Genomic DNA, 55,951 nt, shown 5'->3' with positions numbered 1-55,951 from the left:
TCGGCGGCAGGCGGGAGAACCTCCGCAACTCATAACCAACAGGCGCGAAATGCCGCGTACCGGATTGAGGCTCCGCGGCTACGCCCTGCCATGGACCGATTACAGATTGGCAAGCATTTCTCCATACCCAATGTCACCACCCGGTCGCTCAGGGGAGCATCGCAAGGCCTATGACTTGGGAAGGGGGCCGGGTGAAGCGGGTAGTTGGGGTTGTCGCCGGCATGGTGGTGCTCGTGGCCGGGGTCGCGAGCGCGGACGCGGCGGCCGTCGCGAGGAAGAGGCCGTTCCCTGTGGCGGGGACGGTGGACTGGGGGGCCTGTCCCGCGGTGGCGGGGAAGGCCGTGAACGCGAACATCGAGTGCGCCACCGTACGCGTGCCGCTCGACTACCGTCAGCCGTGGGGCCAGTCGATCAAGTTGGCGCTCAACAGGATCAAGGCCAAGGTGTCGCGTGACGGCAACCACCTGGGCACGCTCCTGCTGAACCCGGGCGGTCCCGGCGCCTCGGGCCGGGATCTGACCGAGTACGTGGCCGCGGCCATGCCCGCCAAGGTGAGCGAGCGCTACGACATCGTGGGCTTCGATCCGCGCGGCGTCGGCGCCAGCCAGCCGTCGTTGCACTGCGTGGACCCCGACGTCTACTACAAGGCCCCGAGGCCGGACGCGGTGCCGCGGACGCCGGACGACGAGCGGGCGCTGCTGGACCGGGCCGGCGAGTACGCCACCCGCTGCGGCAACTACTGGTCCTGGCTGCTGCCGCACCTCTCCACCGAGAACTCCGCCAGGGACATGGACACGATCCGGGCCGCCCTCGGCGAGGAGAAGATCAGCTACCTGGGCTATTCGTACGGCACCTACCTGGGGGCCGTCTACGCCACCCTCTTCCCGCAACGGGTCAAGCGGATGATCATGGACAGCGCGGTGGACCCGACCAGCGTCTGGTACCGGTCGAACCTGGCCCAGGACGCCTCCTTCGAGCGCCGGCACCGGCAGCTCCTCGCCTGGACGGCCAGGCACCATTCCACCTACAAGCTGGGCGCGACGACCAAGCAGACGTCGTTCGCCTACTACGCCATGCGTGAGCGGCTGCGCGAGCGCCCGGCGGGCGGCATCGTGGGGCCGAGCGAGCTCGACGACACCTTCACCATCACCGGCTACAGCAACCGGGTCTGGCCGGAGTTCGCCCAGGCGTGGTCCTCGTACGTACGGCACGGCAAGGTCGACGGGCTGCTCGCCATCTACAACAAGCACGGCAAGAACGACACCAAAGACGAGAACGGCTACGCCGTCTACCTCGGCGTCCAGTGCCGTGACGCCAAGTGGCCGCGCCAGTGGGACAAGTGGCGGGCCGACATGGCCAGCATGCACCGCAAGGCGCCGTTCCTGACCTGGCCGAACGCCTGGTACAACGCCCCGTGCGCCTTCTGGGCGGTCCCGGGCGGGAAGCCGGTCGAGGTGCACGGGTCGCCCAAGCTGCCGCCGATCCTCATCTTCCAGTCCCGCGGGGACGCCGCGACGCCGTTCCAGGGGGCGATGAGGATGCGCAGGCTCTTCCCCAGCGCCCGCATGGTGATCGACAAGGGCGGCAACCACGGCATTTCGCTGGCGGGCAACGTGTGTGTGGACCGCTATCTGGCGGCGTACCTGAGGGACGGGTCGGTGCCGTCGCGCGACGTGGAATGCGACCCGCTGCCCCCGCCCCATCCGGCCGAGCACATGACGGGCGGCGAGTCCGCGCAGCGGCGGCCCGACCTTCTGGGGATCCTCGGAGGGCTGCTCGGAACACGATGACGTCAAGAAAGGGTTACCGTGGGCATCGCCAGATGAGCTAATCGGTAACCCTTCGCGTAGTCTGACCATGTGATGCTGCGTACATCGGTGTCGCGTGTGCTTGACGACAGCGACCGGGACGAGGTCCTAGCCCTGCTGGACACCGATCCGGTCGCCAACGTCTTCGTCTCCTCCAGGGTGCGGGCCGTCGGACTCAATCCGGCGCGGCTCGGCGGGCAGATGTGGGGATTCGGGCCGCGCGGTGGCCTCGTGTCACTCTGTTACGCCGGGGCCAACATGGTGCCGGTCGGCGCCGGTCCGGAGGCGGTCCACGCGTTCGCCGACCGTGCCCGCAAACAGGGGCGGCGCTGCTCGTCCATCGTGGGTCCCGTCGACGCGGTCTCCCTGCTGTGGGAGCGACTCGAGCCGTACTGGGGCCGGGCCCGCGCGATTCGCTGGGCGCAGCCCGTCATGGCCACCTCGCGCAAGCCGCCGGTGCCGGCCGATCCCCAGGTGCGCCGGGTGCGGCCGGAGGAGTTCGAGACCCTGCTGCCGGCGTGCGTGGCCATGTTCACCGAGGAAGTCGGCGTCTCGCCGAACCTCGGGGACGGCGGCGCGCTCTACCGCACCCGGGTCGCCGAGCTGATCAGGATCGGGCGCTCCTACGCGCGCATCGACGACGGCCGGGTCGTGTTCAAGGCGGAGGTGGGGGCGGTCACGCCGCAGGCCTGCCAGATCCAGGGCGTCTGGGTGCACCCCGAGCTGCGCGGCAAGGGGCACGCGGTGGCCGGCATGGCCGCGGTCGTGGAGGCCGCGATGGAGTGCTTCGCCCCCGTGGTGACGCTGTACGTCAACGACTACAACCGCTCGGCACGTGCCGTCTACAAGAAGGTGGGCTTCATGGAGGTCGACACCTTCATGTCCGTGTTGTTCTAGCTCGGTTGGCTAGCATTCCCGGCATGATCCTTGTTACGGGTGCCACGGGGAACGCGGGCGGGGCGCTGGTGCGCACGCTCGCCGGGTCGGGGGCGGAGGTCCGCGCCCTGGTGCGGCGCGAGGTCGAGCTGCCCGCTGAGCTCGCCTTAGGTGATCTGAACGATCCCGATTCGGTGGCGGGCGCGCTGGGCGGGGTGCGCGGGGTGTTCCTGCTGAGCGGGTACGACCGGATGGCCGAGACGCTGGCCGCGATCGCGCGGGCGGGGGTCGAGCATGTGGTGCTGTTGTCGGCCAGTTCCGCGGAGGCGGCCGATCTGAGCAATCCGATCTCGAAGTACCACGTGGAGTCCGAAGCGCTGGTACGGGAGTCGGGGGTGCCGTGGACGATCCTGCGGCCGCGTACGTTCATGTCGAACACGCTGCGCTGGGCGGACCAGCTGAAATCCGGAAATGTCGTGCGGGATTCCTTCCCTGACGTGGCCGTCGCGACCGTCGATCCCCTCGACATCGCCGCCGTCGCCGCCGCGTCGTTGACCGGGAAGGGGCACGACGGCCAGGTCTACGGGCTGACGGGCCCCGAGGCGCTGCGGCCCGCCGACCGGCTACGGATCCTCGGTGCGGTGCTCGGCAGGGAGCTGCGGTTCGAGGGGTTCACCGACGAGGAGGCCAGAGCGCGGATGCTGGAGCAGATGCCCGAGGCGTACGCGGAGGCGTTCATGGGCTTCTTCAGCCGCGGCGAGCTGGACGAGTCCGCCGTGCTGCCCACCGTCGAGCAGGTCACCGGGCGGCCGCCGCGCACGTTCGAGCAGTGGGCGGCGGCCAACGCGGAGGCGTTCGCCTAAAGACGGACGAGCTTGTCGAAGAGCCTGGCCAGCTCCGTTTCCGGGTCCGCGGTGAGACCCGCGTGCACGGGGCCGGCCTGCACGATCGTGCTGCGGGGCGCCGTCAGCCAGCGGAACCTGCCGCCGAGCGACTCCGCCTCCAGCGGTCCCGGGTGCTCTCCGCAGGCCAGCTCGTACGCGCTGAGCGCCCGGCGCACCTCGTCCACGTCGGCCGCCGGATCCAGCGCCCGCAGCCGCGCCGGGTCCAGCTCCACCCGGGCGCACAGGTAGTCGCGCGGCTGGCAATAGAGCAGCACGCCCGCGTTGATCTGCTCGCCCCGCTCCACCTTCGGGATCACCCGGATGACCGCGTACTCGTAGACATCCCTGGTCATCGGCCGCCTCCCCGCCAGAACTCGCCGACCGACCCCGGCCCCGGCCGCTGGCCCCGTTGCTCGCCGCGCACCAGCCACTCGCGCGGCCCGTGCGCCCGCCGCAACAGATGATCGACGTACGCCTCCCGTACGTCCTGCGCCGAGCCGAACCCCGGCTCGCCGTCCAGCCACTCGCCGGGCACCAGCGCGGTCACCGTCTCCAGCAGCTCGCGGGTGATCTTCCCCGACAACTCGGCGCCCGCGGCCGCCACGTCGCCGGCGTACGCGGCGAGCACGTGGTCGCCCGCGTCGAACGGCCGCTGCGGATCCGCCGTGGGCCAGTTGTGGTGGAACCAGAGAGCCGCGCCGTGGTCGATCAGCCAGGTCTCGCGGTGCCAGACCAGAAGGTTGGGGTTGCGCCAGCTCCGGTCGATGTTGTGGATGAGACCGTCGAACCACACCACCTTGGCCGCGAACACCGGATCCGCCACCCAGGCCAGCGGCTCGAAGCCCAGCGCGCCCGGCAGGAAGTCCACCGCCAGATTGAGCCCGGTGCTGGCCTTGAGCAGGTCCTGCACCTCCTCGTCCGGCTCGCGGATGCCGAGCTGCGGATCCAGGTCGATGATCTTGAGCTCGGGGGTCCTGAGCCCGAGCCGGCGGCCCAGCTCACCGGCGATGATCTCGGCGACCAGCACGCGGCGGCCCTGGCCCGCCTCACGGAACTTCACCACGTAGGTGCCCAGGTCGTCGGCCTCGACGACGCCGGGCAGCGACCCGCCCTCCCGCAACGGGGTCACATAACGGGTGGCCGCGATCTTATCCAGCACGACATGAGGCTATCGCCCACCGCCCCCACCCTCCTCCCCAGGCCCTCCGGCTGCCTGGGCAGGCCCACCACCAGCGCGGCGGGACCGCGAGCCGGCCTCGGGTGAGGTGGTCCGGCCGGGCGCGGTTGCCTGGGGACTGCCCGGCCGGACCCCGTCGGTCTGACCCGGTCACGGAGGGGGTGACCGGGTCAGAGCTTGGCGATGACCTCCTCGGCGAAGCGCTCCATGGTGGCGATCTTGAGCTCCAGCGTGCCCTCGCCGTACCGGGCCTTCTCTTCAGGGGTGGCCAGCCACCACGGGGCGGCCATCGTGCCGGTCACGCCCTTGGCGGCGAAGCGGCGGTACGTGGCGGCGTCCGGCAGCACGGCCAGCGGCGCGATGATGTCGATCTCTCTGCCGTCCAGCTGCCGGTGCAGCGTGTCCAGCACGGGGTCGAGCTGCTCCTCGGTGTAGATGCGGTTGCCGATCCACCCGTCGCCCAGCCGGGCGGCCCGCCGCAGGGCGGCCTCGCTGTCGCCGCCCACGTACACCGGGATCCGTTGAGAAGGGGTCGGCGAGATCGACAGGGGCGGGAGGCCGTCCAGCGTGACCGTCTCGCCGGCCCAGAGAGAGCGCAGCGCCGGAAGCATGGCGTCCAGCCGCCGCCCGCGCGTGTGGAAGTCCTGCCCCGTGGCGACGAACTCCTCCTTGCACCACCCCACGCCCACCCCGAAGGTCACCCGGTCCCGCGACAGCACAGCCGCCGTCGACACCTGCTTGGCCACGGTGAACAGGTCACGGGCGGGTGCGATGTAGACGTTCGGCGAGAAACGCAGGGAAGTGGTGACCGCCGCCATGGCCCCGATCGTCACCCACACGTCGGGCCAGTGCGTCTTGGCGTCCCAGCGGGGCTTGCCCGACCGCGAGTACGGGTACGGCGTGGCGAAGTCGGCGTAGAACAGGTGGTCCGACAACGTCAGCGTGTCGAACCCGCACCGCTCGGCCGCCCGCGCCAGCTCCACGAACTGATCGGCGTCGACGAACGAGGCCCCCAGCCAGATCTTCATCGAAACTCCGGCGCGACCTTGGTCGCGAACAGTTCCAGGTTGCGCTTGACCGTGTCCAGCGGCAGCACGCCCTGCTGCCCCTGCATGTAGAGCCCGAACCACTCCAGGTCCGGCATCCGGTCGAGCATCCGCTGGATGCCGCGCTTGACGTCGTCGGGCGTGCCGAACAGCGCCATCTCGACGTCGTTCATGCGCTTGGCGTCGCCCTTCTCGGGGGAGATGGGCTTGTGCTTCTCGTCCTCCTTCTTCCGTAGGACCTCCAGGTATCCGAAGGGCCCGAAGAAGGCGGCGAAGTCCTTCGGAATGCTGCGGCCGAAGGTGTTGATCGCCTGCTCGGTCGTGTCCGAGATCCCGACGATCTTCAGGATGCCGGTGTGCTCGCCCAGCTTGTAGTGGCGCCCCTGCCTGGCCGACTCTTCCTGGTACAGCTTGGCCTTGGCGGCGTGGTCATCCGGATTGGGGGTGAACATCCACGGCAGGATGTCCTCCTGCGCCGCCCTGATGACCGACCGGTCGGAGATCGTGAACGGTTGCCACAACTCCGGATGCGGGTTCTGGTACGGCCGTGGGCAGACCGACACGGCCACCACCTTGCCCTCGTCGTCCAGCTCCGCGGGCGCGCCGAAGGTCCGCGTCCAGTCCTGGGCGGGCCATCCCTCGATCCCGTCGTACGGGTAGGGCACCTGGTAGTCCAGCACGTCGGACTTGTAACGCAGGGTCTCCTGGGTCCACGCCATCTTCATGATCTTCAGCACCTCGCCGAAGACGTCGAAGTTGCGTGTGTCGGACGCCGACCCGTCCGAGCGGGCGGCGGCCGCGTGCCAGCGCTGGCCGAGGACGTTCATCCAGCGGTTCTGGTAGCCCCGGGCCACGCCCAGCCGCAACCGGCCCTTGGAGAACTGGTCGAGCAGCGCCACGTCCTCGGCCGCCCTGATCGGGTCCCAAGCGGGCAGCACGAGGCCGAGCGGCGCGAGCAGGATCCGCTCGGTACGCGCGGCGAGGTCGGTGAGGAACATCAGCGGATTGACCGAGAACTCCATGCCCTCGGAGTGGAAGTGGTGCTCGGTCATCATCAGCGCGTCGAAGCCGAGCTGGTCGGCGTGGACGGCTATCTCCCGCACCTCGTGCAGCAGCTTCTGGTACGACTCCGTGTCCCGCCCGATGGGACGCTTGGCCTTGGCGTTCTCCTCTGCCGCGTATCCAGAGCCTGGAATCTGCGGATTCAGGAAGATAGAAAACTTCACCGGGGACCTCTTTCCGCGGACGGTTCCTTCGCAAGGTACTCTGGAAATCTTAGCCGAGCAATCGCTTGGTTAACTACGAGGAGGGCGCATGAGGCTCGGCGTCACGATGTTCGCCACGGATCTCGCCATGCCGATCGACGAGCTGGCCAGAGCGGCGGAGGAACGCGGCTTCGACTCGCTCTACCTGCCGGAGCACACCCACATCCCGGTTTCGCGCCGCACGCCTCCGGCCGCCGGACAGGAGGAACTGCCCGAGGAGTACAAGCGCACGCTCGACCCCCTCGTCGCCCTCTCCTTCGCCGCCGCCGCGACCCGGAGCCTGCGCCTGGGCACCGGCATCCTGCTCGCCGCCCAGCGCGACCCCATCGTCACCGCCAAGGCCATCGCCACGCTGGACCACCTGTCGGGCGGGCGCGTCGTGGTCGGCGTCGGCTTCGGCTGGAACGTCGAGGAGATCGAGAACCACGGCGTCCCGTACGGCCGCCGCCGCGAGGTCGCCCGGCGCAACGTGCTGGCCATGCAGGCGCTCTGGCGCGACGAGGTGGCCTCGTTCGACGGCTTCGAGCCGTCCTGGTCCTGGCCGAAGCCCCTGAACGGGCCACCCGTGTACGTGGGCGGCGCCGCCGGGCCCAAACTGTTCGCCCACGTCGCCGAGTACGCCGAGGGCTGGATGCCGATCGGCGGCGCCGGCATCAAAGCCGCGCTGCCCGCGCTGCGTGAGGCGTGCGAGAAGGCGGAGCGGCCGATGGCCCGCGTCATCCCGTTCGCCACGCGGCCGACCAGTGAGAAGCTCGACTACTTCGCCGGTCTCGGCATCGAGGAGGCGGTCGCCACGCTGCCCAGCGCGCCGGCGGACACGGTCCTGCCGATTCTGGATCATTACGCCGCGCTCATCTAGGGGGCGGCATAATGCGGGGATATGTCCGAGCTACGTGTCGATGACCCACGCCAGTTGGGGTCGTACCGATTGACGCGCAGGCTCGGCCAGGGCGGCCAGGGCGTCGTCTACCTCGGCCACTCGCCGCAGGGGGCGCAGGTCGCGATCAAGCTGCTGCACGCCAGCCTGTCCGGGGATCCCGTCGTCCGGCGCAGGTTCCTCGGAGAGGTCGAGGCGGTGCGCCGGGTGGCGGCGTTCTGCACGGCCCAAGTACTCGACGCCGACCTCGAAGGGGACCGTCCCTACCTGGTCAGCGAGTACGTCGAGGGACCCTCGCTCCGGGAACACGTGGTCGCCAAGGGGCCGCGCCGCGGCGGCTCCCTCGACCGCCTGGCCATCGGCACCGCCACCGCGCTGGGCGCCATCCACCGGGCCGGGGTCGTGCACCGCGACTTCAAGCCGGGGAACGTGCTGCTCGGGCTCGACGGGCCGCGGGTGATCGACTTCGGCGTGTCCCGGCTCGTGAACACCACCGCCACCACCAACCAGATTCCCATCGGGACGCCGGCGTACCTGCCGCCCGAACGCATCAAGGGCGAGCCCGCCGGGCCGGCCGCCGATCTGTGGGCGTGGGGGCTGACCGTCGCGTACACCGCGACAGGGCGGCACTCGTTCACGGCGGACACCCTGCAGGAGGTCCTGGCCAGGATCCTGTACGGGAAGCCGGAGCTGGGGCCGCTGACCGGGCGCCTGCGGGAGATCGTGGAGGCGTGCCTGGCGCCCGAGCCGGGGGATCGCCCGGACTCCGAGGAGGTGCTGCGGTGGCTGCTGGGGCAGGACGCGGCGGCGGGCGACGACGTGCTGACGTCGGGCGCGATGGCCGCCGTCGGCCGCACCGCCTGGACCGGCGCGTCCTCCCTCACCGCCTCCGGAACCGGTGAGAGCCCTGTACGGCCTGCCGTGGGCCCCGGCATGACCACCGACCCCGACCCGACCACGAGCTTTCCCGCGATCACCCGCACCGTCCCCGAGGCGAAGCCCGCCAGGCGGCGGCCACGGCTCTGGCAAGTGGTCGTCGCCCTGGCCGGGGTGGCCATGGGGGTGGCCGGGTTCGTGTACTGGATGCAGGGCGCCCAGGGGCCCGGGCTGGAGGGGACGTGGACGGGTTCGGCCGAGCACTTCGACGCCCAGCGGGTCTTCCCCGTCGAGTTACGCCTGGGCTCCGGCGGCGGGGCCATGCGATGGGGCGCCGACCTGCGCTGTTCCGGGCGGCTGGGACGTACGGGGAGCGGGATGGTGTTCGCGCTCGACCGGGTCAAGGGCGAGGAGTGCTATCCGGGGACATTGCGGATGTTCCCGACCTCGTACGCCGACCAGCTGGCCATCAAGGTGACGCGTGAAGGTAAGGACGAGGTGACGTATTCGGGCACGGTTACCCGTACCTCTTGACCGGCTGTGTCACGGTCAGGCCGCGATTGCCCTGCACACCGTTGACTGTTGGCGACCGGTTGCTTTCAGTAGAAAGCGGGAAAACGGGTGGCGGCGAGGGGAGGCAGCCCCGTGCCAACGGCACAGCCGCTCAGAACGGGGGACCCGCAGCGACTCGGAGAGTACGCACTTTCCGGGCGCCTGGGTGAGGGCGGTCAGGGCGCGGTGTTCCTCGGTTCGCGGGGCGGGGAGACATACGCGGTCAAGCTGCTGCATGGACCGGTGGGGGACGAGCAGGCGGCGTTCTTACGGGAAGTCGAGCTGGCCAAGCATGTGGCGAGGTTCTGCACGGCCCAGGTGATCGACGCCGGGTTCGACGAGGGCCGGCCGTACATCGTGAGCGAGTACGTCGACGGGCCGTCCCTGCAGCGGGAGGTCGCGCTCACCGGGCCGCGGCGCGGCGGCGCGCTGGAGCGGCTGGCGGTCAGCACCGCGACCGCGATCGTGGCGATCCACCGCGCCGGCATCGTCCACCGGGACTTCAAGCCCCAGAACGTGCTGCTCGGGTCGGACGGGCCGCGTGTGATCGACTTCGGTCTGGCCAGGGCGCTGGACGCGGCCGCCACGATGAGCGGCAGAGGCGTGGGGACGCCCGCGTACATGGCGCCCGAGCAGATCACGGCGTCGGCCGTCACGGGGAAGGCGGACGTGTTCTCGTGGGGCGCCACGATGTGCTTCGCGGCCAACGCGTCGGCGCCGTTCGGGCAGGACTCGGTGGCGCCGGTGCTGCACCGCATCCTCACCGCCCCGCCGGAGCTCGGGCGGCTGGAAGGGCGGCTGCGTACGCTGGTCGAGGCCTGCCTGGACAAGGACGCACGAAACCGGCCGAGCAGCCGGGAGCTGCTGTTCGAGCTGCTGGGGGAGTCCACCGGCGAGGTGCCGGCCGAGATCCTCAACACGCCACCGCCGCACATCCTGCGGATCGCCCCGTCCCTGATTCCCGAGCCGCGCCCGGCCGAGAGCGGGCCGAGTGCGGAGGAACCCTCTTCCGGAGCTCTGCCGGGTGCCGGCTCGCCCCTGGCGGAGCCCGAGGCCACGGGTGTGCCCGGCGGCTACCTGCTGCCGGGGCCGGCGGGCGACGCCCGGGAGTCCGGTGGGCGGGATCGCGACCAGGCGGCGGCCCATCAGGCGCCGGACCCTGCCGGCTCCTCCGGTGACGGCGGTTCGGCGTCCGGATCCGGTGGCCCGGCGGGTCATATCGGGCTCACATCCGGTCCAGGCGGCCCAAGCGGATCGGCCGATGGCGGTGGGCTCACGTCCGGGCCTGGGCCCGAGGCGGGGTTCGGGCGGCGTGGCAACGGCTGGCCGAGGGCGGCCATCGCCGTCTGCGTGGCCCTGCTGGCGACCGCCGCCGTGCTGATCGCCGTGATCGTGCCCACATTGAACGACACCCCCCAGCCGCCGCAGGCGGCCGGGCCCGCCGCACCTCCGAAGTCGGCGCCCACGGCGTCCAAGTCCTTCACCCCGAAGCCGTCCCCGACCAGGCCCAAGGAGACACAGGAAGCCCGCAAGCCGCCCGTCGACCCGCCGGTCACGCAGCCTGTGACGGTCCCGATCCCGGCGCTGAACGGACTGGACCGGGCCAAGGCGATCAAGGCCATCAAGGGAGCCGGGCTGGTGCCCGGGCCCGTCACGCAGGTCGACTCGCCGCAGAAGGTCGGGCAGGTGCTGAGCAGCAAGCCCGCCTCCGGCGCGGTCGTGGCCAAGGGCAGCACGGTCTCGCTGCAGGTGTCGGCCGGGCTGGCCGTGCCGTCCGTCGCCGGCCTCCGGCGCAAGGCCGCCGAGGCCGCCCTGACCGGCGCGGGCCTCGCCGTCGGGACCGTCACCCGTACCTGCTCGGACCAGCCGAACGGGCGGGTGCTCGGCAGCCTGCCCCAGGCGGGCAAGCGGGTGGCGGGCGGCACCCCGGTGGCGCTCACGGTGGCCCGGACGGGTGCCGACGTGCCGTCCGTGGTCGGGCAGTCCGCGGAGGACGGGCGGGCCGCGCTGGTGGCGGCGGGCTTCAGGGTTCAGTCCCAGGGGCAGGTCGTGGAGGATGAGGCACGGGTGGGGAGCGTTTTGGGGCAGAGTGTCCAGCCGGGCACGTGCGCGCAACCGGGCGCCGTCGTGGTGATCGTCGTCGGCCTGGAGAGCCAGTCGGGCCCCGACCCCACCGAACCCTCGGACACCCCGTCCGGCCCGGTCTCCGGCGAGTAGGCGCTCACCCCGCCACGCCGTGCCGGTCACCTGCGCCGTGTCAGGTGGTGAGCGTTGCGGGCGTGGTCAGGCGCATCGCCTCATCGACGCGTCCGGTCCAGGGGGATGGTCTCGCCGTGCAGGCGTGATCTCTCGGCGGCCCAGGCCACGAGGTGGCTGTGCAGGCTCTCGCCGGGCGAGGACAGGATCGGCGTGCGATCTCTCGTGGCGACCGCCGTCAGGAACGCCTCCACCAGCGCCTCGTCACCACCCCCGTGGCCGCCCCTGGCAGTCGCGTCGCCTCTCGGGTGGGTTTCGACGGTCTCCGAGCGGCCGGTGACGAAGTCGTGGACGGTCAGGCGGTCACCGTCGCCGTCGATGGAACCGTGCGTACCGAAGATCCGGGTCTGCCGGTGCAGCGCCGGGGTGAAGCCGGTCATGGTGAACGACGCGGTGACGCCGCCCTCGAGCTCCATGTTCACCACCTGGTGGTCGACCACGTCGTTGTCGCACGCGTACACGCATCTGCCGTACGGGCCGGTCCTGAGGGCCTCCAGCACGCCCTCCTCCGAGACGTCGTCGGTGAGAACCGACAGCGGCCACGCCTCGCGCCCGGCCAGCGGCAGATAGATGCGCCTGGCCGAGTACGGGCAGCCGGCCTCGACGGCGCAGTCGAGACAGCGGTCGGCCGCGCCGGCGGGCCGGTTCTCCGGGCGGAAGTGCTTGAGGCCGCCGAAGGACGACACTCGGGTGACCTGCTTGCCGGTCAGGTGCACCAGCCAGTCGAGGTCGTGGCAGGACTTGGCGAGCAGCATGAACGTGGACTCGTCCGTACGCCGCCAGTTGCCCCGCACGTACGAGTGCGCCTGGTGCCACCAGCCGACCGGCTCCAGGTGCTGGATGCTGACGATCTCCCCGATCCGGCCGCCGTCGAGCAGCGCCTTCAACGTCCGCGTGTACGGCGTGTAGCGCATCACGTGACAGACCGCGAAGATCGCGTCCGATCGTCCGGCGGCCGCGACGATCGTCCGGCAGTCGTCCTCGGAGACGGCCATCGGCTTCTCCAGCAGGATGTCGTACCCGAGCTCGGCGAAGCGCACCGCGGGCTCGACGTGGTCGCGGTCCTGGGTGGCGACGATGACCGCGTCGGCCTGGCGGGGCAGCGCGGCCAGCTCCCGCCAGTCGGCGTGGTGCTTCGCGTGGGGGAAGCGGCCACGGCGGCCGGGGAGCGGGTCGGCCACCGCGACCACACGCGCCCGTCCGGTCGCGACGGCGTGGCGGGCGTACGAGGTCCCTCGCGAACCCGCGCCGACGACGGCGAGAGTCACCATTGCGCCTCCACTTATGTAACTAGTTAACGTATGTCGGCCGATGCTAGGATCCTGGCTGATAACCGTCAATAGGGCAGTTATCGGAAAGGGTCTCATAAGTGACCGAGCTCCGGCCGGGTGACGCGTCGCTCCTGCGCAAGATGAACACCCAGGTCACGCTCAGGGCCCTGCGTCGGGAGGGCGTGGCCACGCTGACGCAGCTCGGCCGCGTCACCGGGCTGTCCAGGCAGACGGTGGAGGCGGTGCTCGACGCGCTGCGCGAGCGCGGCTACGTCAGGGAGATGCCGCCCGACGAGGGCGTGATGGGGCGGCCCGCGCGGCGGTTCGGGTTCCGCGCCGACGCCGGCTACGTGGTGGGCGTGGAGGTCGGCGGCGACGGCATCGTGGCCGCCCTGTCCGATCTCAACGGAGACGTCATCGCCTGGGAGCGGGCCGGCGTCTCCGGCGACGCGGCGGCGCACGAGCGGCTGGAGTCGGCCCGGCGTACCGTTGTGGCCTGCGTGGACGGGGCGGGCGTGGCGCGCAGGCACGTGTGGGCGGTGGCGGCGGGGACCCCGGGCATCGTGGACCGCACCGGCCGGGTGTCACTGTCGATCGCTCTGCCCGGCTGGACCGGGGTGGACCTGGCCGGGCTCGCCGGGCGCTGGTTCGGCGGGACCGCGCTGGCCGCCAACGACGCCAACCTGGCCGCGCTCGCCGAGCACTGGCGCGGCAGCGCCCAGCACGCCTCCGACGTCGTGTACATCCTGGCCGGCCACCGCGCCGGCGCCGGCGTCCTGATCGGCGGCCGGTTGCACGCCGGGCGCCACGGGGCCGCGGGCGAGATCGGCACGCTGCGCCAGGTCGGCTGGGAGGACGCCGCCCGCGAACTGGTCAAGGACGCCTCGGCGGCGGAGGTGTTGGAGGCGGCGCTCCGGGGTGATCGGGACGCCGTGCGGCGGGTCGACCGCTACGCCGAGAACCTCGCGATCGGCGCCTCGGCGCTCGTCCTGGCCGTCGACCCCGACCTGCTGGTGCTCGGCGGCGGCCACACGTGGGCCGGCGACGTGCTGCTCGACCCGCTCCGGCGGCACCTGGCCGAGATGTGTGTGAGCGTGCCGGAGGTCGCCGTGTCCACGTTCGGGGACGAGGGGGTGGCGCTGGGCGCGGTACGCCTCGCGCTCGACCACGTCGAACGGGAGGTCCTCGGCCTCTAAAGGGCCCGGCAGGCTTCCAGCAGTACGGCTCTGACCTGCTCCTCCGGCAGGTCCATCGTCTTGACCGCGCCCCACTGCAGCGCGCCGAGCAGGGCCCAGCTCTTGAGCCTGATCGCGGGATCGGGGTCGTCACCCACGAGCTTGGCGTAGATCTCGTCCCTGTACGTCCTGATCGTCGCCCGCTCGGAGCCGGGCGAGACGGACTCGTCGCCCGCCAGGTCCTCCATGAACAGCCGGATCACGGAGCGGTAGCGCACCGCGAACTCGACCAGCGCGTCCACGAACTCCTGCCGGGTCGCGTAGTCGGTGCCCAGCAGCGCCAGCATGTCGCCGGCCGACGGGGACAGCAGCTCCGAGGCCAGGCGGTCCTTCGGGTGGAAGTGGTACGCGACGGCGGTCTTGGTCAGGCCGACGGCGGCGGCGATGTCGGCCAGGGAGGTGGCCGCGTAGCCGCGCTCGGCGAACAACTCCCTGGCGGCGGCCAGGATCCGGGTGCGCGTGTCGTCGGCTGTGGTCATCGTCTCATTTTGGGGCTGGCTACAGCTTTCCGGCTATATCCCCTTTTATCGTATGTCCTGTACGACCGTACAGGACGGGCGTCGAGTTGGGGGCGGGGCGATGACGCGGTTGCTGGGACGGCTGGGCGGTTGGTGCGCGCGGCACGGGAAGATCGTACTGCTGTTATGGGTGGCCCTGGCCGCCGGGCTGATGGGGGCCAGCCTCGCGTTCAGCAGCCCCACCAGCAACGACGCGAGCATCCCCGGCACCGACGCGCAACGCGCGCACGACCTCATGAAGGAGGGCTTCGGGCCGGGCTACGGTCAGGGCGGAACGGTCCAGCTGCTGCTCTACTCCGCCGACGGGCCGCTCATCGAGGAGAAGCGCAAGCGGGCCGTCGAGGCGTCGATCGACCGGATCCGCACGATGCCGCACGTCGTCCAGGTGGACACCCCGTACCGCAAGGGCGGCATCGCCTCCAACCTGCAGATCGGGCTCATCACGATCCGCATGCAGGGCCACGACGTCGACAAGCTCGCCGAGACCACCCAGGCCCTGTCGAAGGCCGCGGACCCGGCGCGCGCCGCCGGGCTCGAGGTCGTGCCGGCCGACGGCTCCACCCCCGCCGACAAGGAGATCAAGACCGGGCCCAGCGAGATCATCGGCGTGGTGTGCGCGCTGCTGGTGCTGGTGTTCGCCTTCGGGACGCTGGTGGCCGCGATGATCCCGATCTTCGCGGCGCTGGTCAGCGTGGCGACCGGGCTCGGCGTGATCGGGTTGCTCGGCTGGGTCGTGGACATGCCCAAGCAGGCCGGGATCATGGCCACGATGATCGGGCTCGGCGTGGGCATCGACTACGCGCTGTTCCTGCTGTCCCGCCATCGCCGGTTGCTGGCCGAGGGCGTGCCGGTCGTCGAGTCCGTACGGCGGACGGTCGCGAGCTCGGGTGGTGCGGTCGTGTTCGCGGGCGGCACCGTGATCATCGCGTTGAGCGCGCTGATGCTGGCCGGATTCCCGCTGCTGGCCACGCTCGGCTGGGTCACCGGCATCTCCGTCGTCGCCGCCGTGCTGACCTCGATCACGCTCGTCCCCGCCATGCTCGGGATCCTCGGCCACCGCGTCAACGCCCTCAAGATCTTCAGGAGCTCCGGCTCGTCAGGCTCCGGCTGGGCGGGTCTCGGGTCGTGGGTGGCGCGCCGTCCGTGGCGGGTGCTGCTGGCCAGCGTGGTCGTGCTGGGCGCGCTGGCCGCCCCCGCGCTCGCGCTCAAGCTGGGACCGCTCGACGAGGGGTACGGCACCCAGGGCTCGGACTCCCGGCGCGCGTACGAGCTGATGGCCACCGGCTTCGGCCCCGGCGCCAACGGGCCGCTGGTCGTGGTCGCCGAGCTGCCCGCGAAGGCCGGCGGGGCCAAGGATCCGCTGGTGAAGCAGGTCGTGAGCGAGGTGAAGGCGATCGACGGCGTCGCCCACGTGGCCGACCCCAAGGTCAACGAATCGGGCCGCTCGGTCCTGCTGCAGACCGTCACCGAGTACGCCCCCAGCGACAGCCGGGCCGCCGGCGTCGTCAGGGACATCAGGGCCCTCTCGTTGCCCGGCGTCGACGTGCACGTCGGCGGCAAGGTCGCGGGAATGACCGACGCCGGGGACCGCATGGCCGAGCGCACCCCGCTCGTCATCGGCGTGGTGGTGCTGCTCAGCGCCCTGCTCCTGCTGCTCGCCTTCCGTGCGCCGGTCGTCGCGATCAAGGCCGCGGTGATGAACCTGGTCTCGCTCGGGGCCGCGTTCGGCGCGCTGGCGCTGGTGTTCTCGATCGGGCTGGGCAGCGGGCTGGTGGGCATGGACCCGCCGGTGAACTCCTCCTACCTGCAGACGCTCTTCTTCACGGTGCCGATCGAGAGCTACGTGCCGCTGATGTTGTTCGCGGTGCTGTTCGGGCTGTCGATGGACTACGAGGTGTTCCTGCTGACGGCGGTGCGGCAGGCGTACACGCGGCATGGGCGCAACGCGCGGTCGGTGGCGGAGGGGCTCGGCGCGACCGGCCGGGTCATCACGTCCGCCGCGCTGATCATGGTGGCCGTCTTCGTGGCGTTCATCGCGTACCCGGACCCGATGGTCAAGACGTTCGGCGTGGGGCTGGCGGTGGCGATCGCCGTGGACGCCACCATCATCCGCGGTTTCCTGGTGCCCGCCACGATGGTGCTGCTGGGGCGGGCGAACTGGTGGTGCCCGCGCTGGCTGGACCGGCTCCTGCCGAACCTGTCCGTGGAGGGGCACGAGGAGGAGAAGGACCAGCCGGCCCCGCGTCGCCGCGAGCCCGTCGAGGCGGGCGTCTAACGGGGTCGCCGAGGCCGGTGAGGGTGGAATCAGCTCTGGATCCGCGCCGGCCTCACACCATGTACTGGTCGTGGCGCAGGTACAGCTCGGCCCACTCCTCGGCGGTGAGCCGGCGGCCGGTGGTGGCGAGGTCGGCGAGCTCCTCGAAGTAGGCCTCGCGGGGCGCGCCCGGGGTGAAGAGGATCAGCATCGAGGCGGGTTCGCCGGACTCGTTGCGGAAGCCGTGGATGCCGCCCTCAGGGACGTGGAGGAAGTCGCCGGTCCGGCCGTCCACCCACTTCTCGCCGGTGTAGAGGCGCACGGTGCCGGACAGCACGTAGAAGGACTCGGTGATCGTGCGGTGGAAGTGCGCGCCCGCGCCTCCGGGCTTCGGGCCCATCTCCCATCGGTAGAGGCCGAACGCGCCGTTGGTGGAGCCGCCGGTACCGAGGTAGTGCACCTGCGTGCCGCCGGCGCCCATCGTGAGGTCGGGTTGCGCGTCGGCCGGGCGCAGCACGCTGCTGATTTCGCCGGACTTGTCGAGGTATCGGGGGTCTGGATAGGACATGTCGGCAGAATAACCTCTCAGGTCTCCGAAGCCTCGGAGAACGTGATCACTGTGCGGGCGACCGAGCCCTGGCGCACATGGGCGACGGCCTCGTTGATCTGGTCGAGTGGGAGGCGTTCCGAGATCAGGCCGTCGAGGTCGAGCCGGCCCTGGAGGTATTGCCCCGCCAGCATCGGCAGGTCGCGGTGCGGTGCGGAGTCACCGCCCTGGGTGCCCATGAGGCGGCGGGAGGCGAACAGCAGGCCGGGGTCCAGCTCCACCGGGTGGCCCGCCGGCGGGCTGCCGACCATGACCGTGGTGCCGCCGGGCTGGGTCGCGCCGAACGCCTGCGCCAGCACGCCGGGGGCGCCCGTCGCGTCGAAGGCGTAGTCGACGCCGCCCTTCACCAGCTCGCCCACCTGCCGGGGCAGATCCTCGGCCAGGAGCGTGTGGGTGGCGCCGAAGCGGACGGCCAGTTTGAGCTTCTGGTCGGCCACGTCGGCGGCGACGATCGTGGTGGCGCCCGCCAGCACCGCGCCCTGGATGACGTTGAGCCCCACCCCGCCGCAGCCCACGACGAGGACGGAGGCGCCGGGCGCGACCCCGGCGACGTTCAGGACCGCGCCGACGCCGGTGACGACGCCGCAGGCCAAGAGGCACATCGCGGCGAAGGGCGCGGTCTTCGCGATCTTCACGCACATGGTCTCGGCGACGACCGCGTACTCGGCGAACGAGCCGATGCCGATGAAGCGGCGGGTCTCCTGGCCGTCCAGGGTGATCCGGGGCAGGCCGCCCATGATGGTCGGCAGCCGGGCGGGGCCCGTGCACAGGTGGAAGCGGCCCGCGCCGCACTGGCGGCAGCGGCCGCAGGGGCCGTTCATCGCGATGATGACGTGGTCGCCGGGCTTGACGGTGGTGACACCCGCGCCGACGCTCTCCACCACGCCCGCGCTCTCGTGTCCGAGGATGAACGGCAGCCTGCTCACGACGGGGCTCTTGCCGTCGATGGCCTTGAGATCGGAGGCGCACACGCCCGACGCCTTGATCTGCACGCGGACCTCGCCGGGGCCGGGATCGGCGATCTCCACCTCGCGGATCTCCATGGGGGCGTGGAACCCGGTCAGTACGGCCGCGCGCATCAGCATGCGCCACACGGTAACCCGGTGGCCGAATTGTGAGCAAGCGGTTGCTCGGTATCCCGTTGACACCCCTTCTGGCCGAATTTACGCTCAGCGCAAAACCAAGCGAGCGCTAGGCCAAATCGCGAGGGGCTCATGATCGTACGACGGGGTGTTGCGCCGATCCGAAGCACAGCAGCGGCGCTCACGGTGGCGCTGCTCGTCACCGGGTGCGCGGCCCAGCAGAAGGGCTCGACCCAGCAGGAGGGCGCGGCGGCGCCAGGCGTGACCGGCACGACGATCAAGGTCGGCGGCGTGCTGACCAAGACCAGCGCCAGCGGGTACTCGACCAAGGATGCCGAGATCGGCGCCAAGGCCAGGTTCGAGCGGGCCAACGCCGAGGGCGGCGTGCACGGACGCAAGATCGAGTTCGTCGGGGCCGAGGACGACGGGCAGGATGCGGCCAAGGGCGACGCGGCGGCCAAGAAACTCGTGCAGAAGGACCAGGTGTTCGCCCTGGTCCCGGTGCACGCGCCCAACTTCGGCGGCGCCGCCTTCCTGGAGCAGCAGGGCGTGCCGTGGTTCGGCTGGGCGACGGGGCCGCAGTGGTGCGGCACCAAGACAGGCTTCGGCTACAACGGCTGCCTGGCGCCCAAACCGGGCGCCGGGTCGCAGACGTGGTGGGGCCGCCAGATGGCCGATCTGCTCGGCGGCGCCGACGGCAAGAGCGTCTACGTGCAGACCTCCGACTCCAGCGGCAGCAAGTACGGCGGCACCACCATCTCCCAGTCGTTCACCGCGGCCGGCTTCAAGCTCGCCGGCCTGAACTCCGGCCTCCCGGCCGCCGCCCCGCCGCCCGACTGGCTCCCGTACGTCAACAAGATCATGACTTCGGACGGAGGCCAGCCACCGGACATCGTGGTCTCGGTGATCGCGGGCACCAAGTTCAACGTCGGCCTGTACTCGGCGCTCAAGCGGGCCGGCTACAAGGGCGTGCTCACGGACGCCACCAGCTACGACGCCGCCATACTCAAGGACCCGGCCAGCGCGCAGGCCCTCGATGGCGTGATCGCGGCCCCGATGTTCGAGCCCTTCGAGTCCACCGCCCCCGAGATCGCGCAGCTCAAGCAGGACGTCGAGAAGGCCGCCCCCGGCACGGTGCTCACCCAGCATCTGGCGATCGGCTACTGGGCCGCCGACATCTTCCTCGACATGCTGAACAAGACCGGCAAGGACCTGACCAGGGAGAAGTTCCTGGCCACGGGCAACGGCTCGTACACGTACGAGAACGCCGGCTTCGGCAGGATCCAGTACCCCAAGGACCACAGCGAGCCGAACGGCTGCGGCGCCCTGGTCAAGCTGGAGAACGGCGCCTTCCAGGTGGCCAAGAGCATGAAGTGCTTCGACAACGTGCCGCTCAAATGATCCTTGGCTACGTGCTCAGCGGCCTGGTCACCGGGGCGATCTTCGCGATCATGGGGTCGGGCCTGACGCTCTCGTACGCCGCGACCGGGGTGTTCAACTTCGCCCACGGCGCGCTCGGGTTCCTGTCCGCCCTGCTGTTCTACGAGCTCAACACGGCGGCCGGGCTGCCCGCGTGGCTGTCGGCGCTGGTGTCGGCCGGGCTGTTCGCGCCCGCGCTCGGCTACGTGCTGCACAAGGCCATGTTCCGGGGGCTCGCCCAGGCGGGTGAGACCGCGCAGATCGTGGCCACGATCGGGCTGACGATCGCGCTGCCGGCCCTCGGCCTGCTGGTCGTGGACCTGGCCGGGCTGCCGCCCGCGGACGCCACCTCGCTGCCGCGCGGCGTCGGACCGCACCCGGCCCAGGCGTTCGACGCGCTCGGAGTGCGCCTGGACACCGACCAGCTGATCACGTTCGCGTTCTCGGCGGTGACGGCGGCCGGGCTGTGGGCGTTCATGCGGCACACCCCGTACGGGCTGCGCATGCGTGCCTCCGTGGACCGCCGCCGCCTGGCCACGCTACGCGGCATCGACGCCGACGCCACCTCGGCGCTGGCGTGGATGCTCGGCTCGGGGCTGGCCGGGCTCGCCGGGGTGCTGGCGGTGTCGGTGCTGGGGCTGGACGCGACGGCGTACACGGTGCTGCTGTTCGCCTCGGCCACGGCCGCGGTGTTCGGGCGGTTGCGGTCGATCCCCTGGACGTTCGCCGCCGGGCTGGCGCTCGGCGTGGTCCAGAACCTCGTCGCCGGCTACACCGACTTCCTGGAGGAGGTCACCGGGCTGCGTACCGCCGTACCGGTGATCCTGCTGTTCGCCGGGCTCGTGCTGCTGAACCGGTCGCGCGAGCGGGTCGCGGGCAGCGCGGCCGAGGACGCGCCGCCGCCCGACCACCTGGCCGGGCTGCCGCCGTGGCGGCGGCGCCTGCCGTGGGCGGCCGGGATGGTCGCGCTGGTGGCCTTCACGTTCCTGGCGGCCGAGTACTACGTGGGCATCGCCGCGCAGGGGCTCGTGCTGGCGTTGATCTTCTGCTCGTTCGTGGTGGTGACCGGGATCGGCGGCATGGTCAACCTGGCGCAGGCGGCCTTCGCCTCGATGGCGGCGCTGACTTGCGGGTGGGCGTTCTCGTCGGGCCTGCCGTTCTTCGTGGCGATCCTGCTGGGCGTGCTGGCGGCCGCGGCCGTGGGCATGCTGGTGGCGCTGCCCGCGCTGCGGCTGGGCGGGCGGGTGCTGACACTGGCCACGCTGGCGATGGCGCTGCTGGCCGACCAGGTGCTGTTCCAGGTGGACGCGTTCAGCAACGGGACCATCGGGTGGCCGCTGCCCGCGCTCGGCTTCGGCTTCGCCGACACCTCCGATCCGCGGGTGCTGGTGGTGGTGCTGCTCGTGCTCATCGGGCTCGTGGCGATGCTGGTACGGAACCTGGAGCGGTCGGCGTCCGGGCGGGCCATCCTGGCCGTGCGATCCGCGCCGGCGGCGGCCACGACGTCGGGGCTGTCCGCGCCGCTTACCAAGATCACGTTGTTCGTGCTGGCGTCGGCGATCGCCGGGCTCGGCGGGGTGCTGTTCGCGGTCGCGAAGGGGTCGATCACCGCCACGGACCTGCCGGCGTTCTCCGGATTCGTGTGGCTGGCCATCGTGGTGCTGCAGGGAGTGCGCCGCGTCGGCGGGGCGGTGCTCGGCGGGCTCATCGCGGTCGTCGTACCCGAGCTGCTGTCGACCTGGGACTTGTCCGCGCACGTCGGGGCCATCCTGTTCGGGCTCGGCGGCGTGATCCTGGCCAAGCACCCGGACGGCGTCCTCACCCAGATGGCCGAGCTGCGCCACCGCCGCCGCCCGGCGGGCGGGACCGTCCACGAGGCGGAGCCCTCCACACCTGCTCAGACTTCGACGCCGGGCGGCGGGCGGCCGTTGTTCGCCCTGGACGGCGTCGTCGCAGGCTACGAGGACTGCACCGTGCTGCGCGGCGTCGACCTGGCGCTCGACGCGGGCGAGGTCGTCGCGCTCCTCGGCGCGAACGGCGCGGGCAAGTCCACCACCTGCGCCGCGGCGGCCGGGGACCTGCCGATCACCGCGGGCAGGATCCTGCTCGACGGCGAGGACATCACCGCCTGGCCCGCTCACCGGCGCGCCCGCGCGGGGATCCTGCTCGCGCCCGAGGGGCGGGGCGTGTTCCCCGGCCTCACCCTGGAGGAGAACCTGCGAACCTGGCTGCCCGACCCCGGTCCCGTCTACGAACGGCTGCCGCAGCTGGCCGAACGCCGCGGCGTGCTCGCAGGCGCGCTGTCCGGCGGCGAGCAGCAACTGCTCACCCTCGCCCCGGCGCTCGTCCGGCCGCCCCGCGTGCTGATCGCCGACGAGCCGTCGCTCGGGCTGGCGCCGCTGGTGGTGCGGCAGATCTTCGAGGTGTTCGCCGAGCTGCGCGAGCGCGGGGTGGCGCTGCTGCTGGTGGAGGAGAAGGCCACGGAGGCGCTCGCGATCGCCGACCGGGTGGCGTTCATGCAGCTCGGCCGAGTGACGTGGGTGGGACCGCGGTCCGAGGTGGACAGCGAGCGGCTGACCGCCGCCTACCTGGGGGTGAGGTGACATGCTGGCCGTCGAGGGCGTGTCGGTGGCGTTCGGCGGGGTCAGGGCGCTGGACCAGGTGTCGTTCGAGGTCGCCGGGGGCCAGGTCTGCGGCGTGATCGGGCCGAACGGGGCGGGCAAGACGACGCTGTTCGACGTGGTGTCCGGGCTGCGCAGGCCGAGCGCGGGGCGGGTCAGCGTGGCGGGCCGGGACGTCACCGGGGTGTCGCCGGTCAAGCGGGCCCGGGGCGGGCTGCGCCGTACGTTCCAGCGGACCCAGGTCTTCGGCCGGCTCACCGTCGCCGACAACGTGCTTGCCGCGCTCGACTGGCACGGCGGCGGTGGCGGGCTCGCCGCGGACCTGGTCGGCTGGCCCGGACGGCGGCGGCGCGAGCGGGAGCGGCGCGAGCGCGTGGCCGAGGTGCTGGAGCTGTGCGGGCTCACCCCGCTGCGCGACGCGTACGCCGCCGCGCTCCCCGTCGGGCAGCGCCGGCTCGTCGAACTGGCGAGGGCCCTCGCCGACCGGCCCACGCTGCTGCTGCTCGACGAGCCCACCTCCGGGCTGGACGCCGGCCAGACCGCGCGCCTGGGGGAGGTCGTGCGGGCGCTGGAAACGACCGTGCTCCTGGTCGAGCACGACATGGGGTTCGTCATGGACACCTGCGACCGCATCGTCGTGCTCGACCTCGGCCGGGTGATCGCGACCGGTCCGCCGGCGGAGATCAGGGAAGACCCGGTCGTCAGGGCCGCTTACCTGGGCTGAGCGTGGCGCTCGGTGAAGGACAGGATGCGCCGCCAGGCGTCCTGGCAGGCCTCCTCCCACTCGGCGTACGAGCGGTCGAAGAACGAGTGCGGCGCGCCCTCGTAAAGGTGGGTCTCGTGCTCGGTGCCGACCCGGTCCAGCGCGGCCGTGTACGCGTCGAACTGCTCAGGCGTCGACACCGTGTCCGCCCCGCCCCTGAGCAGCAGGACCGGTGCCCCCGGTCCGGTCGTGGGCTCGTCGATGGCCCGGAGCGCGCCGTAGAATCCGATGCCGCCGGCCAGGCCGTTGTCCCCCTCGGCGGCCTGCCGCCACGAGTGCGCGCCGCCCATGCAGAACCCGACCGTGAAGACCGGGCCGTCCAGCGCCTCGGTGGCCGCCTTGGCGTCGGCCCTGACCTGGTCGGCGGTCACTTGCTTGACGTGCGTCATGAAGTCGAAATCGTCGCCCCGGTCGCCGAGGCCTGCCGTGCGGCCGAAGTAGTCGATCGCGATCGTACGGAACCCCGCCTCGGCGAACCGCACCGCCAGGTCCCGATAGAACGGGTGCAATCCGCGCACGTCTGGAAGGATCACCACGCTGCGCCCGTTGGGCTCGGCGGGCTCGGCCCGGTAGGCCAGGAACCGGTTGCCGTCGGCGGCGGTCAGCTCTATTTGCTCGTGAGAGGCCACCTCGCCCTGGATCGGGGGTGCGGGCGGCCTGCTGTCGGTGGAGTGGCACATGGTGCTCAGCATGCCCGGTGGCGTCCGCGGATATCCAGGCATTGGGAGGGCCACGCCGATCGTCGTCCGGGACCGGCAGACTGGTGGCATGAACTGCGAGGTTTGGCGACGCGGATCAGGGCGGCGACGTTGCGCGTCAGGAGCTCTTTGTGGATGGCGCGCGGTCTGGAACCGTCAGCAACTGGCCAACCAGCTGCGCTCGCAGGTTCCACGCCCTGCTGCGCGCCTCGGGCCGGCAGCGCAACATCACCACCTGGAGCGACCGGCTGCAGGCGCTGTTCGGCGGGGAACACCTTCGCCGGCTCCCCCTGGTCGAAGAAGCGCTCGGCCGCCAGGCCCAAGCCTTGCTGTCGCAGCTGGATGCGGCATGCCGCGCCGCTGACGATCTCGCCGAAGCCACCAGCGACGCAAAAGCCTGGTCGTCCACCACCGCAAGGTGAAGAATCAGCGCCTGGCCGCCGCCGGCTACGTCTGGGCCTTCGCTTCCCTAGGCCATGGCTTGACAACTTGGGCAGATCGGATGTCTGCGGCACCCGCTTTAGTACAGCAGGTTTCCCCGAAAGGCTTCGCGCAAGTGGGCTCGCACCCCGGCCACGGCGGGTCTGGCCTGGGCGCCGGAGCGGACGGCCAGGTAGCCGGTGTTGATCGGCGGCTCCTCCGGGTCGGCCAGCGTGACCAGGGTGCCGGCGGCCAGGTCGCGACGGCACAGGTAGGCGGGCAGGACGGAGACGCCCGTGCCCGCCCGGACCGTGCTGAGGACGCCGCGCAGGTCGGGGATGACGATCTGGGCCGCCATCGCGGGCCGCCTGCCGAAGACGGTCCGCCAGTAGCGGCGCACGATGGGCAGGTCTTCCGCATAGGCCACCAACGGCACCCCTGCCAGCGCCCTCGGCCCGATCCGACCCCCTTCCCGCCCTCCGCCACCGGCGGCCGGGGACGCTTCGCCCTCCGCCGTCAGGGGTGCTACGCCCAGGGTGGCGGCCACCTGTGGGGCGGCGACCAACAGGAACTGCTCGTCGTACAGGGGGTCGGCGTGGACGCCGCGCAGACGAGGACGGATGGTGGACACCACCAGGTCCAGGCGTCCGGCGGCCAGGTCCACCAGGAGGTCGTCTGACAGGCCGAGCGTCGTGCGCAGCCGGAGCCCGTCCCGTATGAGCGGCGCGAGCATCGGCATCACCACCTCGCACAGGAACTCGGCCGGCCCGCCCAGATGGACGGCCGAGTCCCTGGGCAGCTCCGATTCCACCACCTCCTCCAGCGCGTCCAGCGAGGCCGCCACCCGGCGGGCCAGCTCGTCGGCGGCCGGCGTGGCCGCGACGCCGCGCGGCAACCGGTCGAACAGCGGCCGATCCAGCGCCGACTCCAGTGCCTTGACCTGCGCGGTCACCGCCGGCTGGGACAGGCCGAGTGTCCGCGCGGCGGCCGTGACAGAGCCGGTCCTGTGCACCGCGAGGAAGGTGCGGAGCAGGTCGAGCGACAGGGGCGACATATCACTATTCTGATGGCTCAACGCATGGTCGGTTATTTGTGGCTGATGGCGGTCGGGAGCGATGCTGTCAGGCATGAGCAAGCGCATCCTGATCGCACTGACGAGCCACGACGACCTCGGCGGCGTGGAGAAGACCGGATACTACGTGTCCGAGGCGGCCCATCCCTGGGAGATCTTCCGGAAGGCCGGACACGAGGTGGACGTCGCCAGCGTGCGCGGCGGCGAGCCGCCACAGGACGGGTTCGACCCGGACGATTCCGCCCAGGTCGCCTTCCTCGCCTCGCCGGAGGCGCGCGACACCGCCCGCCTGGCCGACGTCGACCCCTCCCGCTACGACGCCGTGCTCTACGCCGGCGGCCACGGCACCATGTGGGACTTCCCCGACGACCCGGACGTCATCCGCGTCGGCAGGGAGGTGTACGAGCGGGGCGGCGTGGTCGCGGCCGTCTGCCACGGCCCGTCCGCGCTGGTGAACCTCACGCTGTCCGACGGGTCGTACCTGGTGGCGGGCAAGCGGATGGCAGCGTTCACCAACGAGGAGGAGACGCTGCGCGGCGTGGCGCACGTGGTGCCGTTCCTGCTGGCGGACAGGCTGGTGGAGCGGGGCGCCGAGCACCAGCCGGGAGCGACCTGGCAGGCCCAGGTCGTCGTGGACGGCCGCCTCGCCACCGGCCAGAATCCGGCCAGCGCCGCGCCGCTCGCCGAGCGCGTCGTCGAGCTCCTCGCCGAACGGCGGGTGTGAGGAGGTTAAACTCCGCCGGATGGCGGTTGTGAACCACGGGCGCGGGCGCCGACCATCATGGAGAAGGCCTCGCGACCTGTGGAAAGGCGAATCGCATGGCATACCACCCCAACCTCGACCCCGAGCTCCGCATCGGGATCGAGCAGTCGCCGCTGCCGGCGTCCGATCTGTCGAACCTGACGCTCGAAGAGCTCGGCGGGTTCCGAGCACAGATCAACGCCTTCCTCGCCGCCGCGCCGCCCGCGGAGACCGACGTGGTGATCGAGGACCGGCAGGTGCCGGGGCCTGACGGCGCGCCCGACGTCCGGGTACGGATCTACAGCCCGGCGGGGGAGGTCGAGAACCGGCCCGGGCTCTACTGGATCCACGGCGGCGGGATGATCCTCGGCACGCCCGAGATCGACGAGGCGATGATGATCGGCTATGTCGAGCAGCTCGGCGTGGTGGCGGTCTCCGTCGACTACCGGCTGGCGCCGGAGAACCCGTATCCCGCGCCGGTCGAGGACTGCTACGCGGGGTTGGTGTGGACGGCCAAGGCGGCGGGCGAGCTCGGCATCGACCCGGCCAGGCTGGCCGTCGGCGGCGCCAGCGCGGGTGGCGGGCTGGCCGCAGCGACCGTGCTGCTGGCCCGCGACCGGGGTGGTCCCGACGTCGCCTTCCAGCTGCTGGTCTGCCCGATGCTCGACGACCGCAACATCACGCCGTCCAGCCACGAGTTCACCGACGCGATCGTCTGGGACCGGTCCGCGAACCTCTACGGCTGGACCGCGCTGCTCGGCGACCGCATGGGCACCGACGACGTGCCCCCGTACGCAGCCCCGGCCAGGGCCACCGACCTGTCCGGGCTGCCGCCGGCGTTCATCGACGTCGGGGAGCTGGAGGTGTTCAGGGACGAGGACCTGGATTACGCGCTGCGGCTGTCGCAGGCCGGGGTGTCCACCGAGTTCCACCTCTACCCGGGCGCCTTCCACGGGTTCGACGGCATGGTGCCGGACGCAGAGCTGAGCAAGCGGGCCAGGGCGGCCCGGGTGGCCGCGCTCAAGCGGGCCTACCGGCTCTGATCGTTCGCGCGCAGGCGGGCCTACCGGCTCTGGCCGTTCGCGCGCAGGCGCACCAGGGCGAGGGCCAGGTGGGCGCGCAGGCGGCCGGAAGGGTCGGCGAGCGAGAAGCCCAGCACGGACTCGGCGCGGGCGATGCGGGCGGCCATCGAGCTGTGGTGCAGGTGCATGGCGGCGGCCGCGCTGCGCACGGAGCCGGCCAGGCACAGCGCCCGCACCGCGGCCATGGCCTCCTCGCCGAGCCGCTCCATGGCCTGGACGTCGAGCAGGTCCGCGACGGCCGCCTCCGGAAGGTCGGCGTACAGCGCCAGCGCGCCCAGGTCGGACCAGCGCATCACCGGATCCTGCGGGCCGGTGAAGCGCAGTGCCGTGCGCGCGCCGGCCCAGGACTCTGCCGCACGCGCGCCGGGCAGTTCGGGCCCGATCCCCACGCGTGACCCGTCGGGCAGCGCGGAGTCGGGGAGGTCGGAGTCGGGGAGGTTGGTCGCCACGAGGACGGCCTCGGTGTCGCCGATCCTGGCGTCGCGCACCCGGTGGCCCATCGCGCGCAGGCCGGCCGCCAGCCCGCGGTCGGGCAGTGCGATCGCCAGGGCCTGGAGCTGGGTGGCCGGGTCGAAGCCGAGCAGGCGCAGCGCCCGGGCGCGCTCCGCCTCGCCGGTCTCGGCCGACAGCACCAGCTCCACCAGCGCCGGGTCCTGGCCCTCTCGCGCCAGGGCGGCGGCGCGCTCCAGGGTGACCTCGGCGGCGGCCGCGTACCGCTCGAGCACGATCTCGTCGAGCCCGTGCGCGGGCCCCTCCCGCTCCATCCAGACCGCCCCGAGCCCGGAGCTCAGCTCTCTGACCTGGGCGGGGGAGGCCGCGGGCGTGTCGACGGCACCGCCGGACGACGTGCGCAGGCGCCGGCCGGTGGCCGCGTCGAACAGACCGACCGGGCATTGCGCCAGCCGGGCCGTGGCGGCGAGCAGCACGGGCACGCTCACGTGGTCGCGGAGCAGCGAGTCGAAGTAGGCGATGACCCGCACCGCGCTCTCCGCGTCGGCGTCCAGCGTGGACAGCCGCAGCAGCAGTCCCTGCACAGATACCAGACTAAATGCGTGAGCGGCGCTCTGGCGAGCAAACCAAGCGTGCGCTAGGTTGGTGGCTGTGGATCTCGACTTCTCCCCGGCCGAGCGGGACTTCCGCGCCGAGGTTCGCGACTGGCTGAGCACGCACGCGCCGGGGCCGCTCCCGTCCATGGACACCCCCGAGGGCTTCGCCGCGCACCGCGCCTGGGAGGCGCGCCTCGCCGAGGCCCGGCTGTCCGTCGTCTCCTGGCCCGAGGAGTACGGCGGGCGCGGCGCCTCCCTGATCGAATGGCTGATCTTCGAGGAGGAGTACTGGGCCGCCGGCGCCCCCGCCCGCGTCACCCAGAACGGGATCTTCCTGCTGGCCCCATCGCTGATGCGCTTCGGTACGCCCGAGCAGCGCGAGCACTGGCTGCCGCGGATGGCCAGGGGCGACGACGTCTGGGCGCAGGCCTGGTCCGAGCCGGAGGCGGGCAGTGACCTGGCCGCGCTCACCTCCCGCGCCGAGCCCGTCCCCGGCGGCTGGCGGCTGTACGGGCACAAGACGTGGAGCTCGCGGGCCGCGTACGCCACCCACGGGTTCGGCCTCTTCCGCACGTCGGGGACGCGGCACAAGGGGCTGACGTACTTCATGTTCCCGCTCGACGACGTCGCCGTCCGGCCGATCGCGCAGCTCGACGGGCTGCCGGGGTTCGCCGAGCTGCACTTCGACGGGGTGCTCGCCGACGAGTCGATGGTGCTGGGCGAGGTCGGGGAGGGATGGCGGATCGCGATGGCCACCACCTCCTCCGAACGCGGCCTCACCCTGCGCAGCCCCGGGCGGTTCCTGGCCACCGCCGACCGGCTCGTCGCACTGGCCGGCCCAGCGTCTGATGGCCCCGTCGCCGACCCGGCGCTCGCCGATCGGGCCGCCCGGTGCTGGGTGGACGCGGAGGCGTACCGGCTGCACACGTTCCAGACCGCGCGCAAGATCATGGCGGGGGAGGAGATCGGGGCGGCGGCCAGCATGGGCAAGGTCTTCTGGTCCGAGCTGGACGTGCGCATGCACGCGCTGGCCATGGAGCTGCTGGGGGAGCGCGCGGGGGAGACGCCGTGGCTGGACGGGTTCCTGTTCTCGCTGGCCGGACCCATCTACGCGGGCACGAACGAGATCCAGCGCAACATCATCGCCGAGCGGGTCCTGGGGCTGCCCCGATGAACTTCGCCTTCACCGACGAACAGCTCGCCCTCGCCGCCACCGTGCGTGACGTGTTGCGGGCGCACTGCCCGCCGGCCGCGCTGCGGACCGAGCGGCGGCCGGGATGGGAGCAACTGGCCGCGCTGGGGTTCTTCGGGTTGCTGCTCCCTCCTGAGAGCGACGGGCTGGGACTCGGGCTGACCGACGTCCTGCCGGCGCTGGAGGAGACCGGGCGCGCGTGCCTGCCCGGGCCCGTCGTGGAGACGGCCGTCGCGGCGCCGTACCTGGTGGCGGGCACGCCCAAGCTGGCCTCGGGCGCGGTGTGCGTGAGCGTGCTGCTGCCCGGGCAGGCGTACGCGCCGGACGCCGATCTCGCCGACCTGATCGTCGTGGCCGGCGCCGACGGCCTGCGGCTGGTCGCCAAGGAGTCGGTACGGCTCACGCCCCGGCCCGGCATGGACCCGTTGCGGCCGATCTTCGAGGTGGCCTTCGACGAGTCGGAGCGGCTGGGCGGGGCGGCCGGGCCGGCGCTGCTGCGGGTCACGGTCGCGACCGCCGCGCAGCTCATCGGGGTCGCCAGGGAACTGCTCGCGGTGTCGGTCGCGTACGCGAGGGTCCGGACGCAGTTCGGCGCGCCGATCGGGTCCTTCCAGGCGGTCAAGCACCAGCTCGCCGACGTGGCCGTGGCCGTGGACTTCGCGGCGCCGCTGGTGTACCGGGCCGCGCTGGCGGTGGATCGGGCCGCCGCCACCGTTGAGCGGGACGTGAGCGCGGCCAAGGCCGCCGCAGGGGAGGCCGCCACGCTCGCCGCCCGGGTGGCGCTCCAGGCGCACGGGGCCATCGGCTACACCGAGGAGCTCGATCTGCGCTTCTGGCTCGCCCGGGCCTGGTCGCTGTCGGCCGCGTACGGCACCACGGCCGTCCACCGCGAACGGCTGCGCACCGCCGTGATGGGCGGCGACCTGCGGAGGTACCCGTGAAGTTCGGCGTGCCGCTCGGCCTGCTGCACCCGGCCGCGTGGAAGGACGTGGCGGTGGCCGCCGACGAGCTGGGGTTCGAGTCGGTGTGGCTGCCCGAGCACCTGGTCTTCGCCACCGACCTGTCGCTCGCCGTCTACCCCGGCACGTCCGATCCGGGGATCAAGCCCACGACGCCGCTGTTCGACGCGCCCGCGTACCTGTGCTGGCTGGCCGCCCTCACCTCCCGCGTCCGGCTCGGCACGGCGGTGCAACTGCTCGCCCTGCGTCATCCCTTCGTGTCGGCGCGCGCCTTCGCCACGCTGGACGTGCTGTCGGCCGGGAGGGCCATCTGCGGGGTCGGCGCGGGCTGGTACCGGGGGGAGTGGGAGGCGGCCGGGATCCCCTTCGAGACGCGGGGAGCGCGGCTGGACGAGGCGATCGAGGTGGTCAGGCGGCTCTGGAGCGAGCCGGTGGTCGCCCATTCCGGGACGTTCTACACCTTTCCCGAGGTCGCCTTCGAGCCCAAGCCGGTGCAGCGGCGGCTGCCGGTGCTCGCGGGCGGTGAGTCGCCGGCCGCGCTGCGCCGGGCGGCCCGGCTCTGCGACGGGTGGATCAGCATGCCGCACACGATCGAGTCGATCAAGCCGCAGCTCGACCGGCTCGGGGCGGGCGTGCCCGTGACCGCGCACGCCTACTCCCTGGCCTCGCCCGACGAGGTGCCCGCGTGGGCGGTGCTGGGCGTGGAGCGGCTGATCGTCCGGCCGTGGACGCGCAGCCGGGACGCCGTGTCCCGGCTGGCCGCGTTCGCCACCGAGTACGGCGTCAAGAGCAACGGCGGGTTGTGACCTTACCGGTCCTGGTCGTGGTGCAGTGCTTCGCCGGAGGCCGCGTGGAAGCGGTCGACGGCCGGGTGGAGGCGGGCGGCCGGGTGGAACCGGTCGTCGGCCGGGTGGATTTCGTCTTCTTGTCCTCCGGCTCTTCGGAGACCTCATCCCGGGGCTTGAACGCGACCTTCCTGCCCTTGCCGCCGCCCGGCCGTGCCCTGAACGTCGCGGAATACTCGGACGAGCGGAATGAGCCGTTGACGGCCATCAGCCCCACGGCGGGAATCCGGCGGGACAGCAGCAGGTAGTACCAGGCGTAGCCCTTCTCGTCCGCCACGCAATGGGCGTCCGGGACCCGGGTCCGCGTGCGTTTCTTCACGCAGATCTGAATGACGTCCTGGTTGAGGAAAGTCATGACCCGCCGGCCCTTGCCGCCCCTTCTGGGCGCTCGATAGTCGACGCCGGAGGGCTCGACGGACATGCCGGTGCCGGGCCGCTTCCCGACGGCGGGAACCTTCGCGGTCATGGGGACGAAATACCAGGTGTAGCCCTTCTCCTCGTCGTCGCAGGGCTGGTATTCCGCCCTGACCAGGGAGGTCTTCCGCACACATATCTCGACGTACTCCGCAGGGCCCTGTTCGTCGTCTTCCTCAGAGCCCTGTTCGTCGTCGTCCGTCGTTTCCGAGTAGTCCCCGGACGGCTGGGGCGAGGGCGGCTTCGCCTCGATGCGGTTGCCACCGCATCCCGTGGCCATCAGGAGTGCCGCCACGCTGAGGGCGGCGACGCGTAGGACGGTTGGCGACAATGGGACCTGCTTTCCACTTATGCCGGAAGATCGCTGGACGGTCCAACGACAGCTGTGGAAACGGAGTTCCCGATTCTCAGGCCCGGTGGCGGCCTCTCCCTGAGCCGGTGGTCCTCCCCGCGCCGACCAGCTCACGGTGACGGCGGCCACGCGGCGGGAGGTCGGCAGGGAAGGCGGCGAGCCGTTCCTCGGCGGGGCTTTCCCGGCGCCGGCGACGGCCCCGGTAGGCGGAGGCCGTCCCGGCGCGGGACGAGTCGAGGATGTCGCCGCCGCCGGCGGTGTGCCCCGCCCGGGAGAAGCCGGCGGTGTGGCCCGCGGGGGCGAAGGCGTCGAACGTGCTGGTCGCCCCGGGGATGACGATGCGCTGGAAGGGCCCGGTGTCGACGACGAGCGCGCCGGCGCCGGGGTCCTGGACGACCTGCGGCGGCTCGTCGTCGCGGATGCGCTGCATCGGCCCGGTGTCCCAGCAGGGCTCGAAGGGGCCGGTGTCGAGCGGCTCGTCGAAGAAGCCCGTGGGGAAGGCAGGCGTGTACGCACCCGTGTCGGCGGTGTGGCGGTCCGGCGTGCGGTCGTACCTGGCCCGGAGCGGCGCGGCGTCCTCGAACGGGTCGAAGGGCCGGGAGTCGAGCAACCGCCGCACCTGGCCGGAGCCCGAGGCGGCGACGCGCCGCCGGTCGCCGAAGCGGGCGGCGCGATCATCGGCACCGCCTGCGGCATGCGTCCCGGCGTGTGCGGTGCCGATGCGGGGCGCGTCCGAGACGGAGGCGGTGAGCTGGGCGTCCGTCGTGGTGATGAGCTCGGCGGCGGTGGTGAGTCCGGCGTCCGACGCCGCGACGGCGCCGGTGGCGGCCGTGAGGTCGGCGTTCGCGGTGGCCGGGTGCCGTTCGGGGCCTGTGGTCGGAGCGACGGTGTCCAGGAGGTGCCGGGTCCACATGGGCGTGCCGGCGGGCTCGACCGGGCCGCGGCGCCCGCGGCGGCGACGGCGATGGGCCGGACGGGCGGGGCGCGAGGCCGTGGCGGAGGCGGTGGCCGTACGGAGCCGGTTCTGGCGGGTCTTGGCGACCGCGAGCAGGGCGAGAGCGGCCACCAGGGCGGACCCGATCAGCGTCGGAGAGTCGATGGCGGGCAACGGGCCGGTGGCGGAGGCGTCGACATGGGTCGGGAGCGGCTCGGCGGTCACCGACGTCGTGTCGGCCGTCGACGGCTTGGCGTGCTTGCCCTTCTTGACGCCCTGGCCCGCGGCGGAGGCCGGGGAGCTGGAGGTCGGCGTGGGGGCGGTGGCGGTGGCGTGGTCCGTCTTCGTCGCGGTCGTCGGCCTCGGATTGGGCCGGGCGGCGAGCGGGGGCTGAGCGCCGGCCTCCTCACGCTCGCTCTGGGGGATCAGCGTGGAGAGCGATTCGTCCGGCATCTGCAGCACGCCCACGTCGGTGCCGGGCCCCGGCGGCAGGGACGCCTGTTCCTCGGCCTTCTTCTTGGCCTCCTCGGCCTGCCGGGCCGCGTCCTCGTCCAGGCGGGTCTTGATGCGCTCCGGGTAGCCGTACCCGACGACCTTGCTGGTGTCACGTTCCTTGCGCTTGGCGACGCCGCCGTCGATGTTCCCCTCGATGGTGTGGATCGTGTCGCCCTCGACCCTGGTCACGATGCCGACGTGGTCGATGCGGTCGATGCTGTTGGAACCGGTCCAGTCGTAGTAGACGAATGCGCCCGGCTTGGGAGTCTTCCCCCAGGCTCCCTGCTCCTTGAACCACTTCGCGTGCGCGACGGTCCAGGCGAACTGTCCGATCCACTCCTCGTAGCCGAGCTTGTGCGCGGCCCAGGACAGGTACATCTCACACCAGGGGGCGGCGCTGTAGTCGGCGTCGAACTCGACGTTCTTGCCGTACCACTCGCCGAACTTGGTGTACCCGCTCGCCTTCTCGGAGTAGCCGAGGTGGCTCTCGAGCAGCTCGATGAACTTCTGCATCTCTGGCGTCATGGAGGTTTTGGGAACCTTCCGGGCAAGACCGGTTTATCCACGCAGCCCTGGGTAGGGACGGTAACCCGGGACCGGTGTGACAAAACCGGAGGCTTGTCATCTTCCGTGCGCAGTGAGGCTACCGTGCCGTCTGTGCAGGTCAAGCACGCACCAAGAGAGGGTCATGCTTCGGTCGGCATCGTAAGCCCAGGTCAGGATGTTGCCAGAAATGTCCAAACGAGGGCGGTTTAATGTAAAAAGATCTACCTTGCGATCGTTTAGTACCCCGCGCCCGTCGTCAGCCCGCCGTCCACGGTGAACTCGCTCCCCGTGCAGTAACTCGCCCGGTCAGAGGCCAGGAACGCCACCACGTGCGACACCTCCACCGGCTTGGCGAAGCGCTTGATGACCATGGACTTCACGAACGCCTCCCCATCGACCTCTTTCATCATCTCCGGGTCCATGGCCATCGAGGTCTTGATCGCCCCCGGGTGCACCGAGTTGACCCGGATCTTGAACGGGGCCAGCTCGCGGGCCGCCGACTTGGTGACGCCCCGGATCCCGAACTTCGAGGCCGCGTACGCGGACAGCCCCTCGGCGCCGATGAAGCCCTCGATGGAGGAGATGTTCACGATCGAGCCCCGTCCGGCCGCCTTCATGGGCTCGATCACGGACTTGATCCCCAGCCAGGCGCCCTTGAGGTTGACGTCGATCACCCGGTCGAAGTCATCGAGCGACATATCGGCGATACGGCTAAATTTCAGGATCCCGGCGTTGTTGACCAGGACGTCTAGCTTGCCGTACACCTCCACGGCGGTCCCCACCGCCCGCTCCCACTCCGGCACGCTCCGCACATCCTGATGGACGTACGTGGCCCCCGTCTCCTCCGCCAGCGCCTTGCCCTCCTCGTCCAGCACGTCGCCGAACACCACCCGCGCGCCCTCCTCCAGGAACAGCCGCACGTGCGCCGCCCCCATGCCCCGCGCCCCGCCCGTGATCAGCGCGACCTTGCCGTCAAGCAGTCCCATAGCGACCTCCCGCCGCGACGGCCACCGCGGCCGCCTCCATGGTGCGGTAGACGGGGATCCCCGCCGCCGCCGCGATCCGCCTCACCTCGTCGTCGACCCCCGGGGGCGCGCACTCGCCGTTCCTGGTGACGAGCGTGACCCTGGTACGCGGCAGCGCCTCCTGCGCCCCGGCGAGGGCTCGCGCGTAGGCGTACAGGGGCTCGGCCGCGTGCCCGTACGTGAAGAAGGCCTGGACGTTCACGTGCGCCACCACGTCCCGGCACGGCCGCCGCCGGACGATCGCGTCGATCACCTCGGGCACCAGCCCCGCCCGGCCGAGCGGCCCCACGGGCACCTCCAGGGGGTTGCCGGCCGCCATGACGCCGAGCCCGCGCAGCTCGCCGAGCACGTCGCCGGGCAGCGGGTCGAGCCGCACCCCGGCCGCGTCGAACGCGTCAGCCGCGAGCACGCTCGCGCCCCCGCTCGGGCCCACCACCAGCACCCCGTCCCCGTCTGCGACGCGGGAGCCGTGCGCCTGGAAGTACGCCAGCACCCCGATCAGGTCGTCCTGGCTCGCCACCAGCACCGCCCCGGCCTGCTCGGCCACCGATTCCCAGATGCGCCGGTCGCTCACCATGCCGCCGGTGTGCGAGGCGGCCGCCTCCTGCCCCTGCTCGCTGCGCCCGCCCACCAGCAGCACCACGGGCAGCTTCGTCACGCGCAGCGCGTCGTACAGCTCGCGCCCGTCGCGCGGATCCTCCAGATACAGCCCGACGGCCCGGGTCTCCGGGTCGCGGGCGAGCCAGCGCAGCAGCTCGGCCGGGGTGACGTCCGCCGCGTTCCCCACGGTGACGACCCGGCTGAACGCCAGCCCGCGCCGTTCCCCGACCTTGATCACCTCGCCGGCGAGCCCGCCGCTCTGCGAGACCAGCGCCACCGACCCGGCGGGCCCCAGCCCGCCGCCCACGAACGTCTGCCGCCCGCGCGGGCTGTAGACGCCCATGCAGTTGGGCCCGAGCAGCCGCGTCCCCGCCGCGCGGGCCGCCTCGACCAGCTCGGCCTCCAGCTCCGGGTCGCCCGTCTCCCCGAAGCCGCCGCTCATCACCTGCACGAACGGCACCCCGGCGGCCTGCCGCACCACCTCGGGGCAGCGGGCGGCGGGCACGGCGACCAGCGCGTAGTCCACGTCCGCGGACGCCAGCGAGGGCACCGCCCGCACCCCGGCCACCTCCTCCGCCTCGGGGTGCACGGCCACCAGCGGGATGCCGGCGGCCTTGTAGAACTCGAGGAACATGTTCCCGAAGTTGGGCCGGGTGGTGGAGGCCCCGACGACGGCCACCGCCTTCGGCTCGAAGAGCGGCAGGAAGTCGCCGGAGGGACGGGAAGCGGCATGCGCAGGGGCGTCGCCGGGCAGATAGCGGGCGTCGACCGCCGTCACGCCGGCCGGGCCGGCGATGACCGGGTTCAGCTCGAACTCGCCCAGCTCCAGCCGCTCCCACAGTCCGCCGGGCCCGCCGACCGTCATGAGCAGCTTGACCACCGCGTCCACGTCCACGGGTGGCGCGCCGCGGTGACCGTACAGAAGCCGGGACCCGCGCAGCGACGCCAGCATTCCCCGCGCGTCCCGCTCCGAGACCGGGCAGAGCCGCAGCGCCGTGTCCCGCAGCACCTCCGTCCACACGCCGCCCAGCCCGGCCAGCAGCACCGGGCCGAACGCGGCATCCCGGACCACGCCCACGATGAGCTCGACCCCGGCGGCCGCCTGCTCCTCGACGAGGAACCCCGCGACGTCCGGCAGCCTGGACCGTATCTCCGCGGCCGCCGCGGGCAGGTCCGCCGCCCGCAGCCCGAGCACCACCGCCCCGGCGTCCGACTTGTGCACCAGCCCGGGACCGAACGCCTTCAGCACCAGCGGCTCGGCCAGCTCCCCGGCGGCCCCGAAATCCAGATCGCGCACCACCACGCCCCGCGGTACCGGCACGCCGGCCTCGCTCAGGAGCGCCTTGACCTCGTGCTCGTACACGCTCGCACGCGCGCTCACGCGAGCAGGTGCCCGTACTGCTCGCGGATCTCCCTGCGCAGCAGCTTGCCGGGACCGCCCGAGGCGTCCTGCGAGTGCGGCAGTTCCCCGGCCACCACGATGTGGTCCGGCCGCTGGTGGGCCGGGAGGGTGTCGGCCAGGGCGAGCGCCAGCTTGGAGGCGTCCAGCGAGTGCCCGGCGCGCGGCACGACGGCCAGCAGGATCCGCTGGGCGGAGGCCCCTTCGGGCACTCCCACCGCGCCGGCCTCGGCCACTCCGTCCAGCGCCGACGCGGCCTCCTCGACCGCGACCGGCTGCGTCCACATGCCGTTCTTGAGTATCGAGTCCTCGCGCCGGCCGAGCACCCGCAGCACGCCGTCGGGGGAGAGTGTGCCGAGGTCGCCGCCCACGTACCACTCGCCGCGCAGCACCTCCGCCGTCTTCTCCGGCAGGCCGTCGTACCCGGCCATCCGGTGCGGCCCGGCCAGGTTGATCTCGCCGACTTCGTCGATCACGCGGTTGCCCTGCGGGTCCGTGATCCGCACCGCGTTGCCCGTACGGGCCCGCCCCGACGACCCCAGCGGCGTCGAGCCGTCGTCCACGCGCCCCATGCACGTGTACGGGGCCTCGGTCTGTCCGTAGTACGAGAACACGCCCGCCTGCGGCAGCCTGGCCTTGATCCGGTCCAGCATGGTCGCCGTCAGCGGCTCGCCGCCCAGCATGATCACCTGGATCGACGACAGGTCCACGCCCTCGTGATCCGGCGAGCCCAGGAGGGCCGCGTAGAACGAGGGGATCTGCGACACGTGCGTGACCCGCTCGCGCGGGACGACGCGCAGGAAGTTCGCCGGACCCCAGTCCTGCTCCAGCACCAGCCGCATCCCGGCGTACAACGCGGGCCCGACGATGGCGGGGAACCCGATGCCCCAGATGATCGCGCCCGTGCCGAACACCGAGTCCGGGCCGCGCGGCACGTCCAGCCAGATCTGTGCGGTCGCCAGCGACGACGCGTGCGTGTGCACGACGGCCTTCGGCAGCCCGGTCGTGCCCGAGGTGTAGTAGAGGGCCAGCGGATCGTCGTGAGCCCCGGCCGGCGGCGGCTCCTCGTCGGAGGCCCCCGTCAGCTCCCGCGCGTCGATCCACGTGGTCACGGACGGCAGCGACCCCTTGATCTGCTCGACCGTCTGCTCCACCGTCGCGTCGTACACGAACGCCGTGCACCCCGAGGCCGCCACCACGTCACGCAGCGTCTCCACCGGCCAGTACGGGTTCAGCGCCGCCGTCACCGCCCCGATCTTGGCCTGCGCCAGGTAGACCTCGGCCACCAGCAACGTCTCGTTGAGCAGCGCCGCCACCCGCTGCCCGGGCGTGATCCCCTTGGCCAGGAGGGCGTTCGCGCGGCGGTTGACGTTCCTGTTCAGCTCGTCATAGGTGAAGCTCTGCTCGCCGCAGTACGTCAGCGCCACCCGGTCGGGCGTGCGCATGGCGCCGGCGGTCAGGATCGCGTGGGCGTAGTTGCCGTAGGGTGATCGCGCCATGGGGGTGCCTCCAGGTCAGAGGGGCGAATAGAGCACGAAGACGTTTCCTGAGGGATCGCGCAGCACGGCCCGCCTCTCATGCGGCCCTTCCTCGGGCCCGCGCACCACCGCGGCGCCGCGCGCCGACATCTCGCCAACGGCCCGCTCCACGTCGTCCACCTTGTACGACGGCGCCGCCGACGCGGTGACGTGCTCGGCAGGACCGGCCAGCGCCACGGTGACCCCGCCGCCGTCCAGCGCCGCGAACCTGTCGCCGTCGCGGAACTTCACCGGCAGCCCGTAGAAGGCGATCGCCTCGTCCAGATCGGCGACCGGAATCAGCACGTTGCCCAGCTTCACGCGGGCCTCCAATGCGGCAACTCGTCCATGAACGTCACCCGCACCGGCATCCCGATGCGTACTTCCTCAGGCGCGCACCCCACCACGTGCCCGAACGCGCGGGCGCCCTCGGGCAGGTCCACCCAGGCCATCACGTACGGCTCCCGTCCCTGGTAGCCGGGGGCGAAGGAGCGGTGCACGATCGTGAACGTGTGCACCACGCCGTCGCCGGAGACCGGCTCGAACGCGAGCTCGCCGCCGTCGCACCACGGGCATGCCGCCTCGGGGAGGTGGACCCGCCGGTCGCAGGCCGTGCAGCGCTGGATGACCAGCTCGCCGCGCCCGCAGGCGGCCCAGTAGGCGGAGGTGTCGGCGCTCATCGCTTGCCAAGCTAGCGCACGCTTGGTTCCCGGACAAGGGGCCTGACCACCCCGCTCCGCCATGCTGCCGGCCCTGTGGACGGCTCGGGGAGGGCTCGGGGAGGGCTCGGGGAGGCCGCACCTTACGTGGGCTCGGGGAGGGGCTCCTCCGTATAGGGCGAGAGCGGCTCGATCGTGGGCTCGCCGGACTGCCGGGCCAGAGAGTTCTCCGTCGGCTCGGGAGACGGAGGGGCCGGCGTGCCGATGGCGGACGTGCTGCGCTCCGCCGTCGCCGTCGGCGTCGGAGCCGGCGGGGGCGGGCCGGAACCGCTGGGGGCGGGGGTGGGGCAGGCGGGGCCGTCCACGGCGGCCTCACTCACCTGGGGCCCGTTGGCCGACGCGGGCTCCGTCATCACCAGGATCCCGAAATATGCCCTCTTGTCGCACGCCACATCCCCGGGATCATGCGTGACCGTGCTGGTGTAGGTCGTGTTGCCGCGCAAGGTGCGGGTCTCCTGCCGGAGCGTCCTGGCCGGGGCGTCGTCGCCGTCGCGCCGTGTGTACGTGATCCGCAGCCGCACCGGCCCCGTACCGTCCGCCGAGACCCGGACGGAGCCGCTCGTGCCGCTCCACTGCACGATGCCGGCAACCTGCACGGCCGGACGCGGGATGCTGGTCCCGCCCTGACCGGAGGTGGGCGGCGGGGGCGGCGGAGTGCCGGTCGGCGGCGGCGGTGGGGGCGTGGCCGGGGTCGTCGGCGGGGTCGTCGGCGGGGGAGCGGCGGTCGTGCGTCGCGGGGCGGCGGCGGTGGTCCTGGTGGGGACGGCGCTGGTGGTGGCGTCGGCCGGGGACGGCACTGGCTCGCTCGTCTCCTCGGGGGGCGGCATGAGGATCGCGCCGGGACCAGCGGGTAACCGGCCGCCCGACAACACGAGCGCGATCGCCACGGCGACGACCGTCGCGCCCGCCACCCACAGGTGCGGCGGCAGCCTCGGCATGCTCATGATCCGGTCGCGCAGGGTGACGGCCGTGTCGCCGCTCGCGTGGTCGGTCCTGGCGAGGGGGAAGCGGAGGGCGAGCAACGTGGCCAGCTCGGCCAGGTGGCGGCGGCCGCGCTTCTCCCAGTCGGGGCCGTACCCGGCGACCGCGTCCTCCTCCAGTTCAGCCGCGAACCGCCGCGCGGAGGCGTACCTGGCGGCCGGGTCCTTGGCCAGGCCGCGCCGGAGCAGGTCGCGCAGCGCGTCCGGCACCACCTCCAGCGGCACCGGCTCCACCAGGTGCTTGTCCCGGGTCGCGGGGACGTCCAGTTCCCCGTCCTCCTTGTTCGCCCGGAAGGGCGTGCGTCCCTTGACGGCCTCGAAGAGCAGGCAGGCGGCCGCGTACAGGTCGGCGGGCGGCCCGGCCTTGTGCTGGGTCCACAGCTCGGGCGACATGTACTCGGGGCTGCCCGCCGGCACCCCGGGTTCCTCGGCGTGCACGACGACGCCGAAGTCCGCCAGCTTGCTCGTGCCGTCCGCCTGGACCAGGACGTTCTCCGGCTTGACGTCGCGGTGCGGCACGCCCTTCTCGTGCGCCGCCGCCAGGGCCATCAGCGTGCTCTTGAGCACCGTCAGCGCGGCCTCCGGGCTGGCCCTGCCGTGCTCGGCCAGCAGTGTACGCAGGGACACGCCGTCCACCAGTTCCATGACGACGGCGGCGCGCGACGAGGTCTCGACGTACTCGTAGAGGCGCACCACGTTCGGGTCGTCGATCTCGACCAGGTGGTGGGTGTCCGACCGGAAGCGGTCCATGAACTCGGCGTCCCTGCGCAGGGTGGCGTTCAGGTACTTGATCGCCACGTAGGCGCCGGTCGATTGGTAGGTGGCGAGGAACACGCGGCCGGTGTGGCCGGCGCCGAGCTGGCGTACTTCACGGTAACCAGGGACCAAGTCCAACCCCCATAAGGCAGCCGTCGTCGATTCGACGGTCTCACCCTGGGTTCGGGTTGTCACGAGTGAACAGATTTTGCCCTGCGTTAAGGCTGAATGACCGGTTGTGGTGGGTGATATGCTCCCGGTGCCCAAGCAAGCGCTCGGCTAACAAGCGTGGAGGTCGCCGGTGGAGGGCGTGGCCGTGCTCGTGATGGAGATGCAGCGGGGCGTTGTCGGTGATCTCACGAAATTTCCGGACCTGGTGGCCGCGTGCGAACGGCACGACGTCGTCGCCAACATCGCCCGGCTGCTCCACACCGCCAGGACGGCCGGGATCCCGGTGATCCACTGCACGGCCGCCTTCCGCCCCGACCGGGCGGGCTCGCACACCGGAAACTGCCCGTTCATCGTCTCCCTGCTCAAGGACCCGCGGCACATGCTGGAGGGCACGGCCGCCGTCGAGGTGCTCCCCGAGCTACGCGATCCGGGGGACGTCGAGAGCCGGCGGTACCACGGCTTCTCCCCGTTCACCGGCACCTCGCTCGACATGACGCTGCGCTCGCTGGACGTCTCCAATGTGGTCGCGGCCGGCGTCTCGCTCAACCTGGGCATCACGGGGCTGGCGCTGGAGGCGGTCAACCTGGGCTACCGGGTGACGGTGGTCACGGACGCGGTGGCGGGCATCCCTGAGGACTACGCGCGGGCCGTACTGAAGAACACGATCAGCCTGCTCGCCACCCGGGCGACCGCCGCGGACCTGATCGAGGTGTGGAAATGATGGACGGGCTGCGCCTGGACGGGCGCGTGGCCGTGGTGACCGGGGGAGCGGGCGCGATCGGCGCGGCCATCGCCGCCGACCTGGCCGCGCTCGGAGCCGGAGTCGTGGTCGCCGACGTGGACCTGCCGAACGCCGAGAAGGTCGCCGCGGGCCTGCCGGGGGCGCGGGCGGCCGCCGTGGACCTGGCCTCGCCTGCGTCCGTGGAGGCGTTCGGAGGTGGGGTGGGGGAGGTGGACGTGCTCGTGCACAACGCCGGGGTGGCGGTCGTGGCGCCGTTCACCGAGAGCGACCCGGCGGCGTGGGATCTCATGTGGCAGGTCAACCTGCGCGGGCCCATGTTGCTGACCAAGCTGCTCCTGCCCGGGATGATGGCCAGAGGGTGGGGGCGGCTCGTGTTCATCTCCTCCGACGGCGCCAGGGCCGGGTCGGGCGGCGAGGGCGCGTACGCGGCCACCAAGGCCGGGCTGTTCGGGCTGGCCAAGACCCTCGCCCGCGAGGCCGCCAAGGCCCAGGTCACCTCCAACGTCGTGTGCCCCGGCCCGACCGACACGCCCATGCTGCGGCGGGTGTCGGCGGCCGAGCCGGGGCTGGTCGACAAGATCGCCCGCGGCATCCCGCTGGGCCGTCTCGGTACGCCCGCCGACGTGGCGGGGCTGGTCGCGTACCTGTGCACGGACCGCGCCGCCTACATCACCGGCCAGACGCTGTCGGTGAGCGGCGGGGTCACCATGCAATGATCGTCTCAAAGGGAGTTGTAGACGGCCTCCACCAGGCGGATGCCGCGGAGGTTGCCGGAGAGCGCGTTGGCCATCTTGTTCATGACGTACGCGACGGCGAGACCGCGCTCCGGGTCGCCCAGCCCGATGGAGCCGCCCATGCCCGAGTGGCCGAACGCGGTCTCCGACGGCATCGGGAACGTCAGCGACGGCCGCATGTAGCCGAGCCCGAACGCGGTGTCCAGGAACAGGATCCGGTCGGGGCCGTTCACGCGGGTGCGCAGGGCGTCCCCCAGCGTGCCGGGGCGCAGGATGTCACCGGCGATCAGCGAACGGTAGAAGCCCGCCAGGCCCCTGGCCGTGGTGACCACCCCGGCCGCGGGCCAGCCGGTGCGCAGGATGACCGGGTTGTTCGCGCCGCCCTCGAGGAGGTGCATGCCGGGGTTGCCGAGCGCCCGGTTCATCGGACTCTGCGGATCGAGCGCCGCCTTCATCATCTCGGCCATCAGGTCCTCCGGCCGCTCACCCCGCGCGGCCCCCTCCTCACCGGTCGTGGGGGCCACGGGAGCTTGGACGCTCTGCGGGGTGGCGGTCTCGGTGACCTCGAGGGCCTCGGGGCGTTCGCCTGCCTTGAGCCGGGCGGTGCGGGCGATCACGTCGTCCGGCGCCCCCACCCACAGCTCCAGATCCAGCGGCCCGGCGATCTCCGCGGCCACCAGCTCCCCGACCGACTTCCCCGTCACCCGCCTGATCACCTCGCCCAGCAGGAACCCGTACGTCAGCGCGTGATAACCGTGCGCCGACCCCGGCTCCCACCTCGGCGCCTGCCCGGCGAGCCGCCCCGCGATCGCCGCGTGATCCTCGAACTCCTCCACGGGCACCGGCTCCTCGATCACCGGCAGCCCGCACTGGTGGGTGAGCACGTGCTCGATCGTGATCTCCCCCTTGCCGCGGGCCGCGAACTCCGGCCACACGTCCGCGATCGGCGCCGACACGTCCACCAGCCCGCGCTCGGCCAGCTGCAGCAGCACGGTGGCGGTGACCGCCTTGGTGCAGGAGTAGGCGAAGGCCGGCGTGTCGTGCTCCCAGCGCCGCCCGGTGTGCCGGTCGGCGATTCCGTCCCACAGGTCCACGACCAGCTCGCCGTCCAGGTAGACGGCGACGGCCGCGCCCAGCTCCTCGCCGTCGGCGAAGTGTCGCTCGAAGACCTCGCGTACGCGGGAGAACCGAGGATCGCAGTGCATCAGACCTCCGCATGAAAGGAAGCGCTTACTTGGTTCACGAGCCTAACAACTGGGGACGATTCGGCCCAGACGATCAGCGCGGCACTCTGAACCTCCTCACCCCGGCCGTCGTCCTCGACGCCCTGCGTGCCGCCACCACCGGCGAGGTGCTCAGCCTGGCCATGCCGATCAGGGGCGCCACCTCCTCGCCCGCCCCCACGACCGTGCCGCACCTGCGCGGCCGTCCGCTGCCGCAGCACTTCATGTCCGTGGACGGCGGCGACTACGCGGCCGGCGCCCGGCCCATCGGCGAGGGCCTGTGCGTGGCCGACGACGCGCTCGTCGTCACCCCGCACGGCACCACGACCCACATGGACGCGCTGTGCCACATGTGGTCCGGTGACCAGGTCTACAACGGCCATCCGGCGGCCAGGGTCCGTTCCTACGGCGCCACCAGGTGCGGCATCGAGCAGGTGGGCGGCGTGGTGGCCAGGGGAGTGCTGTTCGACGTGCCCCGGCGGCTCGGCATCGACCACCTGCCCGCGGACTTCCGGATCTCCGCCGGACTGCTGGAGGAGATCGCCGCGCCGCGGCCGGGGGACGTGGCGGTGATCCGTACCGGGTGGCCGCTGGTGTGGGAGCGGTCGAAGGAGGAGTACTGGTCCGGTCAGCCTGGTCTGTCGGCCGACGCGGGCCGCTGGCTGGCGGCCCGCGACGTGTCCGTGGTGGCCTGCGACAACGCGGCGATCGGCGGCCTCAACGTCCGGGGGCTCGCCGACGAGACCCTCGCCGACGACCTGCATCTCATCCTCCTGCACCGGCACGGCATCCACCTGATCGAGATGCTCTGGCTGGAGGAGCTGGGGGCGGCCGGACGTACGGAGTTCGTCTTCATGGTGGCGCCGCTCAGGATCGAGGGTGGCACGGGAAGCCCGGTGACGCCGCTGGCCATCCTGTGAGATTCGCGCCCTTCCGCCGTGACCGTGCTCGCGGCCGTACCGGGCCTGGAGCGGATCAGGACCAGGCGACCGGCAGACTCTTGACCCCGTACACCGCGGCGTCGTGGTTCAGCGGCACCTCGGTGGCGGGGACGGCCAGCCGCAGGTCCGGGAAGCGCTCGAACAGCGCCCGGTAGCCGATGCGCAGCTCGATCCTGGCCAGCTGCTGCCCGAGGCACTGGTGCACGCCGTGCCCGAAGGACAGGTGGCGGCGCGCCTCGGGGCGGTCGAGGACGAGCTCGTCCGGATCCGTGAAGACGGCCGGGTCCCGGTTGACCATCGGCAGTGACAGCGCCACCGTCTCACCCTTCCTGACCAGCACGTCACCCACTTCGACGTCCTCCAGCGCGGCCCGCGAGGGGGCGCCGAGGTGCACGATCGACAACCGGCGCAGCAGCTCCTCCTCGCCGCCCTCCTCGTACGGCCTGCCCGCCTCCAGCAGCGCGAACGTGCCGAGCGCCAGCATGTTCGCGGTGGTCTCGTGGCCCGCGACGAGCAGGATCATCGCGGCGTTGGTCAGCTCCTCGTCGGTGAGCTCGCCGGTCAGGCCGCTGATGAGGTCGTCGCCGGGCTCGGCCCGCCTGCGGCGCACCAGCTCGCCCAGATAGGCGGCCAGGTCGCCTGCCGCCCTCGCCACGTCGCCGCCCGCCCCGACGATCTGGAGGCTGCGGTCCTGGAAGAACTCGTGGTCCTCATAGGGCACGCCGAGCAACTCGCAGATGACCATCGAGGGGATCGGCAACGCGTACGCCGTCACGAGATCCGCGGGTGGGCCGGCCGCGACCATGGCGTCGAGGTGGTCGGCGGCGATCCGCTCGATGCGCGGCTCCAGAACGCGCATCCTGCGCACGGTGAACTGGCCCGTGAGCAGGCGGCGGTAGCGCGTGTGCCCAGGTGGGTCGGTGGCCGCGAAGAAGCCGGGCGGGGCCGGGCTTCCGGGCCCGCCGGGCATCGTGGAGCGCACGGCGACGTGCTTGAGCTCGGTGCGCGCGCTGAAGCGCGGATCGCCGAGCACCGTGCGGGCCGCCTCCAGCGTGGTGGCCAGCCAGCCCAGATGGCCGTCGGCGAACTCCAGGCGGCTCATCGGCGGCAGGCCTTGGAGGCCGGGCGGGGGATCGAAGGGGCACTTCGGGTCTCGTTCGATGGGAAGTCTCATAATTATGAGAGTAAACTCCTAAATCGGAGTCGCATAGCGAAAAGATGTGATCTCTCGTGAGTGGACGGAGGGGCCCGTACCGCCGAGAATGCGTTGTCATGAGCGATCGACCCGGGCTGCGGGAGCGGAAGAAGGCCAAGACCAGGGCGCTGATCCAGAAGGAGGCGCTGCGGTTGTTCCGCGAACAGGGCTACACCGCGACGACGGTCGAGCAGATCGCGGAGGCGGCGGAGGTGGCGCCCAGCACCGTGTTCCGCTATTTCCCGACGAAGGAGGACCTGGTGCTGGTCGACCAGTTCCCGCCCTTCGTCGAGGCGCTCAGGGCGGCGCCGTCCGAGCTCAACCCCGTGCAGGCCGTACGCGTCGCGATGCTCGAGGTGATGGCCGCGCAGACGGCCGAGGAGCGAGCCGACAGCGTGGAGCGTGAGATGCTCATGCTCACGGTCCCCGAGTTGTGGGCGGCGAGCCTGGAGAACATCCGCGGCGTCATCACGACCATGCGGGACGAACTGGCCGTGCGCGAGGGCCGTGACCCCGGCGATCCGGAGATCCGCAACGTCACCGGGGCGATCGCGGGCGTGATGGTCGCGCTCTGGTTCGACTGGGTGAAGAATCCCTCGATCGATGCCGTCGGCGACTTCGGCAAGGCCCTCGCCCACCTGGACGCGGGCCTGCCGATCAGCAGAGAGTGATCAGAGACCGGGATAGTTGCCGCCGCCGTGGGCGGTGTCCAGGGCGTCGTAGTCCGGAGTGAAGCCGCGCTTGGGGATCGTGTCCACGAACGCGACCTCCCTGGGCTTCTTGTACGACGCCAGTTGCGTCTTGACGTGCTCGATCAGGTCGTCCTGCGTGGCGGCGGCGTCCGGCTTCAGCGCCACCACGGCCTTGACCGCCTGGTGCCAGGCCGGGTCCGGGACGCCGATCACCGCGGCGTCGGCCACGGCGGGGTGGGACTTGAGTACGCGTTCGACCTCGGCCGGGTAGATGTTCTCCGCCCCGGACTTGATCATGCGAAGTTTGGGGCCGATGAACGTGATCGTGCCGTCGGGCTCGCGGCGGCCGAGGTCGCCGGTGTGATGCCAGCCGTTCCGGAACTTCGCCTCATTTAAGTCGGGTCGGGCGAAATATCCGGAAAATAGGGACTTGCCGCGTGCGCAGATCTCGCCCACCTCGCCCGGCGGCAGCTCGGCGTCGTCCGGGCCCAGGATGCGTACCTGGACCAGCGGCGACGGCCGCCCCGCGAACCCGGCCCCGCCCTCGGCGAGCCCGAGGAACGTGAGCATGCCGCCCACCTCGGTCTGCCCGTACCCGCCCATCTTGGACCGGCACCACGGCGAGTCGTCCACCGTGATCATCTCGTCCCACTCGGCCGAGTGGGCGACGAACCTGAGCGAGGACAGGTCGTACTTGCCGCCCGCGTTCGCCTTCACCACCGCGTCGATCATCTGCCCGAACAGGAACGCCTGCGTCACCCGCTCGGCGTCGATCAGCCGGCAGACCTCCTCCGCGTCGAAGGCGGGGGTGAAGACGTTGGCGCCGCCGATCTGGAGGGTGGCCAGGCAGAACATCATCGTGCCGACGTGGAAGAGCGGCCCGTTGTTGAGGAAGGTGAAGCCGGGCTCCATCTGGCGGACGACGAGGAGCGAGGTGCTGTGGGCGATCAGGGCGGCGCTGCTGAGCAGGGCCGCGTTGGGGCGGCCGTCGAAGGCGGCGGTGTAGAGGGCCAGGACCGGCTCCGCGTCGGCGACCTGCGGGAACTCCCTGATGGAGCCGCTCGCCACCAGCTGCTCGTAGTCCTCGCCCGCCTGAACCCAGACCGCCGTACGCGTCGCGCCGGACTGCGCCTGGAGGGAGGTGACGGTGTCCGAGGGCTCCCAGACGACTGCCGCCGGGCTGAGGTCGTTCAGGACGAAACGCAGCTCGTCCTCCGACTGCCGCCAGTTGGCCGGACAGAAGATCGCGCCGAGCCGTGAGCAGGCCAGCAGCAGCTCCAGCACCGCGTACGCGTTCTGCCCGAGCCACACCACCCGGTCGCCGGTGGAGACCCCGCGGCTGGACAAGGCGTCGGCCAGCCGCGTCACCCGGGCGTCCAGCTCCGGGTACGTGAGCCGCACGTCCCCGTCCACGACGGCCGTCACCTGGGGGCGGCTGCGGGCGTGGTCGGCGAGGACGTCTGAGAGGGACAGGCTGTGGATCATCTTCCGTCTCCAAAGGCCGGCATGACTTCGGTCGCGAAGAAGCGCATGACCCGCTTCATCTCCTCCAGCGGCATCGGGCGGGTGCTGCCGAAGTCGCACAGGAGGTTCGTGAAGCCGGCGTCTTCGAGCAGCGAGATCTGCTCGACGACGCGGGCCGGGTCCCCGATGACCTCCAGCTGCTCCCACCGGAAGTCGGCCGACACCGAGCCGCCCTTGAGATAACGATCCTGGTAGTACTCGAAGCCCTGGGCGGCCTTGCCGGTCTTGGAGTCGATGGGGGCGCTCTTCTCGTTGAAGATGCGCGAGCGGTCGAACGACGCCTCGAACCTGGCCTGGTCCTCGCGGGCCTGCTCCAGGGTCGGGGCGACGTACACGCTGCGCGCCACCACCAGCTCGGCCCCCGGCGGATGCCCGGCCTGCGCGGCCGTCTCCCGCCAGGTCTCGGCCGCCTTGACGACCTTGCGGAACGTGTTCGCGGGATCGGCCAGGATGGGCAGGCCGCGCTCGGCGTACATGGTCACGGTCTCGGGGGAGACGGCCGCCACGTGCAGCGGCGGGTAGGGGGTCTGCAGCGGCCTGGGCACGAGCGAGACCTCGGCGCCGGTCTTGTAGAACTTCCCCTCGTGCTGGTACGCCTCCTGTGTCCAGAGCCCGACGATCACCTCCAGGGCCTCGTTGAACCGGTCACGAGCCTCCGCCAGGTCGATCCCGAACCCCTCGAACTCGAAGCTCTGGTATCCGCGCCCGATCCCCAGGTCCAGCCGCCCGCCGGACAGCACGTCGACCTGCGCGGCCTCCTCGGCCACGTGGATCGGGTTGTGCAGGGGCAGCACCACGATGCCCGTGCCCAGCCTGAGGCGGGAGGTGCGGGCGGCGGCGTGGGCGAGCATGGTGAAGAGGTTGGGGACGACGCCGTAGTCGCGGAAGTGGTGCTCGGCCAGCCGTACCCCGTCGAACCCCAGCTCCTCGGCCAGCTCGATGAGCTCCAGGTGATAGTCGTAGACGTCCTTGAAGCTCTGGCCGTCGAAACGGTGGAAGAGGTGGAAGGTCGAGAACTTCATGCGGCGGCCCCTCAGAGGTAAACCAAGCGCTCGCTTGGGAGCGTACCACGCCCACCCGGGAGAGCCCCAGACCAAACCAAGGCCTTCCGTAAGGGGCGAGATGATGGAGTCTCGTGTTCCCGTACCTGACCCGTACCTCTTCGGGCCGGAGTGGGCACTCGGTCTCATCGTGTGCGACTGGCACGGCCAGACCGTCTACGCCCACGACGGCAGCACGGTCGGCCGGAGCGCCCGCCTGCGGATTCTGCCGGACTCGAACATCGGCTGATCGCTCCCGCCTCGCATCCGCGCGCGTCAAGATGTACTGCCGAAACCGGGGCGCGTATGCGACAAAGGGGGCATGCTGGGCCTCATGCGAGTGATCCAAGCCGTCGCCGGCGCGGTCGTCAGCATCGTCCTGCTGTTTCTCATCGGCTGGCCGGGGGAGACCATCGTGAGGGTGGCAGGCCATCCGTCGCCGTGGAATCCGCCGGGACGCGGAACCCCTCCCATCGACGTTCTGGGCAAGGCGGACACGTACGGTCAGATCTTCGGCGACGTGCAGGTGGTCCGTCGCGGGAACGGAGTGGCCGCCGTACGGCTCGCCGACGGCATCGACAGCTGGGTGTACCAGCATCGCTGGGACGATGAGCTGGGGCCGCACCTACGCGTGGACGATCGGTACTACGCGGTCGTCTGGCGGGACGGCCGGGTCACGCTCATCGACGTGCCGGCCGGTCGCATCGCCTGGCGCGCCGACATGTCTGACGGGCCGCTCGCACGCGCCCACCGGGCATCCGATGAGGAAAGGGTGACGCGCTGGGAGCTGTCCGTCGCCCGCCATGGCTCCACGCCCGTCTTGGTGGTCCTGCACGATGGCCGGATCGATGCCCTGGACAGCCGTACCGGCGCGATCCGATGGTCCTACCAGGCGCCGTCCTGCGGTCCCATCAAAAGGGCCGAGAGCGTGGGCGGCGCCGTGCTCGTCCATCCCAGGTGCGAAGGCCAGTCGGCGAGCGTCGTGCTGAGCTCCGACGATGGGAGGCTGCTGCGGAGGTTCAACGATGACGAGCTGTACGAGGGCACGGCGATCGGCACGGATCGCCTGGCGACGGTGGACGCCGGCGACCTTGTCGTGCGCAGGGTCGCGGACGGGAAGATCCTCTGGCGCGCCCCGTTGACGTCTCATACGGACGGCGCTTGGTACGCCTTAGGTGTCGCAGGTGATCTGCTGACGGTGCGCACCGGAACGGCGGTCGTCGCCCACCGCGTCGCCGACGGCCGCATCGCTTGGCGCCACCCCGTGAGCGGCAGAGATGCGTGGGACGACTACGTGGGCGACGACGGGGACCTGCCCACGGTGTTTGGAACCGTCCTGACGGACGGCGTGCACACCTACGCAGCGGACGACCCGCGGACGCTCGTCAAGTTCGACGCCCGCACGGGACGTGTCATCGATCGCCACCGCTTCGACGAAGGGCTCGACCTGGAAGGGATGCGGGACGGTCTGGCGGTGATCCGCGTGGGCGACTCCAGGTTGATGATCGACTGACTTCATCCGCCGCCGCGTCCGGGACGGGACCGGGCTCCTAGGCGAGCGCCGTGATCAGGCCGATCGTCAGGGCCGTGCGTTCGGGGATCTGGTCGACCAGGACGTGCTCGTGGCGGGCGTGCGCCCCGTCGCCGACCGCCCCCATGCCGTCCAGCACCGCCCGCCCCAGCCCCGAGATGAAGTTCCCGTCGCTGGCGCCCCCCACCGACGCCTCGTCCAGCAGCCACCCGAACCCGGCGGCCACTTCCTGCGCCTCCTTGAACAGCCGCTGCGAGGCCGGATTCGGGATCATCGGGGGCCGGTTCCACTCGCCGGTGACGGAGATCGTGATGCGCGGGTCGGAGGCCCGCAGGCCGGCGAAGACGTCGTCGATGCGCCCCATCTCCGCGGGATCGGTGACCCGCACGTCGACACCGCAGCTGGCGTGCCCGGCCGCCACATTGCGCCCGGTCCCGCCGCTGATCAGCCCGACGTTCACAGTGGTGCCGCGCTCCCGCGAGGCGGCCCCGGCCAGGGTGGTGACGATCTCGGCGAGCGCGTGGACGGCGCTCGCCCCCGCGTACGGATCCAGCCCCGCGTGCGCTTCCACCCCGGTCACGCGCACGTTGAACAGCCCCACCCCCTTCCGCGCGGTCTTCAGCGCGCCGTCGAGGGACGCCTCGAACACCAGGCTGGCCAGCACGTCCGAGCTGGCCGCCTCGATGTGCTCGCGCGAGGCCGGGCTGCCGATCTCCTCATCCCCGTTGAACAGGAACCGCACGCTCGGATGCGGCAGCCCCAGCTCCCTCAGCCCGCGCAGCGCCCAGATCGACTGAACCATGCCGGCTTTCATGTCGAACACGCCGGGCCCGGTGACCTTGCCCTCCACCACCGTGAACGGCCACCCCGCCAGTGTCCCCGTCGGCCAGACCGTGTCGTAGTGGCTCAGCATGAGCATCGTCCCCGGCGCGGTGCCCTGATAGGTCAGCTCCAGGACGTCGCCGTACTGGCCGCAGTCGTGCAGGACCTCCTCGTCCGGTGTCCCGAGCAGATCGACGGCCCGGGCGCGGATCGCGCGCAGTCCCCTGACCAGCATGGCCTTGTCGTAGCTGTGGGTTTCCAGCTCCACCACGGCCTTGAGGTCGGCGAGCATGGCCGGGAGGGCCTGCCGGGTCCAGTCGGTGATCAACACGGGAATCCTTCCAGAAATCAGGGAACGGGCGCTCCGGGGCCGAGCGGGATGCCGAGCCACCAGAACACGAAGAACAGCAGCGTCCAGACGACGAGGAGGGTGAACGCGATGGGGATGGTCATCGAGGCGAGCGTGCCGATCCCGGCCTCGCGGCGGTAGCGCTGCAGGAAGCCCAGCGCCATCACGAAGTACGGGCTCATCGGCGTGATCGCGTTGGTGCAGGAGTCGGCGATGCGGTAGAGGGCCTGGGTGTACTCCGGCGGGATGTTCACCAGCATCAGCATCGGCACGAACACCGGACCCACCAGCGCCCACTGGGCCGAGCCGCTGGTCACGATCAGGTTGATCAAGGTGACCACGAGCAGGATGCCCAGGAACACCACGGGCCCGCTCACCCCGGCCGACTTGAGCAGCGCGGCCCCGTTGATCGCGATGATCTCGCCGATGCCGGTCCACTTGAACAAGGCCAGGAACTGCGAGATCGCGAAGAACAGCACGAGGATCGGCGCCATCTCGCGCAGCCCGTGCGCCATGAACGCGGGAATGTCCCTGCTGCCGGTGACCGTGCCGGCGGCCCGTCCGTACGCCCAGCCCACGGTCAGGAACGCCAGCGCGAGGAAGACCGCGATCGAGGTGAGCAACGGCGACTGCACGAGGCTGCCGCCCTCGCCGCGCAGCGGCGACCCGGAGGGGAGCACTGCCGCCACCAGCGCGATCACGAACACCACGAGCGCGATCAGCGCGGCGCGCAGCCCCCGGCGCTCCTGAACGCTCAGCTCCAGCGAACCGAGATCGGACTCGTCGGCGTCGGGATCGACCGGCATCGACTCGACCCGCTTCGCCAGCACCCGCTCGGTCACCAGCGTGACGGCCGCGGCCAGCACCAGGGAAGAGGCGAGCGAGAAGAAGTAGTTGGCCAGCGGCGTCACGACGTAGGAGGGGTCGACGGTGTGCGCGGCGGCGGTGGTGAGCCCCGACAGGATGGCGTCGACCGGGGTGATCAGCGGGCTGGCGTCGTAGCCGGCCGAGATCGACACGAACGCCACCACGATGCCCAGGATCGGACTGCGCCCCACCGCCCGGAAGGCCAGCGCGCCGAGCGGGATGAGCACGACGTACGCCGCGTCGGAGGCCACGTGCGCCACCATGCCGGTGAACGCCAGCGCGAACGTCACCCACTTCGGCGGAACCCTGGCTACCCCGGAGCGCAGCACGGCGGCCAGCAGCCCGGAGCGCTCGGCCACCGCGACGCCGAGCATGACGATCAGGATCGTGCCCAGCGGGGGGAATGACGTGTAGTTCTCGATCGCGTCGCCGACCATCGTCCGCACGCCCTCGGCGGACAGCAGGTTCTTGGCCACGACCGTCTTGCCGGTCGCCGGGTTGACCGCGGACACCCCGGCCGCGGCCAGCCCCCAGCTGACCAGGCCGAGTAACGCGCTAAGGATGACGAACAGCCAGAACGGATGAGGCAGTTTGTTGCCGAGACGCTCGATCCCGCCCAGCACCCGGAGCAGACCGTTCAAAGCGCGCGAGCCCGCCGCAGACTGGGACGTGGTCACCGGCCCGCCTCCTTTCCGCATTACGGTCACCCATTACATGCGGTTGGGAAGCTTTCTGACAAGTCGGGTCGAAGGCTCAGGCGGCCGGCGCGGGCTCGCGCAGCGGCAGGCGTACCTCGAACCAGGTGTCCCCAGGGACCGAGCGGACCTTGATCTCACCACCGTGCCGACCGGCCACGATGCGGTAGGAGATGTCGAGTCCGAGCCCCGTGCCCTGGCCCACGGTCTTGGTGGTGAAGAACGGCTCGAAGATCCGGTCTTTGATCGCGTCCGGCACGCCGGAACCGGTGTCGCCGATCTCGATGATCGCCTCGTCCTCGTCGTGCGCGGTGCGGATCGTCAGAGTCCCCGTCTCGCCCATCGCGTCCAGGGCGTTGTGGATGAGGTTCGTCCACACCTGGTTGAGCTCGCCCGCGTAGCAGGGGATGGCGGGCAGCGTGCGGTCGTAGTCGGTGACCACGGTGATGCCCGGCCGGATCTTGCCCTTGAAGATCGCGACCGTGCTGTCGAGCAGGTCGTGCACGTCCACCTGCTGGAACGGGGCACGGTCCATCTGGGAGTACTGCTTGGCCGAGCGGATCAGCGTGGTGATGCGCTCGGTCGCCTCGGTCACCTCGTTCAGCATCTGCGAGATCTCGATCGCCTCGGCCAGCCAGCGCAGCGCCGCCGGGGCGTGGTCCTCGCCGACCTTGGTGCGGACCTTGCCCAGGTTCTCGGTGGAGAACCCGGCGTTGACCAGCGCGGGAGCCAGGTCCCACGCGTCCTCCACGCCCAGCTCCTCCAGCGCCTCGCCGAGCTCGTCCTCGGCGTCGGAGATCTCCAGTGGGGAGCGCTGCGGCTGCTTGCCGAGGTTGCTCGTGCACGCCTCCTGCCACTCGATCATCGTGCGCAGCTTCTCCGGCGGGATGCCGTCCTCGGCCAGCTGGGCGAGCTGGAGGCGGGAGGTCTTGATGAGCGAGCGCAGCTCGCCCACCGCCCGTACGGCGGCCGCGGCCGGGTTGTTGAGCTCGTGTGTGAGCCCGGCGGTGATCGTGCCGAGCGCGGTGAGCCGCTGCCGCCGGTCGATCATCTCGCGCTGCAGGCGCCCGCCCGACACCATGCCGTCGAGCAGGTGCATCGCCATCGGGAACCACTCGGTCACGATGTAGGCGAACTTCTTGGCCTGCAGCAGGAAGATCCGCGACGGCGCGGTCGCGCGCAAGGTGTGCTGGTAGGTCTGCGGCGCCCGGTCCCCGAGGTAGGCCGAGGTGGCGCCGCCGTACACGCCGGGCTGGGAGGTGCGGGGCATCGCGACGGTGCCGGCGCTCACCGTCTCGTTGATCATCTGCACCTCGCCCTCGATCAGCACCGCGAAGCACTCGGCCGGCTCGCCCTGGCAGACGATGTCCTCCCCGGCCTGGAACGTCCGCACCCGGCCACTGCCGGCCAGCTTGGTGAGCTGCTCGTCGGTCAGCCGCTCGAACAGGAAGAGTTTGCGCAGCTCGTCGATGTCGACTTCAGTGCCGGTGATGTTGTCCGTCATTGCTTCTCCAGGTAACGGTGCACGAGCGCGACGGCCATCGCGCCCTCCCCGACGGCGGAGGCCACCCTCTTGATCGAGTCCGCGCGCACGTCACCCGCGGCCAGCACCCCGGGCACGTTGGTCTCCAGGTAGTACGGCTCGCGCCGCAGCGGCCAGTTACGCGGCCGCCGCCCGCCCTGGACCAGGTCGGGGCCCGTCAGGACGAACCCCCTCGCGTCCCGCTCGATCGTCTCGCCCAGCCAGGAGGTGTACGGCTCCGCGCCGATGAACACGAACAGCCACTGGGCGTCGACCGTACGCTCCTCGCCCTTGGTCGACAGCGTCAGCCGCTCCAGGTGACCGGTGCCGCCACCGCCGACGACCTCCGTCTGGAGGTGCACGTCGATGTTGGGGATCGCGGCGATCTGCTCGATGAGGTAGTGAGACATGGACTTCTCCAAACCATCACTCCTCACCAACAAGTGGACCTTGCTCGCGAATCCCGACAGGTAAACGGCCGCCTGTCCCGCCGAGTTGGCCGCGCCCACGATGTGCACCTCGGTGTCCTGGCACGCCGGCGCCTCGGTCAGCGCCGCGCCGTAGAAGACGCCCCGGCTGACGAACTCGTCCAGGCCGGGCGCCTCCAGCCGGCGGTAGGTGACGCCGGTCGCCAGGATCACCGCGTGCGCCGCGATCTCCCCGCCGTCCTTGAACCCGATCACCCGGGCCTGGCCGCGCGGCTCCAGCATGGTCACCTTCCGC

At 71.6% G+C, this 55,951-nt stretch carries 50 protein-coding genes (1 of these 50 running past the window's edge); 23 read left to right on the top strand and 27 right to left on the bottom strand.

Annotated elements, in window-relative coordinates; translation table 11 throughout:
- Nucleotides 1–191 precede the first annotated feature (191 nt).
- From ACIBX3_RS45500 to ACIBX3_RS45490, 3 genes are all read left to right on the top strand, one after another.
- A complete protein-coding gene (locus ACIBX3_RS45500) occupies nt 192–1,790 on the top strand; it encodes an alpha/beta hydrolase (RefSeq protein WP_397126874.1) in 1,599 nt (532 codons plus the stop codon).
- 72 nt (nt 1,791–1,862) lie between these two features.
- Nucleotides 1,863–2,705: a GNAT family N-acetyltransferase gene (locus tag ACIBX3_RS45495; RefSeq protein WP_397126906.1), complete on the top strand. Its 843-nt coding sequence runs from the start codon at nt 1,863–1,865 to the stop codon at nt 2,703–2,705.
- Between the two features lie 23 nt (nt 2,706–2,728).
- Complete coding sequence (locus tag ACIBX3_RS45490; RefSeq protein WP_397126873.1) at nt 2,729–3,547, top strand: NAD(P)H-binding protein; 819 nt, start codon at nt 2,729–2,731, stop codon at nt 3,545–3,547.
- Here the strand turns inward: ACIBX3_RS45490 and ACIBX3_RS45485 are convergent.
- The 4 genes from ACIBX3_RS45485 to ACIBX3_RS45470 all read right to left on the bottom strand — a co-directional run bounded on the left by ACIBX3_RS45485 (nt 3,544) and on the right by ACIBX3_RS45470 (nt 7,017).
- A complete protein-coding gene (locus ACIBX3_RS45485) occupies nt 3,544–3,921 on the bottom strand; it encodes a DUF3037 domain-containing protein (protein ID WP_397126872.1) in 378 nt (125 codons plus the stop codon). The two genes, ACIBX3_RS45490 and ACIBX3_RS45485, sit on opposite strands and share 4 nt — an antisense overlap.
- Entirely contained in the window at nt 3,918–4,727 is an 810-nt protein-coding gene (locus tag ACIBX3_RS45480) for a HipA family kinase (protein WP_397126871.1), read from the bottom strand. Before ACIBX3_RS45480 ends, ACIBX3_RS45485 begins: the two co-directional genes overlap by 4 nt.
- Before the next feature lie 188 nt (nt 4,728–4,915).
- The gene (locus tag ACIBX3_RS45475) at nt 4,916–5,773 is read right to left on the bottom strand and encodes a TIGR03619 family F420-dependent LLM class oxidoreductase (RefSeq protein WP_397126870.1); all 858 of its coding nucleotides are present in this window, start codon (nt 5,771–5,773) and stop codon (nt 4,916–4,918) included.
- Complete coding sequence (locus ACIBX3_RS45470; protein ID WP_397126869.1) at nt 5,770–7,017, bottom strand: LLM class flavin-dependent oxidoreductase; 1,248 nt, start codon at nt 7,015–7,017, stop codon at nt 5,770–5,772. Before ACIBX3_RS45470 ends, ACIBX3_RS45475 begins: the two co-directional genes overlap by 4 nt.
- A gap of 88 nt (nt 7,018–7,105) precedes the next feature.
- Here ACIBX3_RS45470 and ACIBX3_RS45465 point away from each other — a divergent pair, with 88 nt between their 5' ends.
- The 3 genes from ACIBX3_RS45465 (at nt 7,106) to ACIBX3_RS45455 (ending at nt 11,578) form a co-directional block, all read left to right on the top strand.
- Nucleotides 7,106–7,915 carry a TIGR03619 family F420-dependent LLM class oxidoreductase gene (locus ACIBX3_RS45465; RefSeq protein WP_397126868.1) on the top strand — a complete coding sequence of 270 codons (810 nt, stop codon included), beginning with the start codon at nt 7,106–7,108 and terminating at the stop codon, nt 7,913–7,915.
- A gap of 21 nt (nt 7,916–7,936) precedes the next feature.
- Complete coding sequence (locus ACIBX3_RS45460; RefSeq protein WP_397126867.1) at nt 7,937–9,343, top strand: protein kinase; 1,407 nt, start codon at nt 7,937–7,939, stop codon at nt 9,341–9,343.
- 111 nt (nt 9,344–9,454) lie between these two features.
- Entirely contained in the window at nt 9,455–11,578 is a 2,124-nt protein-coding gene (locus tag ACIBX3_RS45455; RefSeq protein WP_397126866.1) for a PASTA domain-containing protein, read from the top strand.
- A gap of 80 nt (nt 11,579–11,658) precedes the next feature.
- Here the strand turns inward: ACIBX3_RS45455 and ACIBX3_RS45450 are convergent, their stop codons facing one another.
- Entirely contained in the window at nt 11,659–12,888 is a 1,230-nt protein-coding gene (locus ACIBX3_RS45450) for a Gfo/Idh/MocA family protein (protein ID WP_397126865.1), read from the bottom strand.
- 98 nt (nt 12,889–12,986) lie between these two features.
- On the opposite strand from ACIBX3_RS45450, the gene ACIBX3_RS45445 reads away from it, so the two are divergent.
- On the top strand, nt 12,987–14,084 hold the full coding sequence (locus ACIBX3_RS45445) for an ROK family protein (RefSeq protein WP_397126864.1): 1,098 nt from the start codon (nt 12,987–12,989) through the stop codon (nt 14,082–14,084).
- Here ACIBX3_RS45445 and ACIBX3_RS45440 read toward each other — a convergent pair.
- Nucleotides 14,081–14,602: a TetR family transcriptional regulator gene (locus ACIBX3_RS45440; protein WP_397126863.1), complete on the bottom strand. Its 522-nt coding sequence runs from the start codon at nt 14,600–14,602 to the stop codon at nt 14,081–14,083. The genes ACIBX3_RS45445 and ACIBX3_RS45440 overlap by 4 nt on opposite strands.
- 100 nt (nt 14,603–14,702) lie before the next feature.
- Here ACIBX3_RS45440 and ACIBX3_RS45435 point away from each other — a divergent pair, with 100 nt between their 5' ends.
- The gene (locus tag ACIBX3_RS45435) at nt 14,703–16,916 is read left to right on the top strand and encodes an MMPL family transporter (RefSeq protein ID WP_397126862.1); all 2,214 of its coding nucleotides are present in this window, start codon (nt 14,703–14,705) and stop codon (nt 16,914–16,916) included.
- A 52-nt stretch (nt 16,917–16,968) separates the two neighbouring features.
- On the opposite strand, the gene ACIBX3_RS45430 is transcribed toward ACIBX3_RS45435, so the two are convergent.
- Nucleotides 16,969–17,463 (bottom strand): cupin domain-containing protein, encoded by a 495-nt coding sequence (locus ACIBX3_RS45430; RefSeq protein ID WP_397126861.1) that lies wholly within the window; start codon nt 17,461–17,463, stop codon nt 16,969–16,971.
- Nucleotides 17,464–17,480: 17 nt separating this feature from the next.
- Nucleotides 17,481–18,587 carry an alcohol dehydrogenase catalytic domain-containing protein gene (locus ACIBX3_RS45425; protein ID WP_397126860.1) on the bottom strand — a complete coding sequence of 369 codons (1,107 nt, stop codon included), beginning with the start codon at nt 18,585–18,587 and terminating at the stop codon, nt 17,481–17,483.
- A gap of 129 nt (nt 18,588–18,716) precedes the next feature.
- Here ACIBX3_RS45425 and ACIBX3_RS45420 point away from each other — a divergent pair, with 129 nt between their 5' ends.
- Genes ACIBX3_RS45420 through ACIBX3_RS45410 form a run of 3 tightly spaced genes read left to right on the top strand, consistent with a single transcriptional unit; the run spans nt 18,717 to nt 23,348 of the window.
- Nucleotides 18,717–19,985, top strand: a complete 1,269-nt coding sequence (locus ACIBX3_RS45420) for an ABC transporter substrate-binding protein (protein ID WP_397126859.1) — start codon at nt 18,717–18,719, stop codon at nt 19,983–19,985.
- Nucleotides 19,982–22,606, top strand: a complete 2,625-nt coding sequence (locus ACIBX3_RS45415) for an ATP-binding cassette domain-containing protein (protein ID WP_397126858.1) — start codon at nt 19,982–19,984, stop codon at nt 22,604–22,606. The genes ACIBX3_RS45420 and ACIBX3_RS45415 overlap by 4 nt, the downstream gene beginning before the upstream one ends.
- Nucleotide 22,607: 1 nt before the next feature.
- Nucleotides 22,608–23,348, top strand: a complete 741-nt coding sequence (locus ACIBX3_RS45410) for an ABC transporter ATP-binding protein (RefSeq protein WP_397126857.1) — start codon at nt 22,608–22,610, stop codon at nt 23,346–23,348.
- Here the strand turns inward: ACIBX3_RS45410 and ACIBX3_RS45405 are convergent.
- Nucleotides 23,336–24,067, bottom strand: a complete 732-nt coding sequence (locus ACIBX3_RS45405; RefSeq protein WP_397126856.1) for a dienelactone hydrolase family protein — start codon at nt 24,065–24,067, stop codon at nt 23,336–23,338. The genes ACIBX3_RS45410 and ACIBX3_RS45405 overlap by 13 nt on opposite strands.
- Before the next feature lie 149 nt (nt 24,068–24,216).
- Between ACIBX3_RS45405 and ACIBX3_RS45400 the strand changes: the two genes are divergently transcribed.
- On the top strand, nt 24,217–24,507 hold the full coding sequence (locus ACIBX3_RS45400; protein ID WP_397126855.1) for a hypothetical protein: 291 nt from the start codon (nt 24,217–24,219) through the stop codon (nt 24,505–24,507).
- A 98-nt stretch (nt 24,508–24,605) separates the two neighbouring features.
- Here ACIBX3_RS45400 and ACIBX3_RS45395 read toward each other — a convergent pair whose 3' ends face one another.
- The gene (locus tag ACIBX3_RS45395; protein ID WP_397126854.1) at nt 24,606–25,559 is read right to left on the bottom strand and encodes a LysR family transcriptional regulator; all 954 of its coding nucleotides are present in this window, start codon (nt 25,557–25,559) and stop codon (nt 24,606–24,608) included.
- 73 nt (nt 25,560–25,632) lie between these two features.
- On the opposite strand from ACIBX3_RS45395, the gene ACIBX3_RS45390 reads away from it, so the two are divergent.
- Both ACIBX3_RS45390 and ACIBX3_RS45385 read left to right on the top strand, forming a co-directional pair.
- Complete coding sequence (locus tag ACIBX3_RS45390; protein ID WP_397126853.1) at nt 25,633–26,301, top strand: type 1 glutamine amidotransferase domain-containing protein; 669 nt, start codon at nt 25,633–25,635, stop codon at nt 26,299–26,301.
- A gap of 95 nt (nt 26,302–26,396) precedes the next feature.
- Nucleotides 26,397–27,362 (top strand): alpha/beta hydrolase, encoded by a 966-nt coding sequence (locus ACIBX3_RS45385; RefSeq protein ID WP_397126852.1) that lies wholly within the window; start codon nt 26,397–26,399, stop codon nt 27,360–27,362.
- Nucleotides 27,363–27,382: 20 nt separating this feature from the next.
- Here ACIBX3_RS45385 and ACIBX3_RS45380 read toward each other — a convergent pair whose 3' ends face one another.
- The gene (locus ACIBX3_RS45380; protein WP_397126851.1) at nt 27,383–28,435 is read right to left on the bottom strand and encodes a helix-turn-helix domain-containing protein; all 1,053 of its coding nucleotides are present in this window, start codon (nt 28,433–28,435) and stop codon (nt 27,383–27,385) included.
- A 67-nt stretch (nt 28,436–28,502) separates the two neighbouring features.
- Here ACIBX3_RS45380 and ACIBX3_RS45375 point away from each other — a divergent pair, with 67 nt between their 5' ends.
- Genes ACIBX3_RS45375 through ACIBX3_RS45365 form a run of 3 tightly spaced genes read left to right on the top strand, consistent with a single transcriptional unit; the run spans nt 28,503 to nt 31,404 of the window.
- Nucleotides 28,503–29,621 (top strand): acyl-CoA dehydrogenase family protein, encoded by a 1,119-nt coding sequence (locus ACIBX3_RS45375; protein ID WP_397126905.1) that lies wholly within the window; start codon nt 28,503–28,505, stop codon nt 29,619–29,621.
- Nucleotides 29,618–30,580, top strand: a complete 963-nt coding sequence (locus ACIBX3_RS45370; protein WP_397126850.1) for an acyl-CoA dehydrogenase family protein — start codon at nt 29,618–29,620, stop codon at nt 30,578–30,580. Before ACIBX3_RS45375 ends, ACIBX3_RS45370 begins: the two co-directional genes overlap by 4 nt.
- Complete coding sequence (locus ACIBX3_RS45365) at nt 30,577–31,404, top strand: TIGR03619 family F420-dependent LLM class oxidoreductase (protein WP_397126849.1); 828 nt, start codon at nt 30,577–30,579, stop codon at nt 31,402–31,404. The genes ACIBX3_RS45370 and ACIBX3_RS45365 overlap by 4 nt, the downstream gene beginning before the upstream one ends.
- On the opposite strand, the gene ACIBX3_RS45360 is transcribed toward ACIBX3_RS45365, so the two are convergent.
- The 8 genes from ACIBX3_RS45360 to ACIBX3_RS45325 all read right to left on the bottom strand — a co-directional run bounded on the left by ACIBX3_RS45360 (nt 31,382) and on the right by ACIBX3_RS45325 (nt 41,318).
- Complete coding sequence (locus ACIBX3_RS45360) at nt 31,382–32,188, bottom strand: hypothetical protein (protein ID WP_397126848.1); 807 nt, start codon at nt 32,186–32,188, stop codon at nt 31,382–31,384. The genes ACIBX3_RS45365 and ACIBX3_RS45360 overlap by 23 nt on opposite strands.
- 76 nt (nt 32,189–32,264) lie before the next feature.
- Nucleotides 32,265–34,163, bottom strand: a complete 1,899-nt coding sequence (locus ACIBX3_RS45355) for a CHAP domain-containing protein (RefSeq protein ID WP_397126847.1) — start codon at nt 34,161–34,163, stop codon at nt 32,265–32,267.
- A gap of 257 nt (nt 34,164–34,420) precedes the next feature.
- Nucleotides 34,421–35,170: a glucose 1-dehydrogenase gene (locus ACIBX3_RS45350; RefSeq protein ID WP_397126846.1), complete on the bottom strand. Its 750-nt coding sequence runs from the start codon at nt 35,168–35,170 to the stop codon at nt 34,421–34,423.
- Complete coding sequence (locus ACIBX3_RS45345; RefSeq protein ID WP_397126845.1) at nt 35,157–37,190, bottom strand: acetate--CoA ligase family protein; 2,034 nt, start codon at nt 37,188–37,190, stop codon at nt 35,157–35,159. The genes ACIBX3_RS45350 and ACIBX3_RS45345 overlap by 14 nt, the downstream gene beginning before the upstream one ends.
- The gene (locus ACIBX3_RS45340) at nt 37,187–38,707 is read right to left on the bottom strand and encodes a class I adenylate-forming enzyme family protein (RefSeq protein WP_397126844.1); all 1,521 of its coding nucleotides are present in this window, start codon (nt 38,705–38,707) and stop codon (nt 37,187–37,189) included. The genes ACIBX3_RS45345 and ACIBX3_RS45340 overlap by 4 nt, the downstream gene beginning before the upstream one ends.
- A gap of 15 nt (nt 38,708–38,722) precedes the next feature.
- Nucleotides 38,723–39,046 (bottom strand): VOC family protein, encoded by a 324-nt coding sequence (locus ACIBX3_RS45335; RefSeq protein ID WP_397126843.1) that lies wholly within the window; start codon nt 39,044–39,046, stop codon nt 38,723–38,725.
- Nucleotides 39,043–39,405: a Zn-ribbon domain-containing OB-fold protein gene (locus ACIBX3_RS45330; protein ID WP_397126842.1), complete on the bottom strand. Its 363-nt coding sequence runs from the start codon at nt 39,403–39,405 to the stop codon at nt 39,043–39,045. Before ACIBX3_RS45330 ends, ACIBX3_RS45335 begins: the two co-directional genes overlap by 4 nt.
- A 122-nt stretch (nt 39,406–39,527) precedes the next feature.
- Nucleotides 39,528–41,318 (bottom strand): serine/threonine-protein kinase, encoded by a 1,791-nt coding sequence (locus ACIBX3_RS45325; protein WP_397126841.1) that lies wholly within the window; start codon nt 41,316–41,318, stop codon nt 39,528–39,530.
- 163 nt (nt 41,319–41,481) lie between these two features.
- Between ACIBX3_RS45325 and ACIBX3_RS45320 the strand changes: the two genes are divergently transcribed.
- Both ACIBX3_RS45320 and ACIBX3_RS45315 read left to right on the top strand, forming a co-directional pair.
- Nucleotides 41,482–42,072: an isochorismatase family cysteine hydrolase gene (locus ACIBX3_RS45320; RefSeq protein WP_397126840.1), complete on the top strand. Its 591-nt coding sequence runs from the start codon at nt 41,482–41,484 to the stop codon at nt 42,070–42,072.
- Nucleotides 42,072–42,809, top strand: a complete 738-nt coding sequence (locus ACIBX3_RS45315; protein WP_397126904.1) for an SDR family NAD(P)-dependent oxidoreductase — start codon at nt 42,072–42,074, stop codon at nt 42,807–42,809. The genes ACIBX3_RS45320 and ACIBX3_RS45315 overlap by 1 nt, the downstream gene beginning before the upstream one ends.
- A 5-nt stretch (nt 42,810–42,814) precedes the next feature.
- Here ACIBX3_RS45315 and ACIBX3_RS45310 read toward each other — a convergent pair whose 3' ends face one another.
- Nucleotides 42,815–44,032, bottom strand: a complete 1,218-nt coding sequence (locus ACIBX3_RS45310) for a serine hydrolase domain-containing protein (protein ID WP_397126839.1) — start codon at nt 44,030–44,032, stop codon at nt 42,815–42,817.
- A 29-nt stretch (nt 44,033–44,061) separates the two neighbouring features.
- Between ACIBX3_RS45310 and ACIBX3_RS45305 the strand changes: the two genes are divergently transcribed.
- On the top strand, nt 44,062–44,970 hold the full coding sequence (locus ACIBX3_RS45305; protein ID WP_397126838.1) for a cyclase family protein: 909 nt from the start codon (nt 44,062–44,064) through the stop codon (nt 44,968–44,970).
- A gap of 55 nt (nt 44,971–45,025) precedes the next feature.
- Here the strand turns inward: ACIBX3_RS45305 and ACIBX3_RS45300 are convergent, their stop codons facing one another.
- Nucleotides 45,026–46,165 (bottom strand): cytochrome P450, encoded by a 1,140-nt coding sequence (locus ACIBX3_RS45300; protein WP_397126837.1) that lies wholly within the window; start codon nt 46,163–46,165, stop codon nt 45,026–45,028.
- 98 nt (nt 46,166–46,263) lie between these two features.
- Between ACIBX3_RS45300 and ACIBX3_RS45295 the strand changes: the two genes are divergently transcribed.
- Complete coding sequence (locus ACIBX3_RS45295; protein ID WP_397126836.1) at nt 46,264–46,857, top strand: TetR/AcrR family transcriptional regulator; 594 nt, start codon at nt 46,264–46,266, stop codon at nt 46,855–46,857.
- Here ACIBX3_RS45295 and ACIBX3_RS45290 read toward each other — a convergent pair whose 3' ends face one another.
- Together ACIBX3_RS45290 and ACIBX3_RS45285 are read right to left on the bottom strand one after the other, a co-directional pair.
- Nucleotides 46,858–48,363, bottom strand: a complete 1,506-nt coding sequence (locus ACIBX3_RS45290) for an AMP-binding protein (RefSeq protein ID WP_397126835.1) — start codon at nt 48,361–48,363, stop codon at nt 46,858–46,860.
- Nucleotides 48,360–49,424: an LLM class flavin-dependent oxidoreductase gene (locus ACIBX3_RS45285; RefSeq protein ID WP_397126834.1), complete on the bottom strand. Its 1,065-nt coding sequence runs from the start codon at nt 49,422–49,424 to the stop codon at nt 48,360–48,362. Before ACIBX3_RS45285 ends, ACIBX3_RS45290 begins: the two co-directional genes overlap by 4 nt.
- A 100-nt stretch (nt 49,425–49,524) precedes the next feature.
- Between ACIBX3_RS45285 and ACIBX3_RS45280 the strand changes: the two genes are divergently transcribed.
- Both ACIBX3_RS45280 and ACIBX3_RS45275 read left to right on the top strand, forming a co-directional pair.
- Nucleotides 49,525–49,692, top strand: coding sequence for a hypothetical protein (locus ACIBX3_RS45280; RefSeq protein WP_397126833.1), 168 nt, complete (start codon nt 49,525–49,527; stop codon nt 49,690–49,692).
- A gap of 84 nt (nt 49,693–49,776) precedes the next feature.
- Nucleotides 49,777–50,955, top strand: coding sequence for a PQQ-binding-like beta-propeller repeat protein (locus tag ACIBX3_RS45275; protein ID WP_397126832.1), 1,179 nt, complete (start codon nt 49,777–49,779; stop codon nt 50,953–50,955).
- Between the two features lie 37 nt (nt 50,956–50,992).
- Here the strand turns inward: ACIBX3_RS45275 and ACIBX3_RS45270 are convergent, their stop codons facing one another.
- The 4 genes from ACIBX3_RS45270 to ACIBX3_RS45255 form a co-directional block, all read right to left on the bottom strand.
- Nucleotides 50,993–52,126, bottom strand: a complete 1,134-nt coding sequence (locus ACIBX3_RS45270; protein ID WP_397126831.1) for a M20 family metallopeptidase — start codon at nt 52,124–52,126, stop codon at nt 50,993–50,995.
- 17 nt (nt 52,127–52,143) lie between these two features.
- The gene (locus ACIBX3_RS45265; RefSeq protein ID WP_397126830.1) at nt 52,144–53,688 is read right to left on the bottom strand and encodes an AbgT family transporter; all 1,545 of its coding nucleotides are present in this window, start codon (nt 53,686–53,688) and stop codon (nt 52,144–52,146) included.
- Between the two features lie 76 nt (nt 53,689–53,764).
- Nucleotides 53,765–55,210 (bottom strand): ATP-binding protein, encoded by a 1,446-nt coding sequence (locus ACIBX3_RS45260; RefSeq protein WP_397126829.1) that lies wholly within the window; start codon nt 55,208–55,210, stop codon nt 53,765–53,767.
- A protein-coding gene (locus ACIBX3_RS45255; protein WP_397126828.1) for an FAD-dependent oxidoreductase crosses the window boundary here: on the bottom strand, nt 55,207–55,951 show its end. It continues 905 nt past the right edge of the window; 745 of the gene's 1,650 nt are visible here — the last part of the coding sequence; its start codon lies off the right edge, out of view; the stop codon is at nt 55,207–55,209. Before ACIBX3_RS45255 ends, ACIBX3_RS45260 begins: the two co-directional genes overlap by 4 nt.

The sequence above is a fragment of the Nonomuraea sp. NPDC049480 genome, assembly GCF_044465905.1.
Taxonomy (GTDB): domain Bacteria; phylum Actinomycetota; class Actinomycetes; order Streptosporangiales; family Streptosporangiaceae; genus Nonomuraea.
The sequence above is the reverse complement of the archived record's forward strand: the minus strand, read 5'-3'. Positions and strand labels throughout refer to the sequence as shown.

What these genes read in the sequence shown, in the direction of transcription:
- ACIBX3_RS45495 (WP_397126906.1), top strand. Translation starts at nt 1,863, where the DNA reads ATGCTGCGTACATCGGTGTCGCGTGTGCTTGACGACAGCGACCGGGAC.
- ACIBX3_RS45490 (WP_397126873.1), top strand. Translation starts at nt 2,729, where the DNA reads ATGATCCTTGTTACGGGTGCCACGGGGAACGCGGGCGGGGCGCTGGTG.
- ACIBX3_RS45485 (WP_397126872.1), bottom strand. Translation starts at nt 3,921, where the DNA reads ATGACCAGGGATGTCTACGAGTACGCGGTCATCCGGGTGATCCCGAAG.
- ACIBX3_RS45475 (WP_397126870.1), bottom strand. Translation starts at nt 5,773, where the DNA reads ATGAAGATCTGGCTGGGGGCCTCGTTCGTCGACGCCGATCAGTTCGTG.
- ACIBX3_RS45465 (WP_397126868.1), top strand. Translation starts at nt 7,106, where the DNA reads ATGAGGCTCGGCGTCACGATGTTCGCCACGGATCTCGCCATGCCGATC.
- ACIBX3_RS45460 (WP_397126867.1), top strand. Translation starts at nt 7,937, where the DNA reads ATGTCCGAGCTACGTGTCGATGACCCACGCCAGTTGGGGTCGTACCGA.
- ACIBX3_RS45450 (WP_397126865.1), bottom strand. Translation starts at nt 12,888, where the DNA reads ATGGTGACTCTCGCCGTCGTCGGCGCGGGTTCGCGAGGGACCTCGTAC.
- ACIBX3_RS45440 (WP_397126863.1), bottom strand. Translation starts at nt 14,602, where the DNA reads ATGACCACAGCCGACGACACGCGCACCCGGATCCTGGCCGCCGCCAGG.
- ACIBX3_RS45435 (WP_397126862.1), top strand. Translation starts at nt 14,703, where the DNA reads ATGACGCGGTTGCTGGGACGGCTGGGCGGTTGGTGCGCGCGGCACGGG.
- ACIBX3_RS45430 (WP_397126861.1), bottom strand. Translation starts at nt 17,463, where the DNA reads ATGTCCTATCCAGACCCCCGATACCTCGACAAGTCCGGCGAAATCAGC.
- ACIBX3_RS45425 (WP_397126860.1), bottom strand. Translation starts at nt 18,587, where the DNA reads ATGCTGATGCGCGCGGCCGTACTGACCGGGTTCCACGCCCCCATGGAG.
- ACIBX3_RS45420 (WP_397126859.1), top strand. Translation starts at nt 18,717, where the DNA reads ATGATCGTACGACGGGGTGTTGCGCCGATCCGAAGCACAGCAGCGGCG.
- ACIBX3_RS45415 (WP_397126858.1), top strand. Translation starts at nt 19,982, where the DNA reads ATGATCCTTGGCTACGTGCTCAGCGGCCTGGTCACCGGGGCGATCTTC.
- ACIBX3_RS45410 (WP_397126857.1), top strand. Translation starts at nt 22,608, where the DNA reads ATGCTGGCCGTCGAGGGCGTGTCGGTGGCGTTCGGCGGGGTCAGGGCG.
- ACIBX3_RS45405 (WP_397126856.1), bottom strand. Translation starts at nt 24,067, where the DNA reads ATGTGCCACTCCACCGACAGCAGGCCGCCCGCACCCCCGATCCAGGGC.
- ACIBX3_RS45395 (WP_397126854.1), bottom strand. Translation starts at nt 25,559, where the DNA reads ATGTCGCCCCTGTCGCTCGACCTGCTCCGCACCTTCCTCGCGGTGCAC.
- ACIBX3_RS45390 (WP_397126853.1), top strand. Translation starts at nt 25,633, where the DNA reads ATGAGCAAGCGCATCCTGATCGCACTGACGAGCCACGACGACCTCGGC.
- ACIBX3_RS45385 (WP_397126852.1), top strand. Translation starts at nt 26,397, where the DNA reads ATGGCATACCACCCCAACCTCGACCCCGAGCTCCGCATCGGGATCGAG.
- ACIBX3_RS45370 (WP_397126850.1), top strand. Translation starts at nt 29,618, where the DNA reads ATGAACTTCGCCTTCACCGACGAACAGCTCGCCCTCGCCGCCACCGTG.
- ACIBX3_RS45355 (WP_397126847.1), bottom strand. Translation starts at nt 34,163, where the DNA reads ATGACGCCAGAGATGCAGAAGTTCATCGAGCTGCTCGAGAGCCACCTC.
- ACIBX3_RS45350 (WP_397126846.1), bottom strand. Translation starts at nt 35,170, where the DNA reads ATGGGACTGCTTGACGGCAAGGTCGCGCTGATCACGGGCGGGGCGCGG.
- ACIBX3_RS45340 (WP_397126844.1), bottom strand. Translation starts at nt 38,707, where the DNA reads ATGGCGCGATCACCCTACGGCAACTACGCCCACGCGATCCTGACCGCC.
- ACIBX3_RS45330 (WP_397126842.1), bottom strand. Translation starts at nt 39,405, where the DNA reads ATGAGCGCCGACACCTCCGCCTACTGGGCCGCCTGCGGGCGCGGCGAG.
- ACIBX3_RS45315 (WP_397126904.1), top strand. Translation starts at nt 42,072, where the DNA reads ATGGACGGGCTGCGCCTGGACGGGCGCGTGGCCGTGGTGACCGGGGGA.
- ACIBX3_RS45310 (WP_397126839.1), bottom strand. Translation starts at nt 44,032, where the DNA reads ATGCACTGCGATCCTCGGTTCTCCCGCGTACGCGAGGTCTTCGAGCGA.
- ACIBX3_RS45300 (WP_397126837.1), bottom strand. Translation starts at nt 46,165, where the DNA reads ATGAGACTTCCCATCGAACGAGACCCGAAGTGCCCCTTCGATCCCCCG.
- ACIBX3_RS45295 (WP_397126836.1), top strand. Translation starts at nt 46,264, where the DNA reads ATGAGCGATCGACCCGGGCTGCGGGAGCGGAAGAAGGCCAAGACCAGG.
- ACIBX3_RS45290 (WP_397126835.1), bottom strand. Translation starts at nt 48,363, where the DNA reads ATGATCCACAGCCTGTCCCTCTCAGACGTCCTCGCCGACCACGCCCGC.
- ACIBX3_RS45285 (WP_397126834.1), bottom strand. Translation starts at nt 49,424, where the DNA reads ATGAAGTTCTCGACCTTCCACCTCTTCCACCGTTTCGACGGCCAGAGC.
- ACIBX3_RS45280 (WP_397126833.1), top strand. Translation starts at nt 49,525, where the DNA reads ATGATGGAGTCTCGTGTTCCCGTACCTGACCCGTACCTCTTCGGGCCG.
- ACIBX3_RS45275 (WP_397126832.1), top strand. Translation starts at nt 49,777, where the DNA reads ATGCGAGTGATCCAAGCCGTCGCCGGCGCGGTCGTCAGCATCGTCCTG.
- ACIBX3_RS45260 (WP_397126829.1), bottom strand. Translation starts at nt 55,210, where the DNA reads ATGACGGACAACATCACCGGCACTGAAGTCGACATCGACGAGCTGCGC.